The sequence below is a fragment of the Nitratireductor mangrovi genome (genome assembly GCF_007922615.2).
Taxonomy (GTDB): domain Bacteria; phylum Pseudomonadota; class Alphaproteobacteria; order Rhizobiales; family Rhizobiaceae; genus Mangrovimarina; species Mangrovimarina mangrovi.
This window is the reverse complement of record NZ_CP042301.2, coordinates 4,156,562-4,213,965: the sequence shown is the minus strand read 5'-3', so window position 1 is coordinate 4,213,965 and position 57,404 is coordinate 4,156,562. Positions and strand designations below refer to the sequence as shown.

General features: G+C 64.4%; 48 protein-coding genes, 2 pseudogenes and 1 riboswitch (2 of these 51 running past the window's edge). Of the genes and pseudogenes, 18 read left to right on the top strand and 32 right to left on the bottom strand.

Annotated elements, in window-relative coordinates:
• Positions 1 to 15 (top strand): annotated as a pseudogene (locus FQ775_RS20670) (imelysin family protein) (its annotated part extends 366 nt beyond the left edge of the window); the annotation flags it as partial.
• Positions 16 to 37: 22 nt separating this feature from the next.
• A pseudogene (locus FQ775_RS24195) lies at positions 38 to 148 on the top strand (DUF1513 domain-containing protein); the annotation flags it as partial.
• Positions 149 to 336: 188 nt separating this feature from the next.
• Here the strand turns inward: FQ775_RS24195 and phnN are convergent.
• The 7 genes from phnN to phnC form a co-directional block, all read right to left on the bottom strand.
• Positions 337 to 969 (bottom strand): phosphonate metabolism protein/1,5-bisphosphokinase (PRPP-forming) PhnN, encoded by a 633-nt coding sequence (phnN, locus tag FQ775_RS20665; protein ID WP_146300865.1) that lies wholly within the window; start codon positions 967 to 969, stop codon positions 337 to 339.
• Complete coding sequence (locus FQ775_RS20660; RefSeq protein WP_146300864.1) at positions 969 to 2,108, bottom strand: alpha-D-ribose 1-methylphosphonate 5-triphosphate diphosphatase; 1,140 nt, start codon at positions 2,106 to 2,108, stop codon at positions 969 to 971. Before FQ775_RS20660 ends, phnN begins: the two co-directional genes overlap by 1 nt.
• A complete protein-coding gene (locus tag FQ775_RS20655) occupies positions 2,109 to 2,816 on the bottom strand; it encodes a DUF1045 domain-containing protein (RefSeq protein ID WP_146300863.1) in 708 nt (235 codons plus the stop codon).
• 211 nt (positions 2,817 to 3,027) lie between these two features.
• Positions 3,028 to 4,365 (bottom strand): phosphonate ABC transporter, permease protein PhnE, encoded by a 1,338-nt coding sequence (gene phnE, locus FQ775_RS20650; RefSeq protein ID WP_146300862.1) that lies wholly within the window; start codon positions 4,363 to 4,365, stop codon positions 3,028 to 3,030.
• Positions 4,365 to 5,222: a phosphonate ABC transporter, permease protein PhnE gene (gene phnE, locus FQ775_RS20645; RefSeq protein WP_146300861.1), complete on the bottom strand. Its 858-nt coding sequence runs from the start codon at positions 5,220 to 5,222 to the stop codon at positions 4,365 to 4,367. The genes phnE (FQ775_RS20650) and phnE (FQ775_RS20645) overlap by 1 nt, the downstream gene beginning before the upstream one ends.
• A gap of 62 nt (positions 5,223 to 5,284) precedes the next feature.
• Positions 5,285 to 6,190: a phosphonate ABC transporter substrate-binding protein gene (phnD, locus tag FQ775_RS20640; protein WP_146300860.1), complete on the bottom strand. Its 906-nt coding sequence runs from the start codon at positions 6,188 to 6,190 to the stop codon at positions 5,285 to 5,287.
• Positions 6,191 to 6,249: 59 nt separating this feature from the next.
• Complete coding sequence (gene phnC, locus FQ775_RS20635; protein WP_146300859.1) at positions 6,250 to 7,071, bottom strand: phosphonate ABC transporter ATP-binding protein; 822 nt, start codon at positions 7,069 to 7,071, stop codon at positions 6,250 to 6,252.
• A 259-nt stretch (positions 7,072 to 7,330) separates the two neighbouring features.
• Between phnC and FQ775_RS20630 the strand changes: the two genes are divergently transcribed.
• A complete protein-coding gene (locus tag FQ775_RS20630) occupies positions 7,331 to 8,428 on the top strand; it encodes a transporter substrate-binding domain-containing protein (protein WP_246730199.1) in 1,098 nt (365 codons plus the stop codon).
• 39 nt (positions 8,429 to 8,467) lie between these two features.
• Here FQ775_RS20630 and FQ775_RS20625 read toward each other — a convergent pair whose 3' ends face one another.
• The 5 genes from FQ775_RS20625 to FQ775_RS20605 are packed head-to-tail and all read right to left on the bottom strand — an operon-like array spanning position 8,468 to position 12,710.
• A complete protein-coding gene (locus FQ775_RS20625; protein ID WP_146300857.1) occupies positions 8,468 to 9,607 on the bottom strand; it encodes a GyrI-like domain-containing protein in 1,140 nt (379 codons plus the stop codon).
• A 58-nt stretch (positions 9,608 to 9,665) separates the two neighbouring features.
• Positions 9,666 to 10,283: a DapH/DapD/GlmU-related protein gene (locus tag FQ775_RS20620; RefSeq protein ID WP_146300856.1), complete on the bottom strand. Its 618-nt coding sequence runs from the start codon at positions 10,281 to 10,283 to the stop codon at positions 9,666 to 9,668.
• Complete coding sequence (gene phnL, locus FQ775_RS20615; protein WP_146300855.1) at positions 10,280 to 10,987, bottom strand: phosphonate C-P lyase system protein PhnL; 708 nt, start codon at positions 10,985 to 10,987, stop codon at positions 10,280 to 10,282. The genes FQ775_RS20620 and phnL overlap by 4 nt, the downstream gene beginning before the upstream one ends.
• Positions 10,988 to 10,989: 2 nt before the next feature.
• The gene (gene phnK / locus FQ775_RS20610; RefSeq protein WP_206064907.1) at positions 10,990 to 11,757 is read right to left on the bottom strand and encodes a phosphonate C-P lyase system protein PhnK; all 768 of its coding nucleotides are present in this window, start codon (positions 11,755 to 11,757) and stop codon (positions 10,990 to 10,992) included.
• Positions 11,758 to 11,765: 8 nt separating this feature from the next.
• Positions 11,766 to 12,710: an alpha-D-ribose 1-methylphosphonate 5-phosphate C-P-lyase PhnJ gene (locus FQ775_RS20605; protein ID WP_146300853.1), complete on the bottom strand. Its 945-nt coding sequence runs from the start codon at positions 12,708 to 12,710 to the stop codon at positions 11,766 to 11,768.
• Between the two features lie 584 nt (positions 12,711 to 13,294).
• Here FQ775_RS20605 and FQ775_RS20600 point away from each other — a divergent pair.
• On the top strand, positions 13,295 to 13,504 hold the full coding sequence (locus tag FQ775_RS20600; protein ID WP_146300852.1) for a hypothetical protein: 210 nt from the start codon (positions 13,295 to 13,297) through the stop codon (positions 13,502 to 13,504).
• A gap of 2 nt (positions 13,505 to 13,506) precedes the next feature.
• On the opposite strand, the gene FQ775_RS20595 is transcribed toward FQ775_RS20600, so the two are convergent.
• The 3 genes from FQ775_RS20595 to phnG are packed head-to-tail and all read right to left on the bottom strand — an operon-like array spanning position 13,507 to position 15,689.
• Positions 13,507 to 14,616 (bottom strand): carbon-phosphorus lyase complex subunit, encoded by a 1,110-nt coding sequence (locus FQ775_RS20595; RefSeq protein WP_146300851.1) that lies wholly within the window; start codon positions 14,614 to 14,616, stop codon positions 13,507 to 13,509.
• The gene (gene phnH / locus FQ775_RS20590; protein WP_146300850.1) at positions 14,617 to 15,228 is read right to left on the bottom strand and encodes a phosphonate C-P lyase system protein PhnH; all 612 of its coding nucleotides are present in this window, start codon (positions 15,226 to 15,228) and stop codon (positions 14,617 to 14,619) included.
• Positions 15,228 to 15,689, bottom strand: a complete 462-nt coding sequence (gene phnG / locus FQ775_RS20585) for a phosphonate C-P lyase system protein PhnG (RefSeq protein ID WP_246730198.1) — start codon at positions 15,687 to 15,689, stop codon at positions 15,228 to 15,230. Before phnG ends, phnH begins: the two co-directional genes overlap by 1 nt.
• Before the next feature lie 123 nt (positions 15,690 to 15,812).
• Here phnG and phnF point away from each other — a divergent pair, with 123 nt between their 5' ends.
• Entirely contained in the window at positions 15,813 to 16,538 is a 726-nt protein-coding gene (phnF, locus tag FQ775_RS20580; protein WP_246730197.1) for a phosphonate metabolism transcriptional regulator PhnF, read from the top strand.
• 1 nt (position 16,539) lies between these two features.
• Here the strand turns inward: phnF and FQ775_RS20575 are convergent, their stop codons facing one another.
• On the bottom strand, positions 16,540 to 17,427 hold the full coding sequence (locus FQ775_RS20575) for a DMT family transporter (protein WP_206064786.1): 888 nt from the start codon (positions 17,425 to 17,427) through the stop codon (positions 16,540 to 16,542).
• Between the two features lie 98 nt (positions 17,428 to 17,525).
• A riboswitch (FMN riboswitch) is annotated at positions 17,526 to 17,670 on the bottom strand.
• A 202-nt stretch (positions 17,671 to 17,872) separates the two neighbouring features.
• Here FQ775_RS20575 and FQ775_RS20570 point away from each other — a divergent pair.
• The 6 genes from FQ775_RS20570 to FQ775_RS20545 all read left to right on the top strand — a co-directional run bounded on the left by FQ775_RS20570 (position 17,873) and on the right by FQ775_RS20545 (position 25,949).
• The gene (locus FQ775_RS20570) at positions 17,873 to 19,093 is read left to right on the top strand and encodes an ABC transporter substrate-binding protein (RefSeq protein ID WP_256378197.1); all 1,221 of its coding nucleotides are present in this window, start codon (positions 17,873 to 17,875) and stop codon (positions 19,091 to 19,093) included.
• Positions 19,094 to 19,151: 58 nt separating this feature from the next.
• Positions 19,152 to 20,831, top strand: a complete 1,680-nt coding sequence (locus FQ775_RS20565) for an ABC transporter permease (protein WP_146300847.1) — start codon at positions 19,152 to 19,154, stop codon at positions 20,829 to 20,831.
• Positions 20,832 to 20,839: 8 nt separating this feature from the next.
• Positions 20,840 to 21,481, top strand: coding sequence for an ATP-binding cassette domain-containing protein (locus FQ775_RS20560; protein ID WP_246730196.1), 642 nt, complete (start codon positions 20,840 to 20,842; stop codon positions 21,479 to 21,481).
• Positions 21,482 to 21,485: 4 nt separating this feature from the next.
• Positions 21,486 to 23,954 (top strand): ATP-dependent helicase HrpB, encoded by a 2,469-nt coding sequence (hrpB, locus tag FQ775_RS20555; protein WP_146300845.1) that lies wholly within the window; start codon positions 21,486 to 21,488, stop codon positions 23,952 to 23,954.
• A gap of 47 nt (positions 23,955 to 24,001) precedes the next feature.
• Entirely contained in the window at positions 24,002 to 25,324 is a 1,323-nt protein-coding gene (locus tag FQ775_RS20550) for an ActS/PrrB/RegB family redox-sensitive histidine kinase (protein ID WP_146300844.1), read from the top strand.
• Positions 25,325 to 25,394: 70 nt separating this feature from the next.
• Positions 25,395 to 25,949, top strand: a complete 555-nt coding sequence (locus FQ775_RS20545; protein WP_146300843.1) for an ActR/PrrA/RegA family redox response regulator transcription factor — start codon at positions 25,395 to 25,397, stop codon at positions 25,947 to 25,949.
• A gap of 16 nt (positions 25,950 to 25,965) precedes the next feature.
• Here the strand turns inward: FQ775_RS20545 and FQ775_RS20540 are convergent, their stop codons facing one another.
• Positions 25,966 to 26,466: an MmcB family DNA repair protein gene (locus FQ775_RS20540; protein ID WP_146300842.1), complete on the bottom strand. Its 501-nt coding sequence runs from the start codon at positions 26,464 to 26,466 to the stop codon at positions 25,966 to 25,968.
• 295 nt (positions 26,467 to 26,761) lie between these two features.
• Between FQ775_RS20540 and FQ775_RS20535 the strand changes: the two genes are divergently transcribed.
• Positions 26,762 to 27,379: a L,D-transpeptidase gene (locus FQ775_RS20535; protein WP_146300841.1), complete on the top strand. Its 618-nt coding sequence runs from the start codon at positions 26,762 to 26,764 to the stop codon at positions 27,377 to 27,379.
• 90 nt (positions 27,380 to 27,469) lie between these two features.
• On the opposite strand, the gene FQ775_RS20530 is transcribed toward FQ775_RS20535, so the two are convergent.
• The 3 genes from FQ775_RS20530 to trpS form a co-directional block, all read right to left on the bottom strand.
• Complete coding sequence (locus FQ775_RS20530; RefSeq protein ID WP_146300840.1) at positions 27,470 to 28,039, bottom strand: NifU family protein; 570 nt, start codon at positions 28,037 to 28,039, stop codon at positions 27,470 to 27,472.
• A gap of 106 nt (positions 28,040 to 28,145) precedes the next feature.
• A complete protein-coding gene (locus FQ775_RS20525; RefSeq protein WP_146300839.1) occupies positions 28,146 to 28,637 on the bottom strand; it encodes a universal stress protein in 492 nt (163 codons plus the stop codon).
• Positions 28,638 to 28,715: 78 nt separating this feature from the next.
• Positions 28,716 to 29,783 carry a tryptophan--tRNA ligase gene (gene trpS / locus FQ775_RS20520; protein WP_146300838.1) on the bottom strand — a complete coding sequence of 356 codons (1,068 nt, stop codon included), beginning with the start codon at positions 29,781 to 29,783 and terminating at the stop codon, positions 28,716 to 28,718.
• A 167-nt stretch (positions 29,784 to 29,950) separates the two neighbouring features.
• Between trpS and FQ775_RS20515 the strand changes: the two genes are divergently transcribed.
• Complete coding sequence (locus tag FQ775_RS20515; RefSeq protein ID WP_146300837.1) at positions 29,951 to 30,898, top strand: DMT family transporter; 948 nt, start codon at positions 29,951 to 29,953, stop codon at positions 30,896 to 30,898.
• A gap of 12 nt (positions 30,899 to 30,910) precedes the next feature.
• Here FQ775_RS20515 and murJ read toward each other — a convergent pair whose 3' ends face one another.
• From murJ to FQ775_RS20500, 3 genes are all read right to left on the bottom strand, one after another.
• Complete coding sequence (murJ, locus tag FQ775_RS20510) at positions 30,911 to 32,500, bottom strand: murein biosynthesis integral membrane protein MurJ (RefSeq protein WP_146300836.1); 1,590 nt, start codon at positions 32,498 to 32,500, stop codon at positions 30,911 to 30,913.
• Between the two features lie 46 nt (positions 32,501 to 32,546).
• A complete protein-coding gene (locus FQ775_RS20505) occupies positions 32,547 to 35,348 on the bottom strand; it encodes a [protein-PII] uridylyltransferase (protein WP_146300835.1) in 2,802 nt (933 codons plus the stop codon).
• Positions 35,349 to 35,424: 76 nt separating this feature from the next.
• The gene (locus FQ775_RS20500; protein WP_246730195.1) at positions 35,425 to 37,785 is read right to left on the bottom strand and encodes a bifunctional diguanylate cyclase/phosphodiesterase; all 2,361 of its coding nucleotides are present in this window, start codon (positions 37,783 to 37,785) and stop codon (positions 35,425 to 35,427) included.
• Between FQ775_RS20500 and FQ775_RS24050 the strand changes: the two genes are divergently transcribed.
• Positions 37,786 to 38,133 carry a hypothetical protein gene (locus tag FQ775_RS24050; RefSeq protein WP_246730194.1) on the top strand — a complete coding sequence of 116 codons (348 nt, stop codon included), beginning with the start codon at positions 37,786 to 37,788 and terminating at the stop codon, positions 38,131 to 38,133.
• Between the two features lie 115 nt (positions 38,134 to 38,248).
• Here the strand turns inward: FQ775_RS24050 and FQ775_RS20495 are convergent, their stop codons facing one another.
• The 3 genes from FQ775_RS20495 to mutS all read right to left on the bottom strand — a co-directional run bounded on the left by FQ775_RS20495 (position 38,249) and on the right by mutS (position 44,949).
• A complete protein-coding gene (locus FQ775_RS20495; protein ID WP_246730193.1) occupies positions 38,249 to 40,714 on the bottom strand; it encodes an EAL domain-containing protein in 2,466 nt (821 codons plus the stop codon).
• 237 nt (positions 40,715 to 40,951) lie between these two features.
• Positions 40,952 to 42,199: a kynureninase gene (gene kynU / locus FQ775_RS20490; RefSeq protein ID WP_146300832.1), complete on the bottom strand. Its 1,248-nt coding sequence runs from the start codon at positions 42,197 to 42,199 to the stop codon at positions 40,952 to 40,954.
• Positions 42,200 to 42,246: 47 nt separating this feature from the next.
• Complete coding sequence (mutS, locus tag FQ775_RS20485) at positions 42,247 to 44,949, bottom strand: DNA mismatch repair protein MutS (RefSeq protein ID WP_246730192.1); 2,703 nt, start codon at positions 44,947 to 44,949, stop codon at positions 42,247 to 42,249.
• A 590-nt stretch (positions 44,950 to 45,539) separates the two neighbouring features.
• Here mutS and FQ775_RS20480 point away from each other — a divergent pair.
• Positions 45,540 to 47,825 (top strand): NADP-dependent malic enzyme, encoded by a 2,286-nt coding sequence (locus FQ775_RS20480; RefSeq protein WP_206064785.1) that lies wholly within the window; start codon positions 45,540 to 45,542, stop codon positions 47,823 to 47,825.
• 38 nt (positions 47,826 to 47,863) lie between these two features.
• Here the strand turns inward: FQ775_RS20480 and FQ775_RS20475 are convergent, their stop codons facing one another.
• Positions 47,864 to 48,346, bottom strand: a complete 483-nt coding sequence (locus tag FQ775_RS20475) for a MarR family winged helix-turn-helix transcriptional regulator (RefSeq protein ID WP_146300830.1) — start codon at positions 48,344 to 48,346, stop codon at positions 47,864 to 47,866.
• Positions 48,347 to 48,432: 86 nt separating this feature from the next.
• Between FQ775_RS20475 and FQ775_RS20470 the strand changes: the two genes are divergently transcribed.
• From FQ775_RS20470 to FQ775_RS20460, 3 genes are all read left to right on the top strand, one after another.
• A complete protein-coding gene (locus FQ775_RS20470; protein ID WP_146300829.1) occupies positions 48,433 to 50,385 on the top strand; it encodes an FAD-binding monooxygenase in 1,953 nt (650 codons plus the stop codon).
• 141 nt (positions 50,386 to 50,526) lie between these two features.
• Positions 50,527 to 50,967, top strand: coding sequence for a YtoQ family protein (locus FQ775_RS20465; RefSeq protein ID WP_146302037.1), 441 nt, complete (start codon positions 50,527 to 50,529; stop codon positions 50,965 to 50,967).
• A gap of 148 nt (positions 50,968 to 51,115) precedes the next feature.
• Positions 51,116 to 52,180, top strand: coding sequence for an endonuclease/exonuclease/phosphatase family protein (locus FQ775_RS20460; protein ID WP_167813074.1), 1,065 nt, complete (start codon positions 51,116 to 51,118; stop codon positions 52,178 to 52,180).
• Positions 52,181 to 52,302: 122 nt separating this feature from the next.
• Here FQ775_RS20460 and FQ775_RS20455 read toward each other — a convergent pair whose 3' ends face one another.
• From FQ775_RS20455 to acuI, 5 genes are all read right to left on the bottom strand, one after another.
• On the bottom strand, positions 52,303 to 53,067 hold the full coding sequence (locus FQ775_RS20455) for an MBL fold metallo-hydrolase (protein WP_146300827.1): 765 nt from the start codon (positions 53,065 to 53,067) through the stop codon (positions 52,303 to 52,305).
• Positions 53,068 to 53,179: 112 nt separating this feature from the next.
• The gene (locus FQ775_RS20450) at positions 53,180 to 53,542 is read right to left on the bottom strand and encodes an MmcQ/YjbR family DNA-binding protein (RefSeq protein WP_146300826.1); all 363 of its coding nucleotides are present in this window, start codon (positions 53,540 to 53,542) and stop codon (positions 53,180 to 53,182) included.
• A gap of 89 nt (positions 53,543 to 53,631) precedes the next feature.
• Complete coding sequence (olsB, locus tag FQ775_RS20445; protein WP_246730191.1) at positions 53,632 to 54,516, bottom strand: l-ornithine N(alpha)-acyltransferase; 885 nt, start codon at positions 54,514 to 54,516, stop codon at positions 53,632 to 53,634.
• Between the two features lie 91 nt (positions 54,517 to 54,607).
• Positions 54,608 to 56,893, bottom strand: a complete 2,286-nt coding sequence (locus FQ775_RS20440) for a response regulator (RefSeq protein ID WP_146300825.1) — start codon at positions 56,891 to 56,893, stop codon at positions 54,608 to 54,610.
• A gap of 65 nt (positions 56,894 to 56,958) precedes the next feature.
• Positions 56,959 to 57,404 carry the final stretch of an acrylyl-CoA reductase (NADPH) gene (gene acuI, locus FQ775_RS20435; RefSeq protein WP_146300824.1) on the bottom strand. It continues 550 nt past the right edge of the window, so the window shows 446 of its 996 coding nt (coding positions 551-996); its start codon lies beyond the right edge, outside the window; the stop codon is at positions 56,959 to 56,961.

The following is a 57,404-nucleotide window of genomic DNA, read 5'->3' as shown; positions in this document are numbered from 1 at the left end:
GCACTGCTGGCAACGAAAGACGAAACGGCGACAAAGCATGCGCAACTATGTCGGTTCAGTCGCCTACAACGCGAAGGAAAACATGATCGCGATCTCCTCGCCACGCGGCAACCGGATGGCGGTCGTTGATGCCCGCACGGCCGCCTTGCGGCACGTCGAGAGCCTGACGGAAGCTTGCGGGCTGGCGTCACAGGGCGAGGGGTTCCGGCGAGGGCGCGATCGTTTCCGCCTCCGGCGCCCACAAGCGGCACGACGAACTGGTCTGGGACAAACCATATCTTGCACATCGGGCAAGCGGCCAACCCTCAGGCAGCCCGCGGCTCCGCCGCTGATGCGTCAGGTATCCACCGGCGCGCCGGCAAGTTCGCCTGCCGCCAGGATCGCCGCGAGAAGCGCCTCGCCGCCATCCTCGATGGCACCGTCATTTTCGATGACCGTGACGGTGCCACGCAACTCAAGCTCGCCCTCGGCAGCACGCGCCAGCCGCGCGAAGATCTCCTCGCGGCTTTCGCGCCCACGCGCGGCCAGGCGGGCGGCACGCGTCTCTTGCGAAGCCGTCACCAGCACGACCGAGACGTTGCGGTAGCGGGCGCGCAGGGCCGAGATGGCGGCGCGCGACAGGTTGGCTACGCAGACGGCGCCGGCGGCGATGCGTTCGTCGACCTGCGCCGGCAGGCCGTACCGCAGCCCGTGCGCCGACCATGACAAGGCAAACGCGCCGCCGGCCTCGGCACTGGCGAAGGCCTCCGGCGACAGCGCGTCGTGATCTTCCGTCGCGCCATCGGGAGAGCGCGTAATGACCCGGCGCACGAAATGAACCTCGCGGCGACCGCGTGCAGCCAATCGCGCCTTGGCGTAGCCGATCAGCGTATCCTTGCCCGCACCGCTGGGGCCGACGACGGCAACGAAGGCACCCTGCCGGGCGCGTGGATCGATCCCCGGCCGCGGGCGCTCGGAAAGCGCTTCCATCAGGCCACCCGGCGGCCTTCGCGCCAGACCGAACGCACGACCGGGATATGCTCGTCAACGCGCACGCGCACCAGGTCGGCGCGCTTTCCAATGGCGATCTCGCCACGATCGTCGAGGCCGGTCGCCTCAGCCGGGTTCTTCGAAACCATGGCCACTGCGCGTGGCAGCGAAATAGCGTCGACGACCTCTCCCAGGAAAAAGGCAGACTGGATGAGGCTGAACGGAATGTAGTCCGACGAAAGAATGTCGAGGCAATCGCTCTCCGCCAGTTCCCGCGCCGAGACGTTGCCGGAGTGCGAGCCGCCACGCACGACATTGGGTGCTCCCATGAGGACGCCCATGCCGGCGTTCTTGGACGCCGCGGCGGCCGTAAGCGTCGTCGGGAACTCGGCAACACGGATGCCCTGTCCGACCGCCTCGGCGACATGATCCTCGGTCGCATCGTCATGGCTCGCAAGCACGATGCCGCGCCCGTGACAGGCTGCGGCGATGGTCTCGCGGTGGCGGCGCGAATTGCGGTCCGACTGCGCCATGCGCTTTTCGCAGAACTCCCGGAACGCCTGATCGGACAGGTTGAGCTTGCGCTTGTAATAGGCGGCATAGGTCTCGAGGTCGACAAACTGGCGCTGGCCCGGCGAATGGTCCATCAGCGAGACGAGGCGCACGCGATCGTCTTCCGAGTAGAGGCCAAAGCTGTCGACGCAGTCGTCCGCCGAGACTTCGCAACGCAGGTGGATGAAGTGCTCGGCACGCAACCTGTCCCCCAACATGCCGTCGACGATCGCATCGGCAAGCTTCCGGTGGTCCGCGGCGGCGGTGTCGGAGTCCTCGTCGAGACCGACCCTGAGCGCGTCAAAGACAGTGGTGATACCCGAGGTCGCCACCTGGGCATCGTGGGCCAGCACGGCGGCAAGCGGATTCCAGCGAACCTTCGGCCGGGGCGCGTAGTGGCCTTCGAGGTGGTCGGTGTGCAGTTCGACCAGACCGGGAATCAGGTAGTCGCCACCGAAATCCTCCCCACCGCGGGTGTCGCCGGTCGCGATATCGGCGATGCGGCCGTCGCGGACGACGACAGAACCGTCGACGATTTCGTCGGCAAGAACGATGCGGGCATTGGAGAGGACGGTTTCGGAACGCATTCAGGCGGACTTTCTCTGCTCGTGGCGGCCGATCCGATGGAAGGACCGGACCCGGAAAGGCGCACCGGGTTCTGATTCGACAAACAGTGCAATCGAGGCGATTTCGAGGGGAGCACCGAGGAAGGGGCGGAAATGCTCGTCAATGGCCGCGCCGAGCCGCTCGGCCTCGGTGCCGGCGACACGACCGGTCAGCGTCATGTGAAATCGGAAAGCGTCGAAGACGTAAGGATAGCCCCACTGATGCAGGTTCTTGATCTCTTCAGGCCGCAGTGATCCAGGGTTGCGGCGGGCGATGTCGCGTTCCGCGAGCGGTGCTCGAAAACGGTCGAACCGCTCGACAATTTCGCCAGCGAAACGATCCAGGGCCGCGCTACGTTGCTCCGGAACCAGCGCATAGAAGCCGGAAATCTGCCGCGCCACCAAAGCCGCCAGACGGACAGGCTCGACCTCGGCGGCAAAGTCGTCGAGCGCCTTGACAAGCTTGGCCTCCGTCTGTCCGCCGGCCAGCGCGAACGGCGCCTTGAGCGTGGCGTGGAAACCGTAGCGGCGCGCCGACGCGGTATGGAACGCCAGTTCCGCCGCCGTCAGATCGCCAAGCGGAACAGCTGCAAAAGGTTCGCCGGTGAAGGCATCGCGCCCGAGCCAGCGGACGGCGGCGCGCGTCAGCGCGGCATCCTTGGGTGGGGTGAAGTAGATCGCGTAGCGCATGGGATCATCCTCGCCAGGCGCGATGCATTAGGCGATTTGCGTGACAGTTTGACGAAGCCACGCGACTGACCGCAGCCCGAATGGCATCGAGGCAGGTTACGAAACTACCGCGCCGACCGCAGCAACACAATCAAGCGATGCCACGGAACGTTGGCGGACCTCATCTTTGGTCGACCGCTACGCGTGACAGCGCAGTAATACCTGCCCCGGACTATCGTCCGCCGATCAGCTTCGAACGCAGCCAGCCCGAGAGCATGTCCATCATCGAGACCATCAACAGGGTAAGCACGATGTAATAGGTGACTTCCTCCCAGTCCTTCTGCGTCTGGATCGCCTGCGTCAGCAAGAGCCCGATGCCGCCGCCAACGATCGCGCCGATCACCGTCGCGCTGCGCGTGTTGGATTCGAGATAATAGAGCACCTGGCTGATGATCACCGGAGCGATCTGCGGGATGACACCGAAGCGGTTGCGCTGGACCGTATTGGCGCCAGTCGAGCGCAGTCCGTCGATCTGTTTCTGGTCTACGTTCTCCAGTGCTTCGGAAAACAACTTGCCGAAGGTTCCAGTGTCGGTGAACAGGATCGCGAGCGACCCCGTCAGCGGGCCGGGCCCGAACGCCCGCGACAGGATGATCGTCCAGATCAACCCGTCGACGCCGCGAAGGAAATCGAAGACGCGGCGCACGCCGAAGCGCACCGGGAGTGCGGGCGCGAAGTTCTTCGCTGCGGCGAATGCCAGAGGCAGGGCCACAATCGCTCCGCCCATGGTGCCCAGGAAGGCCATGAGGATGGTCTCGAAGATCGCCCAGGCGACGTCCCTGTGGCGCCACATGGCGTTGTTCCAGAAGTCCGACGTCATCGCAGAGAGGTTCGACTGGCCTTGCCGCACGGCATCGCCGGAAAACGCCAGGGTTGCCAGTTCGCCCCAGGACTTGTCATGAAACGGGCTATCAAGCGTGAAGAAGAACAACTCCCAGCCGCCAAAATAGCGGAAGACCTCGGCCCTGGTCTTGGTGACCGTGAGCCGCCCTTCCGGCAGCGTCACCGTCACACGGGACGAGGAAGCGTTGATCCAGTCGGGGAGCGGTCCCTCAGGCGTGTCCATGGAAATGCCGGAGCGGTCCTGGACGATCTCCAATAGCCCGTAGCCCGGAATGTCGAAGCGGACCGCGTCGGGATCGAATCGGACCAGATGCTCGTTTTCGAGAGTGATGACGGTCGCACGCCCTTGGCGCGCGATCCAGTCCGGCCACTGGTCGTCGGCGTAGGTGCCCTTGTTTTCGCCCTCGATGGCCACCGTAGTCCTGCCGACACGGTTGTCACGCGTGACGTGAACCTTGTGGCTGATCATGTCGGCGAGCAAAATTTGCGCATTGTCCATGCGAGCGCGGCTCGCCAGGCCGGGAATGTCGAAGGCGAAAGCAACGTAGACGAGATAGGCCAGAACCAGCGCCGGCACGCCGAACGCAAGCATGCGCTTGCGGGAGATGCGCCGCGCCGCGTCGTGTTTGGCTGCCTTCAGGTCGAAGCCGATATCTGCTGTGGCCATCAATGCCCCCTGACCAGACGGTTGCGGAAATGACTCGAAAGCTGATCGATCGCCACGATGGTCAAGAAGAGCAGAATGAAGATTGCGGCAGCCGCGTCATAGCGACCAGTGCCCCAGGAGATCGCGACCCTGAGTTCCGCGCCTATACCGCCGGCGCCAACGAAGCCGAGGATCGCGGAGGCGCGTACGTTGATCTCGAACCGCAGCAGCGCATAGGAGAGGTAATTGGGCGCGACCTGCGGAACAACGCCAAGCCACATGCGCTGGAACCAGGATGCACCGACCGAAGAAAGGCCCTCGACGGGTTTCAGGTCGGCGTTTTCATTGACTTCGGAAAACAGCTTGCCCAGCGCGCCAGCCGTGTGGAAGGCGATGGCAATCATGGCCGGCACTGGGCCACCACCCAGTACGAAGATCAGCACAAGCGCGATGACGATCTCCGGGATCCCACGCATGGTGTCCATCATGCGCCGGAACAGCGGGATCAACCGCGGCCAGCGCGCCAGACCGCGCGTCGAAAGCAATGACAGGATGATGGCCAGCACGGCGCCGACAAGCGTCGAGACCGCGGCGATATTGATGGTCTCGATCATCGCCGGCAGATAACGCCACAGATTGGCCGGCAAGGCGGCGCCCTTGGCAATCGCCTCCAGCACGAGTTCTGTCGGGAAGTCGAAGAGACGCGACAGTCCGCTCCAGAACCCGCCCGCGTTGCGGCTGTCGGCGAGGTCGAATCCGGCTGCAAGCAGGGCGACGAAGACGATGAGCAATACGCCGGAATACATCTGGCGCCGACGTACAAGGGCCAGATAGTCGGCCTTGAGGCCTCCCAGCCCGCCTATTGCGGTGTCGGTCATCGCTTGCCTTTCGTGAAAAAGCAGACGGGCCCCGAAGGGCCCGTCTCAACAACGTCTGGCGATCAGTTGGTCTGCGCGCGGCGGACAGCGATGATCGATTCATAGGCATCGTGGCTGATCGGCTTGAAGCCGGCCGTGTCGCCCGCGGCAATGTTGTAGGCGCACTGCGCGTCCTTCTCGTGCATGCCGCCGACAAGTTCCACCATCTTGGCCTTGGCGTCGGCCGGCAGTGCCTTGCGCAGTACGATCGGACCCTCCGGGATCGGCTTGGACTTCCAGATCTGGACGATGTCGTTCATGTCGACGATGCCGGCATCAACCGCCTTGCGCAAGGCACCGGAATTGAAGCCGTCTTCCCAGGCGCCCTGACCGTCGGCCCAGGTCACGCCACCATCGACATCGCCATTGACGACGGCGACGATCGTCTGCTCGTGGCCGCCGGTGAACACGACCTCGCTGAAGTAGACGCCGTTGTCCATCGTCGCGCCGATTTCGGCCGGAATCTCGATCGACGGGATCAGGTAGCCGGAGGTCGAGTTCGGGTCGCCGAAACCGAACTTCTTGCCTTTCATGCCCTCGAGCGAGGTGATGCCGGAATCCTTCCGCGCAAAGCCTATCGAATGGTAGGAGAAGGAGCCGTCGAGATTGGTCTTCACGAGCACCGGCTCAACCGCTTCCGGATCGGTCAGATAGGTCTTGGCATAGCCCGACGCGCCGAGCCAGGCCATGTCGATGGTGCCGCCGAGCAGGCCCTGGATCACGCCATCATAGTCGGCGGGCGTAAAGAGCTTCACAGGCACGCCGAGCGCCTCCTCCGTGTAATTCTTCAGGCACTCGTGCGAGGTCAGACGGTCCTGGGCGTTCTCGCCACCGAGGATGCCGATGCGGAACTCGCTGATCCCGTCCTGGCCAAACGCCGGCGCCGCGATGGCGGCCGAGGTGAGCAGGGCTGCAAGCAGTTTTTTCATGGTCGATACTCCGTTGGTTTGGATGAAACCCGAGCGATCCTTCGCGCGGGGAGGCGAGTTCAGAGCGCGTAAGCGGGCTCGCGGTCGGGCCGGTAGACCGGCTCCAGGGGCTCGATCGATGTCGAGGTCGACGACTCCGAGAAGTTTTCATCGGCGCCGTAGATTTCGCGGGCGACGGCGGTCGTCAGTTCGTCAGGGGCTCCATCGAACACCACAAGGCCGTCGCGCATGCCGACGACGCGATCGCAATAGCGCCGCGCGGTATCCAGGGTGTGCAGGTTGCACACGATCATGCGGCCATCCTCGTCATGGATGCGCCGCAACGTATCCATGACGATCTGCGCATTCATCGGATCAAGGGAAGCGATCGGCTCGTCGGCGAGGATAATTTTGGGATCCTGCATGAGGGCACGAGCAATGGCGACGCGCTGCTGCTGCCCGCCGGACAGGGCTTCGACGCGCTTGGCCGCATGATCCGCGATGCCGAGCCGGTCGAGGATGTCGATCGCGGTGTGGATGTCTTCGGTCGGGTAGAGGCTGAATACCGTAGAGAGGGTAGAGCGACGGTTGAGCGTGCCGTGCAGCACGTTGGAAACCACATCCAGCCTCGGCACCAGATTGAATTGCTGGAAGATCATGGCGCAGTCGCGCTGCCAGGAACGCAATGCGGCTCCCCGCAGGGCCGACACCTCGACACCGGCAAAGGAAATCGCGCCCTCGGAAGGGTCGATCAGCCGGTTGATCATGCGCAGCAGCGTCGATTTGCCGGCGCCGGAACGGCCAATGATCCCGACCATCTGGCCGTCATCGATCGCAAGATCGACGCCACTGACCGCCACCTTGTTGCCGAAGCGCCGCGTGACCATCCGGATTTCGAGCATGAAGCCGTCCCCGCTAGGCGTTTTTCGCCTTTCGTCACGACTCCGCTAGCCGAGCCAGATGAAGGTGGAATGTCAGGATAGTGACAGTTGTGTTACAGGCCACAGCCGCCTTGCGACCCCGTGCGCGTGGGGCGCGAATACCAACTGCGGCGACGGCGCATCCCTGCGTTGAACGCGGGGCTCGTCTCGTCTATAGCTGGCGTCGATGATTTCCGGGCTGACATCGCAAGCGCCCCGCGGCGACCTCGAACGCGGTCGATTGAAGGCAGTCCGCACAGTCCTCGCGTGTACGCTGCTGGCGCTGCTCTTTGCGGCAGGTGGCAAGGTCGCCATTGCTCAGGATCAGCCTGCACCAACGACCCAGATCAAGGTTGGGGTCTATACGAGTCCGCCTTTCGTGATGGCGCGCGCGGACGGCTACGAGGGCATGGCGGTCGAGCTTTGGGAGGACGTCGCTGACCGGCTTGACCTCGATTTCAGCTACGAGGCCTACCCCACCATTCGCGCCCTCGTCGACGCAACGGCGGACGGTTCGATCGACGTGGCGGTCACCAACCTGACCATCACGCAGAACCGGGCGCACAGGATCGATTTCACCCATCCCTGGTTCGATGCCGGATTGCGGATTCTGGTCGCCGATGACAGGAGTGCCGGCTTGTCCGAGGTGATCGCCGGGCTTCGCGATTCCGGTCACCTGCGCGCCTATGCATGGCTGGGATTGGTCGTCCTGGCGGCGACCGGACTGTTGACCGTTTTCGACCGGCGTTTCGACACGAACTTTCCGCGACGGTGGCGCGAGGGCCTGGCCGAGAGTTTTCATACAGTGATGTCGGTCGCGACTTCGGGAAAGATGCCGTCGCGCAAGAACCTGTTCGGCTGGGTCGGTCGCATCTGGCAGGCGCTTTGGATGGTCTGCGGGATTGCCGTACTGGCCTATGTGACCTCCTCGGTGACCAGCGTGATGACGACGTTGTCGCTCACCAACCAGATCAACAGCCTCGAAGACCTGCCAGGCAAGCGCGTCGGCGTCTTCACCGGAAGTGTTGCCGAGGACTTCGCGCGGCAAGCCGGCATGCCTGCGCGATCGTTCGACGACGTGGGCTCGGCAGCAGCGGCCCTTGGGCAGGAGCGGGTCGCCGCCATCATCGGCGACGCACCAGTGCTCGAATATTTCGCGCATACCAACCCGGAGGCAGGTCTCGATGTGGTCGGGCCGATCTTCGAACCGGACAAATACGGATTCGGGCTCGCGCACGGCAGCGCCCTGACGCGCCCCGTGACCATAGAGCTTCTCGGCATGCACGAAGGCGGCCGCATCGAGGCGCTGCGGGAACGCTATTTCGGCGAAGCACAGTAGCCCCGCATCAACGGCCTGGCGGTTTCGGGCCGTCGGCGATCATGCGCGCTCGACAGGCTGGCGCAGCACGGTCTTCAGCTTCGACGGATCGACCTTGCGCGGATCGCCAAGATAGATTTCGTGGTGCGGGCCGGCGAATGTGTAGCCGCGCGATGGCATGATTTCGTCGTGCAGACGCGCCAGAGCCGGGCCCTCGTCATCATAGGAGCCGATATGCATCATCTGCAGGCAAAGGCCCTCTTCGAGAGAGGCCAGCCTCAGGCTTTCCGGGGGTACGCCCAGCTTTCGCGAGGACTTGGCGATCGCGCCTTCGAACAGAGTTTCGTCAATAAAGTCGGGCGCCATGATCATCATGGTCCACCGCCATTCGTCCTTGCGACGTTCGACAAAACTCCGCGGATCGTCCGCCCACCACAACCCTTCGAGCGGCGCTACCACATAATCCTTGCCTCGAGCCTTGGCGGCGAATTTTGCCGCGTAACTTACCGAATAGAGCCATTCGAGAGCCTGCCGGTACGCGTCCGCGGTGTTGGGATCGCCGGCACCGTCGATCATGACAAACTGCAGGCGGGGCACGTTCACCTCCAGCCATTCGCCTGCCGGCGGGGCGTAGAGTGCCTTCAGCGTCTTCTTGACGTCCAACTTTTGCATCGCCTCCTCCAAGCGTGAAACCGTCCTTCGCAGCCAGACCTGTTCGGACTCGATCTGGCCAAGGGCATAATCGAACATTGCGTCCACGAAGGCCGGCAGGGTCTGCTGGCGGGCGCGGATGCCGGCGAGTCGCTTCGCCTCGGCAACAAGGGCCGCGCCGCGCGCTGCCAGCGCACCGATTCCGTCGGTCGTCTCAAGGGCCGGCCAGTTGGCCAGGCCGAGCAGCAGACGCGGGTAGAGCCGCTGGGGCTCCGCCAGCGTGCGCCGCGTCTCGTCGGCAAGCATGCGTCTACCCTCACCGGTGATGCGGAAGGGACGTCGCGCCTTGCCGCCACCGCCCCCGGGCAGCGGTTCGACCAATCCAGCCTTGCGAAGCTTGTCGAGCAGGAAATAGATCGACGAGAAACCGATCTCGGTCCACTCGCGCAGTCCCCTTTCCTCGATCAGACGTTCGATCTCGTACCCATGCCGCGCCGCCTCGCCAAGCAGGCTCAGGATCGCGAACTCTGCGCTGCTCAGGCTTTTCATATTCTAGCGCTAGAATATTGACGTGAAGGTTGTCAACCGCGTGCCGGGCGACGGATGGTCAGCCGCCGTGCTTTTCCAAGAACTGGTCTGCGCTCAGGCCGCGGAAATCGTCGAGTGTGGCGCGCAGGCGACCATGGTCCCAATGCCACCAGGCAAGCGCCTGAAAGCGCTCCGCCGTCCTGCGGTCGAAGCGCTCGCGGATCGGCCTGGCCGGCACGCCGCCGACGATGGTGTAGGGTGCGACGTCCTTCGATACCACCGCGCCTGCGCCGACAGCGGCGCCGTCACCGACGGTCACGCCGGGCAGGACCGTCGAGCCGTGCCCTAGCCAGGTATCATGACCGATCGTGACCTTGTTGCCGCGCCGCCATTCGAAGAATTCCTCCTCGTGCACGGCATCGTCCCAATAGTCGGCAGCGCGATAGGTGAAATGATGCAACGTCGGCCGCCAAGTGGGATGGTTGGTGGCGTTGATGCGTACGGCCGCGGCAATGTTGGCAAACTTGCCGATCTGGGCGCACCAGACGCCGCAATCCTGCATGAGGTAGGAATAGTCGCCAAGGACGGAATCATGGAAGCGGGTGCGCTCGGCGATTTCTGTGTAGCGGCCGAGTGTCGAGCCCTCCATCTCCGCGCTCGGATGGACATGCGGCATTTCCGAAAGCTTCGGCATCAGGCGGCGGTCCTTGCTGGTGCGAAATCGGTCACGTCGATGACGCGGTCGGCGACGGCCTCGCGTACGTCCTGGTCGTGGAAAATGCCGAGCAGGGCGACTCCGGCCTGCTTCTTTTCCGCAATCATCGCCATCACCACCTCGCGGTTCTTGGCATCGAGCGACGCCGTCGGCTCATCAAGGAGCAGGATCGGATGGCTGGTAATGAAGCCGCGGGCAATGTTGACGCGCTGCTGTTCGCCGCCCGAGAAGGTGGCCGGCGGCAGGTCCCAGAGTTTTGCGGGCAAGTTGAGCCGGCCAAGCAGGTCGCGCGAGCGCCGCATCGCCTCATCGCGGCCGCGTCCTCGCGCCAGCAGCGGTTCGGCGACGATGTCAAGCGCCGAGACCCGCGGCACCACGCGCAGAAACTGGCTGACATAGCCGATGGTGTCGCGACGGATCGCCAGCACGTCGCGCGGGCTCGCTGTCGCCATGTCAACGAGGCGGCCATGATGTTCGACGATCACCTGGCCGGTGTCGACGGCGTAGTTGCCATAGAGCATCTTCAGGATGGAACTCTTGCCGGCACCGGAGGGGCCGCCAAGCACGGCACATTCGCCCGCTTTGAGCGAGAACGACACCTGTTCGACCACTGGCAGGCGCACGCCATCGCGCAGATGCATGGTGAAGCTCTTGGCGAGTTCCGAAACAACGAGGGGCGTCGCCATCATCACACCTGCAGGATCGAGGAGACGAGAAGCTGCGTGTAGGGCGCCTGCGGGTCGTCCAGCACGCGGTCGGTCAGGCCGTGTTCGACCACCTTGCCGTCCTTCATCACCATCATGCGATGCGAAAGCAGCCTCGCAACGGCAAGGTCGTGGGTGACGACGATCGCCGCCAGTCCGAGATCGGCGACCAGCCCACGCAACAGGTCGAGCAGGCGCGCCTGCACCGACACGTCGAGCCCGCCGGTCGGCTCGTCCATGAAGACCAGGCGCGGATGCGTGACCAGGTTGCGGGCGATCTGCAGCCGCTGTCGCATGCCGCCGGAGAAGGCGCGCGGCTGATCGTCGACACGATCCTCGGCGATCTCGACCCGGCCGAGCCAGTCGACCGCGGTGGCGCGGATATTGCCGTAGTGGCGGTCGCCGACCGCCATCAACCGCTCGCCGACATTGGCGCCGGCGGAGACCGTCATCCTGAGCCCGTCGGCCGGGTTCTGATGCACGAACCCCCAGTCGGTACGCATCAGGAAACGGCGCTCGGCCTCGCTCATGCGGTAGAGGTCGCGCCACTCGCCGTCTCGGGCGCGGTAGCTGACCGTGCCGGCCGTGGGCATCAGCCGGGTGGAGACGCAATTGAGCAGCGTCGTCTTGCCGGACCCGGACTCGCCGACGACCGCCAACACCTCTCCCGGCCAGAGGTCGAAGGAAACATCGGCGCAGCCGACCCGGGAGCCATAGGATTTGGAAAGCGCCGCAACGCGCAGCAATGGCATGTCGTCGGTCACGGCCTTCCCGCTCCCTTGATGGATAGTTGGTCGATGGCGGGAGACCCTACCGGGCTGACTTCGTTCGCCTCCCTCCCCTCGGGAGGGAGAGAACTGCCGGTATGGCCATCCGCCCGCCTGCCCTCGCAAAAATCGGTATCGGAGCAGACAAACATGCGCCCGCCACGGTCGTCGAGGATGACCTCGTCAAGATAGACGTTTTCGGCGCCGCACAGCGCGCAGGGCTTGTCGAATTCCTGCACCTTGAAGGGGTGATCCTCGAAATCGAGGCTGATGACCTCGGAATAGGGCGGAATGGCATAGATACGCTTTTCGCGCCCGGCACCGAAGAGCTGCAGGGCTGGCGAGCGATGCATCTTGGGATTGTCGAATTTCGGCGTCGGCGAAGGGTCCATGACATAACGGCCCTCGACCTTGACCGGGTAGGCGTAGGTGGTTGCAATGTGGCCGTGGCGGGCTATGTCCTCGTAGAGCTTCACATGCATCAGCCCGTATTCCTCAAGCGCGTGCATCTTGCGCGTCTCGGTTTCGCGTGGCTCGAGGAAACGCAGCGGCTCCGGGATCGGCACCTGATAGACAAGCACCTGGCCTTCGACGAGCGGATGTTCTGGAATGCGATGCCGGGTCTGGATGATGGTCGCCTTGGCCGTCTCGGTGGTCACAGCGACATTGGCGACCTTCTGGAAAAAGGCGCGGATGGAAACGGCGTTGGTGGTGTCGTCTGCACCCTGATCGATGACCTTGAGGACGTCGTCGGGTCCGATCACCGAGGCCGTCACCTGGACGCCGCCGGTACCCCAGCCAAAAGGCATCGGCATCTCGCGCGAGGCGAACGGCACCTGATAGCCAGGAATGGCGATCCCCTTGAGGATCGCGCGCCGGATCATGCGCTTGGTCTGCTCGTCGAGATAGGCAAAATTGTAGGTTGCGATGCCTGACATAGCGCTTACCGTCGATACGTAAGGATGGTGGTCTCGGGAGCTGCCGCATGGACCAAGCCGGGTGGATACGCGTGGGGATGCTGATCGGGGCATTTGCCGTCGCCGTCCTGCTCATTCTCAGGCCAAGGCTGTTCCGCTACAGGCGCCCCCAGCACAGCAGCAGGGTCCCGCCTCAAAGCATTCTTGTCTGGCCGGGCGAACGATCTCACAATCACGATTCGGGTAGCGGCGGTTTCTCCGACGGCGGTGGCAACGGAGGCGGGGGCGACTGACGTCATGGCGCCGCCCGCATCGACCCTGAAACGCGAAGGCAGATCGTGCGTTTCCTTCAAGGAAAGGAGACAAACATGGATCTCGTCATCCTGCCGGTGATTCTGGCACTGCTGCTGACCGCCTATCTCATCTATCGCGGTTACCGCGCCCGCGCGCGCGGCAAGCGAACGCCGGATCAGGACCATTAGACCGGTTCCGTCACCGCCCGAAAGTCGCCCGGCGGCGACGCGTGTCATTTTAGCGATCCGGTTGCCGGAACGATAAGATTTGCTGGCTATCCTCGCCCGCGAGGAGAAGCACAGGGAAGTGCCATGGACTTCCTCGTCGAGTATCTGACCGTCAAAAGCGTTGCCATCGCCGTTGCGCTGGCCGCGACGATGATCGTCATTCGAGGGTTGGCGCAGGGCAGCCGCGAGGCGAGCGGCCGTACACGCGCGGACCTCCATGGCAGTGAAGGGTTTGCCGGCAACTGGAGCGATTTCGGCGGTACCGGCGACAGCGGGGGATGCGGCGGAGACTGACCTCACTCTGCTGCCTCCCGCTGTTCGCCGGCGTCCTTTTTCTCACGCTGCTCGAACTCGGCGCGCAGGTGGCGCACGAGATCGAGTTCGGCCTGGAAATCGACATAGTGCGGCAGCTTCAGATGTTCGACGAAGCCAGTCGCCTGCACATTGTCTGAATGCGAGACGACGAACTCTTCGTGCTGCGCAGGCGCCGTGACATCCTCGCCGAACTCGCGCGCACGCAGTGCACGATCGCACAGGGACATCGCCATCGCCTTGCGCTCGGACTGGCCGAAGACGAGCCCATAGCCACGCGTGAACTGGGGGGGTGCCTTGGCCGAGCCCTTGAACTGGTTGACCATCTGGCACTCGGTGACACGGATACGCCCGAGCGGTACCGGAAAGGGCAATTCGGGCACATCGAGCTCAATCTCGACCTCGCCGATCCTTATTTCGCCGACGAAGGGATGCGAGCGGGCATAGCCGCGCTGGGTCGAATAGGCGAGCGCCAGAAGGAAGCCCTCGTCGCCTCGAGCCAGCGCCTGCAGGCGCAGGTCGCGATCCATCGGAAACTCCGGCGGTTCGCGCGTAATGTCTCCGGGGTCGCGATTGTCAGGCAGCGCGCCGTCATCCTCGATCAATCCTTCGTTGGCGAGGATCAAAGACACGCGCGGCATCTTTTCGTCGTCGGCTTCGCGTCTCGCCGGCTCGCCCACCGGCACGTCGCTCGCGAGCTGTGGGTCGAGCAGGCGATGGGTGTAGTCGAAGGTCGGGCCGAGCAACTGGCCGCCCGGCAGATCCTTGTAGGTTGCCGAGACGCGACGCTCGACCAGCATGGCACCGGTATCCACCGGCCTTGCATAACCGAAGCGCGGCAGCGTGGTGCGATAGGCGCGCACGAGGAAGATCGCCTCGATCAGGTCACCCCGCGCCTGCCGCACAGCGAGCGCAGCCAGGTCCCGGTCATAGAGCGAGCCTTCGGTCATGACGCGGTCGACGGCCAACGCCAGTTGTTCGACGATCTGGTCGAGGCCGAGGGCGGGCACGTCGCGCTCGCCCCGGCGGCGATCGGCCAGCAGCCGGTGCGCGTTCTCGATGGCGGCCTCGCCGCCCTTAACGGCGACATACATCTATGCGTCCTTTCCGGCGATGCGGGTTGTGCGCGGCAGGCAGGCGAGCGCGCCGGGCGCGACCAGAACAAGATCGATTCCGCGCGGGAACCGCGAATTGTTCTGGCGCCACTGGGTGGCGAAGTGGCGTGGCAGAGGCTGAGGCGCCAGCGTGGTGCTGGTCTCGATACCCGGACCGGTCAGCACCAGCTCCTCGCCGCCCGTCAGCGTCTCCGTCTGAAGAATCAGCGTCGCCGAGCGATCGGGATATTCCTGCGAACCCTGGGCGAAGTTTTCGAGAGCGATCAGTTCGCCCGGGCGCGACACCAGCGCGAAATGCGCCTCGGCAGGGGTGAAGGCGAGAGGGGCGCCGGTGTGGAAACCAAGCCACGCCCTGACCTCCTCGCTGGCGGAAAGCGGCGGGTCGAGCCAGACCGGCGTATCGTGATCACACAACGTCAGGGCCACAGCACCGGCTTCTGGCGAAAGCGGCGCCGGCGGCCGCGCCAGCGGCGGCAACTCGCCCGACGTTCCGGGCCGTGCCATGGCGTCCATGACGGCACGGAAAACGCCTTGTGCGGCGATGACCGGCTCTACAAAGCCACCATCGATCGAACGGCTGGAAAGTTCCATCAATCCTCTCCGCGCACCATGGTGAAAAAGTCGACCTTCGTGGCCGCGGTCTCGTCACGGCGGCGCTTGTCGGCTTCCGCCGCCGCTGCCGCCAGTGGCGTCACGATCCGCTCCTCGACCGCCGCACGCGCCTCGGCGCGCTGCCAGAGCGCGTCCACCGTCGCGGCGATGCGTGCCTTGTCGGCATCGCGACCGAGGGCATAGGAATGCCCGACCTCGCCGGTGACGAGCCGCACGGTGGCACGCGTCACCGTCGCCTCGCCCAGATTGAAGGCTGCGCCGCCACCGCCCATGCGCCCACGCAGCATGACGAGGCCGGTTTCCGGGCCACGAACCGGCTCCACCTCGACGGCGAGGCCGGATGCCTCCCAGAGCCGCCGTATCTCGTCGCCATCCGAGCGTGCCAGCAGCGCCATCGCCCGCCCGCGGTCGCTCAAAGCGCTGTTCGTGCCTGCTCTCATCCCTGGCTGATCCTGTTTATTTGTCTATTGATCTATACAATTATACAAGCTATGCGATTTTCTAGTGCTTGTCCATGACGGGCGCATGACAGGGGTGGTCAAATGGCAGGATCGGCGAAAGCAATGGAGCGTCGCAGCGGCATATCGCTGTGGCGCCAGATTGCCGACCAGATTCGACATGGCGTTGGAGCGGGCACACTGGCCGAAGGCGGGAGGCTGCCGCCCGAAACCGCGCTTGCCGCGCGCTTCGGCGTCAATCGGCACACTGTGCGCAACGCCATCGCCGCACTGATCGACGAAGGCGTGCTGCGCGCCGAGCAAGGCCGAGGCACTTTCGTCGAAGAGCGCAGACGGCTGAAATATCCGATCAGCGCACGCACCCGCTTTTCGGAAGGCCTGCGCGACCAGGCGCGCGACCGGCGCGGACATCTTCTGAGAGAGTCACGGGAAGCTGCCTCCGGCCGCGTTGCCGAGGCGCTCGATCTCGCCGACGGCGCGCCAGTCATCCGCATGGAAACCATGTCGGAAGCTGACGGACGGCCTGTCTCCCGGGCCACCAGCTGGTTCGACGCCGAGCGCTTCGCGGGCTTCGCCGATGCATTCCAGGAACTCGGCTCGGTGACGCTCGCGTTCAAACGCTATGGCGTCGAAGACTATTTTCGCCAGTCGACGCTGGTTTCGGCCCGCCACGCCGACGACGACGACCTCGACGATCTGGGGCTCGCGGCGGGCGCCATCGTACTGGTCACCATCGCGATCAATGTCGACATCGGCGGGCGGCCGATCCAGTTCTCGGAAACCCGCTTCGCCGCCGACCGTGTCGAGCTTTCCGTGACGCCACCGGCGTAACTCACGACCGCAATTGCTCGCGCCGCATCAGATAGAACGAAGCGGCGACGATCAGCGCCGCACCCGGCCAGAAGCCAAGCGTCGGCGCGGCGCCGAAGACCACCCAGCCAGCGAGAATGTTGAAGGGCAGCTTCAGGTCGTCGAAGGGCTGCAGATAGGCCGCATCCGCACTCGCATAGGCCCAGGTGAGCAGATATTGCGCCAGCGCGGTCAATGCGCCGGCGGCAAGAAGCGCACCCCATGCGGCACTGGTCGGAAGATCGAAGCCGGACCCCACCCAGACCAGCGCGTTGACCGGCGTCAGGAGCAAGAGCAGGTAAACGGTGATGCCGGCCGTGGGCTCAAGGCGGGTCAGATATTTGGTGATCAGGGACGTACCGGCCCAGCAGGCAGCCGCCAGAATAGGCAGCAGCGCATGCCGGGTGAATGCTTCCGACCACGGCGCGATGATAACCATGGCCCCGGCAAAGCCGGCGACGGTGGCGGCGATGCGCGTCGCATCGACACGCTCCCTCAGGAGCAGTCCGGCGCCGGCGACGACGAAGAAGGGTGAGGTCATGGCCAGCGCGATCGCCTGCCAGATCGGCACCACGGACAGCCCGTAGACCCAGACCTGGACCCCCGCGGCGGCAAGAAGAACGCGCACGAGGTGAAGACCGACGTGCCGCGTGTGCAGGATATGGACGCCACCGCGCCAGACGAGCGGCGCGCCCAGAACAAGAGCGATGCAATATTGCCAGAAGGCGACAGCCGGCGACGACGCGCCGGCAACGACCGTTGCCCACTGCACGGCAACGTTGAGCCCGGCGAAGGCGAGGCCGGCCGCGACCATGATCGCAGCACCGCGCAAAGCGGCCGTAGGCATGTTGGCAGAGGTGGTCTGGCTCATTGTGTCCGATCCTTTCGCATTGACCCAGATACCTCAGGGGATGCGGGACCGGACGTCGCAAAGCCCCCGGCTTGCGGCCGGCGGGCAGCGCAACGCTGATCCGTTCTCTTCCATCCGGACTTTCACCGTCGGCTTCGGATTCGCACCGAATCTGCTGACCCGCGACTGTCGCCGCGGCGCTCGCGGGCTTGGGGTTGCCCCCTTACCGCCGGTGGGGACTTCCACCCCGCCCTGAGAACGCCGGCGGCCCGATGATGGCAGCCGCCGACAGGGAAATTACGTCTGGCCGGCGCGGCGATCAAGATGCCGTTCCCGCCACACTGCCAAAGCTGCACATTCACATGACCGTCACGGCGAATTGAGCGGAGGAGAATGCCGCGTGATTGACCCTTCGGAAGGGCCATGCTCAATCGTCAGGCAAGGATAGAAAATGGGAGCCTTGCCAGTGAAAAAGACCCTTCTCGCCGCGCTCGGCCTGGCCTTTGCGAGCACAGCGGCCATGGCGGCCGAACTCGACCCGAAGGACTGGCCGGCGGTCGTCGCGGAGGCGAAGGGCGAAACCGTCTACTGGAACGCCTGGGGTGGCTCCGAAAACATCAACGCCTACATCGAATGGGCCGGCGCGGAACTGAAATCGCGATACGGCGTCACGCTGGTCCATGTGAAACTCGACGACACCGCCAACGCCGTCGCCAAGGTGGTTGCGGAAAAAGCCGCCGGCAAGGACGAGGGCGGCTCGGTCGACCTCATTTGGATCAACGGCGAGAACTTCGCCTCGATGAAGCGGCAAGGCCTCCTGTTTTCACCGGGCTGGGCTGAAGACCTCCCCAACTGGCGATATGTCGATATCGAGGAAAAGCCGACCATCCGCACCGACTTCACGATCCCCGTCGAGGGGCTCGAAAGCCCGTGGGGGATGGCCAAGCTGGTCTTCTTCCACGATTCGGCGCGCACCGAGATCCCCGATCTGCCGACCGACGCGCGCTCCCTGCTTGATTGGGCGAAGGCCAATCCGGGACGCTTCTCCTACCCCCAGCCGCCGGACTTCATTGGCTCTTCCTTCCTGAAACAGGTGCTGTCGGAACTGGTCGAAGATCCCTCGATACTGCTGAAGGCGGTCGACGAAACAACCTTCGAGCAGGATGCCGCGCCGCTGTTTGCCTATCTGGATGAACTGCACCCGGTGATGTGGCGCTCGGGCCGCGCCTATCCGCAAAACTATCCTGCGATGAAGCAGATGCTGGCCGACAGCGAGGTCGATATCATCTTCGCCTTCAATCCGGCAGAAGCATCGAGCGCGATCGCCAATGGCGAATTGCCGGACACGGTGCGCTCGTTCACCTTCCCCGAAGGCACGCTCTCGAACACGCATTTCGTCGCCATTCCCTACAACGCGGCCTCGAAGGCCGGCGCCCTGGTGACGGCCAACTTCCTGCTGTCGCCGGAAGCCCAGGCCCGCAAGCAGGACCCGAAGGTCTGGGGAGACCCGACCGTGCTGGCGATCGACAAACTCGACGAGGCCGGCCGCGAGCGCTTCGCCGCGCTTGATCTCGGCATCGCGACGCTCAGGCCGGACGAACTCGGGCCGGCAATCGACGAACCGCATCCGAGCTGGATGGAGCGGATCGAGGCGGAATGGAAGACGCGCTACGGCGTCGCGAACTGACCCTGACGCGCCTCGCGGGGACGGCGCCGACGGTGACCGATCGTAAAGGCGCCCGAGAATGCTGACCCGGTTCGGCCCACCGCTGGCTGTGGCATTGCTATCGGGGCCGATCCTGTTGGGGCTTGCCGGTACGGTGCTGCCGGCCTTTGGCTACCTGCCGGCGCTTGGCGGGGAGAGCTTCTCGCTGACACCGTGGCGGGCGCTTTTCGCCCAGCCGGGCATCGCCACCTCGTTCGGGCTGAGCGTATTTGCCGGGCTGTGCTCGGCCTTGGTTTCGTTGGCCGTTGTCATGTTTTTCGTCGCGGCGTGGGCCGGTACCCGCGCCTTCGAGCGCATGCAGCATTTGGTCTCGCCGCTACTGTCGGTACCGCATGCGGCGGCTGCCTTCGGTCTTGCCTTCCTCGTCGCGCCATCCGGATTGCTGGCAAGGTTGACTTCACCCGAACTGACCGGCTGGACACGACCGCCGGATCTGCTGATCGTGCACGACCCGATGGGGCTGACCATGATCGCCGGCCTTGTGGTCAAGGAAATCCCGTTCCTGCTGCTGGTCACGCTGGCAGCCCTGCCGCAGGTGCCGCTTGCACGCACACGCGCATTGTCGGCTTCACTTGGCTACGGCCGCATCGCCGGTTTCCTGTTCGGCCTGTGGCCGCCGATTTATAGCCAGATCAGGCTCGCGGTCTTCGCTGTCATAGCGTTTGCCTCTTCGGTCGTTGACGTGGCCGCAATCCTCGGACCCCTGACGCCACCGACCCTTGCCGTGCGCCTGGTCGAATGGATGAACGACCCGGAACTGTCGATGCGTTTTCTGGCCTCGGCGGGCGCGGTGCTGCAGCTAGCCGCCAGCGCGACGGCGCTCCTGGTCTGGGTCGTGCTCGAGCGGCTGTCGGCCGCCGCCCGCGACCGGTTCGCCGCAGGCGGGCTGAGGTTTCGGAACGATGCGGTTCTGCGCCATGCAGGCCTGTGGGCGATGTCGCTTTCGGCACTTGTCGTGGCCGCCGGACTGGCGGCACTGGCGATCTGGTCGGTCGCCGGCCTGTGGCAATATCCCGACGCGCTGCCGCGCAGCTTTTCGCTGAAGACCTGGATCGCGACGGCGCCTCGGATCGCGGAGCCGCTCACGGTCACGCTTGCCACCGGCCTCGCCGCGACCGTCATCGCGCTCGGCCTCACCCTGCTTTGCCTCGCGCGCGAGGATGAATCCGGCCGTACCCTCGGCAACAAGGCGCTCTACCTGATCTACCTGCCGCTGCTGGTGCCGCAGGCCGCCTTCCTGTTCGGACTGCAACTGCTCTTCCTTCTGGCGCGAATGGATGCCAGCCTGCCGGCGCTCGTTTTCGCGCACCTTATCTTCGTCATGCCCTATGTCTTCCTGTCGCTTTCCGATCCCTGGCGCTCCTTCGACCGGCGTTATGATGCCGTCGCCGCGGGGCTAGGCGCCTCGCGCCGCCGCGCTCTCGCCGCCATCCGGCTGCCCATGCTGACGCGCGCCATCTTGACGGCGGCCGCGGTCGGCTTCGCCGTATCCGTCGGGCTTTATCTGCCGACCGTACTGATCGGCGCCGGACGCCTTACCACCATCACGTCGGAAGCAGTGGCGCTTGCGTCGGGAGGCAACCGCCGTGTCATCGGCGTTTATGCCTTCCTGCAGATGGCGCTGCCGGCACTAGGCTTTCTCGTTGCCACCGCGATACCAGCACTGATATTCCGGCGGTTCCGCGCCATGCGGGTCTGACGAAGCAGGTGACTTTGGCAAAAGGGCTGAAACTCGACGGCGTTTCGATCGCGCTCGGCAACCGTATTCTGCTTGCGGTCGACCATGAGGCGGCGCCGGGCGAGGTGCTGACCATCATGGGGCCTTCGGGCTCCGGAAAGTCGACGCTGCTTGCCTATGTCGGCGGCTTCCTCGACCCGGCCTTCCGCGCAACGGGCCGCGTCTTCGTCGACGGCACCGAACTCACGGCGCTGGCGCCGGAGGACCGGCATGCCGGCATCCTGTTCCAGGATCCGCTGCTGTTCCCGCATATGAGCGTCAACGGCAACCTGCTTTTTGCCATCCCGCGCGCGGTCAGAGGCAAGGCCGAGCGGCTTTCGCTGGCAACCGCCGCTCTCGAAGGCGTGGGACTCGCCGGCCTTGGCGAACGGGATCCCGATACCTTGTCGGGCGGGCAGAAGGCCCGCGTGGCACTCGCTCGCGTCCTCTTGGCAGAGCCGCGTGCACTCTTGCTGGATGAACCCTTCTCCAAGCTCGACGCCGATCTGCGCCAGCAGATCAGGATGCTCGTCTTCGCCAAGGCGCACGAAAAGGGACTGCCGGTACTGCTCGTGACCCATGACGAGGCCGATGCCGAAGCCGCCGGTGGCGCGGTGTTGCGTATTGGCTGAGGAGATGCGCAGCGTTCCCGCACTACCCGATCTGCCCGTCGTGGAATGCCTCCCGGCCCTGCGCGCAGCGCTTGCGGGTGACGGCGCGGCCGTGCTCGTCGCCCCGCCCGGCGCCGGCAAGACCACGCTCGTGCCGCTGGCGCTGCTCGGCGAGGCGTGGCTCGGCGACGGCATCATCCTTTTGCTCGAACCGCGCCGCCTGGCGGCGCGCGCCGCTGCCAGGCGCATGGCGGTGCTGCTGGGCGAAAATACGGGCGAGACGGTCGGTTACGTCATGCGCATGGACAGGAAGGCGTCGGCAAAGACGCGTGTCCTCGTCGTCACCGAGGGCGTGCTGGCGCGCATGATCCTCGACGATCCGGAACTCAAGGGCGTCTCGGCCGTGATCTTCGACGAGTTCCACGAGCGCTCCCTCGACGGCGATTTCGGGTTGGCGCTGGCGCTTGACGTGAGGAACGGACTCAGGACCGATCTGCGGCTGCTGGTCATGTCGGCGACGCTTGACGGGGCGCGGGTGGCAAAACTCCTAAGCAACGCACCGGTGATCGAGAGCGCCGGCCGCGGCTTTCCGGTCGACATCCGTTACCACGAGAGGTCGGCCAACGAAGCGCTCGAAGAAGCAATGGCACGGCAAATCAGGACGGTACTGGCTTCGGAAACCGGCAGCGTCCTCGCATTTCTGCCGGGCCAGCGCGAGATCGAGCGCACTGCCGAGCGGCTTGACGGCAGGGTCAGTGCGGATGTCGAGGTAATGAAGCTCTTCGGCGCCATGGACGGCAAGGCGCAGGACGCGGCGATCCGCCCGGCGCCGGCGGGCCGGCGCAAGGTGGTTCTGGCGACCGCCATCGCCGAAACCTCGATCACCATCGACGGGGTGCGGGTGGTCATCGATTGCGGTTATTCGCGGCTGCCGAAATTCGAACCGGCCACCGGCCTGACGCGGCTGGAAACCGTGCGTGTGTCCCGCGCGTCCGCGGACCAGCGCGCCGGTCGCGCCGGCCGCACCGAACCGGGCGCCGCGATCAGGCTGTGGCGAGCGGAACAGACCGCGTCCCTGCCCGCCTTCACGCCCCCGGAAATCCTCGAGGCCGACCTGTCCGGCCTGATGCTCGACTGTGCGGCCTTCGGCGTCACGAACCCTGCGCGGCTTGCCTTTCTCGACCCGCCGCCGAAAGCCGCGCTGGAGACGGCGCGCGCCCTGCTTCTCGACCTGGGCGCGATCGATGCCGACGCCAGGCTTACCGCGGACGGCGAGGCAATGCGCAAGCTCGCTTTGCCGGTACGGCTTGCGCACATGGTTGCGAAGGCGAGCGCACGGGGAAGTGCGGGGCGCGCTTCGGAACTCGCGGTGCTCCTGACCGAGCGCGGGCTGGGCGGCTCGGACCCCGATCTCGATGCCCGGCTGGATCGCTTCCGCCGCGATCGCGGCCAACGCGCCGAAAGTGCGCGCATTCTGGCCAGGAGAATTGCCGGGTCGGCCACGGAGCCTCGACGCGCAGTCGCGGACGAACCAACCTCGGGTCTCCTGTTGCTCGAGGCCTGGCCGGACCGCGTCGCCAGGGCCCGTGGCGAGCGTGGCCGGTTTGTGCTTGCCAATGGCCGCGGCGCCGAAATCGATGCCTCCGACCGGCTCGCCGGCGAGGAGTTTCTGGTTGTGGCCGACCTGCAGGGCAAGGCGCGCAACGCCCGCATCGCGGCAGCGGCCAGAATTACAGAGGCGGACATCGTCGACAGGCTCGGGGAGCGGATCGGGGTTCGCAGCGAAACGATGTTCGACACGGAGAGGAAGTCCGTCCGCACGCGGGAGACCAGGCGGCTTGGCGCGATCACGCTCGGCGAACGCCTGCTGCCGCCGCCGACGGGTGTGGAGGCAGATCAGGCGATCCTGGAAGCGATACGCGTCCATGGCCTCGCCATCCTGCCCTGGGGGAAAACGTCGACCGCCTTGAGGCACAGGCTGGGTTGGCTCCATCGAGGGCTTGGTACACCATGGCCCGACGTTGCCGATAATGCCCTGCTCACGCGCCTCGAAGACTGGCTGGCGCCGTTTCTTCCTGGCAGCGCGGCAGTTGTCGACATTTCAGACCGCGCCCTGGCCGACGGGCTGGCCTCGCTGGTTCCATACGAATTGCAGAACAGCATCGGCCGGCTCGCGCCGACGCATTACGACGCGCCGTCGGGCAGCCGCGTTCCTATCGAATATTCGGGCGAGGAGCCGGTGCTGGCGATCCGGGTGCAGGAATTGTTCGGGCTGGCCGAACATCCCGCGATTGTCGAAGGCCGGGTGCCGCTGACGCTCGAGCTGCTTTCGCCGGCGAACCGACCGATCCAGACCACACGCGACCTGCCGGGTTTCTGGCGCGGCTCCTGGAGAGATGTGCGCAGTGACATGCGCGGCCGCTACCCGAAGCATTACTGGCCGGAAGACCCCAGGGCCGCCGAGGCGACCGCGCGCGCCAAGCCGCGCCGCTGAGCTCGGAATTCCTTGGCCAGAGCGGACCGCCGGGCCTATAGGGAGGCATGTTGCAGAACCTGCTTGCACCGGACACGCAGAAAAGCCGCCAGCTTCGGCTGAACACGCTGATCCGCCTGCGCTGGCTCGCCATCATCGGCCAGAGCGCAGCGGTACTGGTGGTCGCCTACTGGATCGAATTTCCGGTACCGGTAAGCCTCTGCTTCGCGCTCATCGCTGGGTCGGCCTGGCTCAACCTGTTCCTTGCCTTCCGCTATCCGGCGACCCATCGGCTGAAGCCGGCAGCGGCCTTCAGCCTGCTCTTCCTCGACGTCCTGCAGCTCGCCGGGCTGCTCTACCTGACCGGCGGCCTGACCAACCCCTTCGCCATACTCCTGACCGTGCCGGTGATCGTCTCGGCCTCGTCGCTTCCGCTGGCGCTGACCGCGGTGCTGGGACTGGTGGTAGCAATCCTCGCCTCGTTGCTCGTCACCTTCCATCTGCCGCTGCCCTGGTATGGGGGTGCCGACCTCGAGATGCCATTCCTCTATGTTTTCGGCATGTGGATCGCCATTCTGTCGACGACCGCCTTCACCGCGATCTACGCCTGGCGTGTCGCGGAAGAAGCGCGCCAGCTCGCCAACGCCCTGAGCGCGACGGAACTGGTTCTGCAGCGCGAACAACACCTTTCCGCGCTCGATGGGCTGGCTGCCGCTGCTGCCCATGAGTTGGGCACGCCGCTCGCGACCATCGCGCTGGTCGCCAAGGAAATGGAACGCGCCTCCGGCAACGACCCCAAGTTTCGCGAGGACGTAGCCTTGCTGCGTTCGCAGACCAAACGCTGCAAGGAGATCCTGCAGCGGCTCACCAGCCTGTCCTCGCAGGGCGAGGAGCATATGGCGCGCATGACACTGAAATCGCTGATCGAGGACGTGATCGCACCGCATCGGGATTTCGGTATCGAAATAAGGCTGGAGCAAGGGCTCGCCGAGGGGCCGGAACCCGTCGGGCGACGCAATCCGGGCGTTATTTACGGCCTCGGCAATCTGGTCGAGAACGCGGTCGACTTTGCCCGCGAAGCCGTATTCGTCACCTGGAACTGGGATGCCTCGACCGTGTCGATCACGGTGACCGACGACGGATCAGGCTTTCCACCCGAAATCATCGACCGGATCGGCGAGCCCTACATGACGACGCGCGCAGGACCGCAAAGCGAGGCCGGCGGCGGGCTGGGCCTCGGCCTGTTCATCGCCAAGACGCTGCTGGAACGGTCAGGCGCCACGGTGAGTTTCAGTAACGCCAGCGGCCCGGTGCAGGGCGCCGTGGTCAAGGTGTCCTGGCCGCGCGATATCTTCCTCAGCGAGCCCCTGACCGTGGACGCGTTCGCATGACGCCGCGGAAATTGGATTTGGGCGAGATATTGAATAAATAGATGATGAGACGCCTGCATTGCGGAAGACCATGACGACCGACATCGAAGACATCCTTGGCGAAGACCGTACCTTGCTGATCGTCGACGACGACCGGCCGTTCCTGACCCGGCTCGCGCGCGCCATGGAGACCCGTGGCTTCGTCGTTGACACCGCCGAATCGGTAGAGGAGGCGCTGGCGAAGGCCAAGGCAGCACCCCCAGCCTTCGCCGTGGTCGACATGCGGCTCGGCGACGGCAATGGCCTCGACGTGGTTTCGGCGATCCGCGAAAGGCGCGCGGAATCGCGAGCCGTCATCCTGACCGGCTATGGCAACATCGCGACGGCGGTCACCGCGGTGAAGCTAGGAGCGATCGACTATCTGGCAAAGCCGGCCGACGCGGACGACGTTTATGCCGCACTCACCAGCACGGAAGGTGAAAAGGTCGTGCCGCCTGAAAACCCGATGTCCGCCGACCGCGTACGCTGGGAGCACATCCAGCGCGTTTACGAGATGTGCGACCGTAACGTCTCGGAGACCGCGCGGCGGCTCAACATGCACCGCCGCACCCTGCAGCGCATTCTGGCAAAGCGCGCGCCGCGCTGAGCATCGCTCCGAACCGTCAGTCACTTTCCCCGTCAAGCGCCGGCACAGCAACACCACTCATTTCGGCCACCGTCACGCGCGCCGCGCCGGCGCGCGCGAAACGCAGCATCAGCGCCCGTCGCGTCGCCGGCGCCAACCGATGCTCGGGCGCTTCGCGGACAATCTCCGCCCCGTAGCCGTCGGAAAGAATGAAGCCGCATTCGGCCGGAAAGATCGAGGCCGGCACATCCGGGTGGGTGGCGAAAAAGAAGCGGTCGGAATGTTGCCGGTAGACCGGCCATTTGCGGTCGACGCGGAAATCCTCGACCGACGACTTGATCTCGACGATCCAGAACTCGCCATTTCGCATGATGGCGACGAGGTCCGCGCGGCGGCCGCTGGCGAGCGACAGTTCCGGCAGAACATGGGCGTTCATCGCCAGCAGCATTCGCTGGACACCACGGCGGATGATCAGCGCGCGCTCGGACTGGCGCCCGTCGGCGAGCGGATTTGAAGGAATCGGGCTGACGATCGGCATGCGCCCAGTTTGCCACCGCCACAGCGATGAGAGAACCTTTTCACAGACCGCGCCGCCACGCTGCTGCCATTTTCCGGTACGGCAAGAACGCGGGATCATTCTAGTTCGATTCTTCACAACTGCGTGAAAATGTTGCCAAAATACAATAAGCAGCGCGCCAAATACCGCGCGCGTACCGCCTACGGCCTATTGGCGTCTTGGCAAAACCCGTTTAAGCGGGTTTAACAAAGGTGGCGCAATGATGGCTCGAATCGGGCGCAATTGCGCATCGTGGGGAATAGCTCGGAACGTGTAGATGAAGATCAGATCTCTTGTAACAGTGGCCGGACTCGCTCTGGCGGTGGCACTGGCTGGCTGCACCGGCGGCTCACTCAGGATGTTCTCTTCTGAATATGGCTCGATGCGCGATGCCGGTTACCGGCTGCCATCGATTCCGATCTCCAAGGTGCCGCGTCAGTACCATCGGCAGATCGTGCGCTATGACACCAAGGAAAAGCCCGGAACGATCATCGTCGATACGTCCGAGAAGCACCTCTATTTCGTCATGCCCGAGGGAAAGGCGATGCGCTACGGAATCGGGGTCGGTCGCGAAGGTTTCGAGTGGAGCGGCGTGGCGCGGATCGCGGCAAAGCGTGAGTGGCCGGTTTGGACGCCGCCCCCGGCGATGATCAAGCGGCAGCCGGAACTGGCTAAGTACGCCAAGGGCATGCCACCCGGCCTCAACAACGCACTTGGCGCGCGGGCGCTCTACCTGCACAACAGGAGCGGCGACACGGGCTATCGCCTGCATGGAACACCGGAATGGGCTTCGATCGGCCGGGCGATGTCGTCAGGCTGCATCCGTCTGATCAATCAGGACATCATCGACCTCTACGACCGCGCCGAAGTCGGCGCGAAGGTCATCGTCAAATAGCACGCGGACCGTCCAGGCAACACGGACGTCCCAAAAAGAAGCCGGGTCGGCAACGACCCGGCTCTTTCATTTTTGATCGCCAGGTCTAGGTCAGATGACCTGTTCGACGTGCTGGACCTCCGGCACAAAATGGCGAAGCAGGTTCTGGATGCCGTGCTTGAGCGTCGCGGTCGAGGACGGGCAGCCCGCGCAAGCGCCCTTCATGTGCAGGAAAACGGTGCCGTTCTCGAAGCCGCGGAAGGTGATGTCGCCGCCGTCCTGCGCCACGGCGGGACGCACGCGGGTGTCGAGCAGTTCCTTGATGGTCGACACGATCTCCTCGTCCGCCTCATCGTAAAATTCGGCGTCGGAGCCCTCGTCGCGCTGCGGCTCGTCGGAAGCCATGACCGGCGCACCGGACATGAAATGCTCCATGATCGTGCCGAGAATGGCCGGCTTGAGGTGCTGCCACTCCGGGCCGTCCTTGGTGACAGTGACAAAATCGTACCCGAAGAAGACACCGGTGACCCCGGGCACGTCGAACAGACGGCCAGCGAGCGGTGAGGCAAGGCCCGCCTGCTCGGCATCGCGGAAATCGGCCGTGCCTTCGTTCATGACCACCACACCCGGCAAAAACTTCAGCGTCGCGGGATTCGGTGTCGCTTCTGTCTGAATGAACATGGCGTTCGTTGCGCCTCCAGTTTTGAATAGTTCTAAATAGTCGTTGCGCGGCCGATGATCAAGCAACCGGGGCCGGCGAACAGCTCGTCAGGAGGAATGGTTTTTCTCAGGCGAGGCTTTCGATGTCCTCGTCGGAAAGATTGGGCGGCACCACCGTCACGGGAATTGCAAAACCGGAGCCCTTGCCCGCGATCGACGAGACCAGCGGTCCCGGCCCCTCTTTGGAAGTACCGGCGGCCAGCACCAGAATGGCGATGTCCTGATCGTCCTCGATCAGTCTGTGGATCTCTTCTGCCGGATCACCCTCGCGCACGACCAGTTCCGGTTCGATGCCCACGCTCTCGCGCACCTGCCGGGCGGCTGTGTCCAGCGCGGCATTTGCGGTCGCGCTCGCTTCCTCGCGCATGATCTTTTCGACGCCAAACCATTGCTGGAAGTCGGTCGGCTCGATGACGAAGAGCAGAACCAGCACGCCACCGGTCCGCTCTGCGCGCCGCGAGGCATAGGCAACGGCCCGTTCGGATTCCGGCGTGTCATCGACGATGGCGAGAAACTTGCGCCTGTGGCCGGCTTCGCGGCTCAGTCGTTTCGAGACCATGCGGTCATCCCGTCTCGTGGAACACGGCGGCAATCTGCCATCGCGGCCGCCGCGCGGCAAGCTGCGCCTTCGCGGACCTCATCTCTGCAGCAGGCCGATGATGTCGCGCACCGACGTCATGGTCTCCTCGGCCAACGCTCCTGCGCGCTCGCCGCCATCACGGAGAACGCCGTCGACATAGCCGGGATCAGCCATGATGCGGCGCATCTCGGCGGCGATCGGCGCCATCTTCTCGACGGCAAGTTCGGCGAGAGCCGGCTTGAACTCGGAGAACTGACGCCCGCCAAAATCACGGATAACGTCGGCGCGGCTTTGGTCGGCGAGCGCAGCGTAGATGCCGACGAGGTTTTCCGCCTCGGGTCGCGAGGCGAGGCCGTCGGGATCGACCGGCAAGGGCGCGGGATCGGTCTTGGCCTTCCTGATCTTCTTGGCGATGGCGTCGGCGTCGTCGGTCAAATTGATGCGCGAAAGATCGGAAGGGTCCGATTTCGACATTTTCCTGGTGCCATCGCGCAGACTCATGACCCGCGTCGCCGGCCCCTCGATCAGCGGCTCTGTCAGCGGGAAGAAGCCGTTCACTCGCTCCTCGCCCATCATCATCTCGACGCCGACATCCAGTTCGGCAATTCGCTCCGAGAAATCATTGTTGAACTTGGTGGCGATGTCGCGCGTCAGCTCCAGATGCTGCTTCTGATCGTCACCGACAGGGACGTGCGTTGCCCGGTAGACGAGGATGTCGGCCGCCATCAGGCTCGGATAGGCAAGCAGACCCAGCGAGGCGTTTTCGCGGTCCTTTCCGGCCTTGTCCTTGAACTGCGTCATGCGGTTCATCCAACCGATACGGGCGACGCAGTTGAAGATCCAGGCAAGCTCGGCGTGCTGCGGCACGCGGCTCTGGTTGAAGACGATGTGTTTTGCGGGATCGATGCCGGCGGCGAGGAAGGCCGCGGTAATGGCGCGGGTCTGCCCGGGCAGGTCGTCATGGACCAGCTGCGCCGTGATCGAGTGCAGGTCAACGACGCAGTAGATGCACTCGTAATTCTCCTGCAACGCGACGAATTTGCGAATCGCGCCGAGATAGTTGCCGAGATGCAGGTTGCCGGTCGGCTGGACGCCGGAAAAGACGAGCGGCTTGAAGGACGACATCGAAAAAGTCTCCGGGGCTGATGGAGGGCCTCGTTCCATGCGAGGGCGACCGCGAAATGCGAGGCGCTTATGGACGAGCAACGGGCCTCTTTCAAGCCGGGGGCGCCCGTCCGGCTCGGGATTTCTGGCAGGAGCGAACCAAAACGCGCCTCATCGGTTAACCCGACATGGCCAATAAGAACAGGACAAGCCAGGACGCCAGATCGGGCGACCTGCTCGCCGACGGAACCGTCTACGCCCAGCTCGCGCTCGGCATGATCATTTTCGGGTCGGCGACGCCGGTTTCGAAAATCGTCACGGATGCCATGCCGGTGTTCGTCGGAGCGGCGCTGCGCTGCGCGCTCGGCGCAGCCGTGCTCGCGCCCATCGCCTGGAGCCAGCGCCGCAAGCTCTCGACACTCAAGCGCGGTGACTGGTTCCTGGTTTGCCTGCTCGCCCTGTTCGGGATGGTCGGCTTCACGGTTTTCATGCTCTACGGCATGCGGACCGTATCCGGGGTAGTCGGATCGGTGGTCATGGCGACCACACCGGCCGTCACGGCGACGGCAGCAGTCCTGTTTCTCGGTGACGCCGCCACCTGGCGCAAGATAGCGGCGATCGGGCTCGCGGTTGCGGGCGTGATCCTGCTCAACACCGGGGGTCAGAGCGGCGACGGGAATACCGGCGCCATGATCCTCGGCTCGCTTTTGGTTCTTGCCGCCGTTTGCTGCGAAGCGGTCTATACACTGCTGGGCCGAAGGATGAGCCGCGAGTTCGACCCTCGCCTTATCGCCTTCCTTGCCGCGGCGCTCTCTATACCGCTGTTTCTGCCATTCGCGCTGATGCAATGGCCGCACTTCGATCCCGGTGGCATCACCCCCGGCGGCTGGATGGCCGCGGCCTGGTACGGTGCCGGAACACTCGCTCTCGGCAGCCTGCTCTGGTACTCCGGCATCGCCAAGACACAAGGCTCGATTGCAGCCGGCTTCATGGCCCTGATGCCGGTATCGGCCCTGGTTCTTTCCTACGCGTTGTTGGGTGAAGATTTCCGCATTATGCACCTAGCCGGCTTCGGAATCGTCTTTTGCGGCGTCGCCCTCATGGCATGGGAGCACGCTCGGATGGCGGACGAATAGGCCGACCGGTGGCTATTCCGAATCGGCCACACGGGCCGTTGACGCCCGCCGGCGCCTGACAAGGCCGGCCAGTTCGCCACGGTCTATTGCGCCGGTCCCGACCGCTATCGCGAAGTAGACAACCGCGCCGGCCAATATGACGCCGGCAACGCCGGCAAGCCGCACGACGAGGGTGGCGCCCAGTAGCGAACCGGCCACCTGCCCCCGTAGCCACCAGACCGCCGCTCCCATTGCCACGCTTGCGAAGACAATGAGTGCCACGCGCCGGAGGGTCGCCGGCGACGGCCGGAAGTGATTGCGCCGCCACAGTGTTCCCGCCAGCAGTGCAAAGTTGAGCCAGGCGGCGATCGAGGACGCGACAGCGATCGCGACATGACCGTAGGTCGGGAAAAGGATCAGGCTGGCGGCGATGTTGACCACAACCGTCGCGATGGCGAACCACATCGGCGTCTTCATGTCCTCGCGCGCGAAGAAGCTGGGCTGGAAGACCTTGATCAGTACATAGGCCGGCAAGCCGGCGGCGAAGGCCGCGAGAGCCGCCGCGGTCATCGCGGTATCGAGCGCGGTGAAGGCACCGCGTTCGTAAAGCAGGTTGACGATCAGGTCAGGCATCATAATGAGCCCGATCGCGGCGGGCAGCGTCAGGGCAAGGGCGAATTCGAGCGAGCGGTTTTGCAGATGCTGCACGTCGGCGGCGTCGCCGCCCTTGAGTGCACGGGAAAGCTCGGGCAGGAGCACGACGCCAACGGCTGCGCCAATAACCCCCAGCGGCAACTGGTTGATGCGGTCAGCGAAGTTCAGAATCCCAAAAGCCCCGTCCTGAGCCGACGCGATGATGCGTCCTACCATGAGGTTGATCTGCATGATGCCGCCGGTCAGCACGGCTGGACCCATCAGGACCAGCAGCCGCTTCACGCCCGGCGTAAGTCGCGGCAATCGGACACTGACGTTGAGCCCTTCGGCGCGCACACCGCGAACGAGGAAGAAAAGCTGCGCAAAGCCCGAGGCGAACACACCCCACGCCAGCCAAAAGCCGGTCGCGCGGGGCTCCAGATCAGCAACGATGGCAGCGGCCAAAATCGCTATCAGCACGACGTTGAGCAGAACCGGCACGATGGCAGCCAGGAAGAAGCGCCGCATCGAATTGAGAACACCCGACAACATGGCGACGAGCGACATGCAGAACAGGTACGGGAACATGATGCGGGTCATCGCGACCGTGAGGTCGAATTTTTCCGGCGTATCGGAGAACCCTGGCGCGATAACCGTGTCGACAAGAAACGGCATGAGCAGGATCGCGACAGCTGACAGTGCCAGCAGCGCGGTCATCAGCACCGCCAGCACATCCTCGGCGAAGCGACGCGCGGCCGCCTGCCCACCGCCCTCCAGTTCCTTCGCGAAGAGCGGCACGAACGCCGTGTTGAAGGCACCCTCGGCAAAAATACGGCGGAACATGTTGGGAAACATGAAGGCGGCGTAGAAGGCGTCCGTCACGGCACCAACGCCGAGCGCGGCGGCGATCAGCGCCTCGCGCACGAAGCCGAAGACACGGCTTGCCATGACGGCACTGCCCACGCTCGCGAATTTCCTGACGAGGCTCATCTGCTTGCTGCTCCGGCGGCGTAGGGCTTGTGAGTGCGGATCGCGGCTATTCCGCGGCGGCTGCCTGACTGGTGCGGGAGGGTTTCGATGGCGTGGCGCCTTCCAGCGTCGCGGTCAGGCGCTCACGGATCGCCGCCTGGCGGGTCGGGTTCTCGATCTTCTGGCCGGTCAGATCGGTGACGTAGAATGTGTCGATGACCTTCTCGCCAAACGTTGTGATGTGGGCAGACGCGATGTCGAGCGACAGATCCGAAAGGGCGCCGGTGATTTCCGACAGCAACCCGGGTCGGTCGAGCCCGGAAACCTCGATCACCGAGAACCGGTTCGACAGCGTGTTGCGTATCTCCGCCTGGGGCGTGATGCGGAAGGCTCGGGAGCCACGTTTCTTGCGCCGCTTCTCGATGATCTCGGGCAGCCACGACTTGCCGGATAGCGCCTCCTCGATCAGCTTGCCGACACGTTCGGCGCGGCGGCGCTCATCCTCGTCCCGATCGAATTCGCGATTGATCAGGATAGTGTCCAGAGCTCGGCCATCCGCGGTCGTAAAGACAAGGGCATCGACGATATTGGCGCCGGCCGCTGCACACGCGCCGGCAATCACCGACAACAGCCGCGGGTGGTCTGGTGCCAGCACCGTGATCTCGGTCACGGCCTCGAAGCCGTAGGTCTTGACCATGGTGGCGAGCCGCTTTCCCGAGGCGTCGGCCTCGCGGACAAACTCGGCGTGGCGGATCTGGTCGGCGAGGTCGACGGTGAGAAGATAGTTCTCGTAGTGGAGGCGCACATAGCGCGCTCGAGCGTCCTCGCTCCAGCCACTGAGCTCGGCCGCCAGTTGCTCGCGGGCATGGGCGGCGCGCTTGACACGCGGAATCTCGGAGAAGCCGCCGGTGAGAAGCAGTTCCGTCTCGTAGTAGAGCGTGCGCAGGAGCTGGCCCTTCCAGCCGTTCCATACGCCAGGTCCAACACCGCGAATATCGCAGACGGTCAGCACCAGAAGCAGCTTCAGCCGCTCGACAGACTGCACGACCTGGGCGAAATCCTCGATTGTCTTGCGATCGTTCAGGTCTCGGGTCTGGGCGGTCATCGACATGACGAGATGGTTTTCGACCAGCCAGGCTATGGTCTCGGTCTCCGCGGCCGAAAAGCCCATATGCGGGCACATGCGCCGCGCGATGCGAGCTCCGGCTTCGGAATGGTCTTCCGGACGTCCCTTCGCGATGTCGTGGAGCAGGACCGCCGTATAGAGAACCTCGCGCTGCGGCCTCAGGCCGGGCATGAGCGAGTGCGCAAGCGGGTGTATGCGCTCATCGTCACCATGTTCGATTTCCGAGAGCACGCCGATGCAGCGCAGCAGGTGCTCGTCGACCGTATAGTGGTGATACATGTTGAACTGCATCATCGCGACGATCTTGCCGAAGTCGGGGATCAGCTTGCTCAGCACGCCTGCTTCGTTCATGCGGCGCAGGTTGAGTTCGGGGTTGCGGTCCGACGTCATCACGTCGAGGAAGAGCCGGTTGGCCTCCGCGTCACGTCTCAGATTGCGGTCGATCAGCTTGAGCGAACGCCTGAGAAGCTTGAGCGCTTCCGGATGGTATTCCAGCCCGTGTTTGTCCGCGAACCAGAACAGGCGCAGCAAATTGACCGGGTCGCGCTCGAAGACCTCGGGATCGGCGACATTGATGCGATGATTGTCGACAATGAAGTCGGACGTGCCGGCCACCTTGCGCCGGCGGCGCGAGAAGGTCTGGAAAATGCGGTTGATGCCGGGAACGTGCTTGGCCTGCTCCTCCTCGAGCGCGGCACAGAAGATGCGGGTCAGGTCACCGACATCCTTGGCGACCAGAAAATAGTGCTTCATGAACCGTTCGACGGCCGAAAGGCCGGGATGACTGGTGTAGCCGAGCCGATCGGCGATATCGCGCTGGATGTCGAAATGCAGCCTTTCCTCGGCCTTGCCGGCGTGGAAGTGCATATGGCAGCGCACCGCCCACAAGAAGTCCTCCGCCTTGCGGAACAAGAGGTACTCCTTGCGCGTGAAGACACCGCGACCGACCAGTTCCTCGCCGTTGCGCACGCGGTAATAATATTTGCCGATCCAGAACAGCGTATGCAGGTCGCGCAGGCCGCCCTTGCCGTCCTTCACGTTCGGTTCGACAAGGTAGCGGCTTTCACCTGCCTTGCGATGGCGCTCGTCACGCTCGGCAAGCTTCGCCTGCACGAACTCCGAGCCGGAATGGCGAACCAGCTCGTGGTCGAAGCGCTCAAGCAGTTCTTCAAAAAGGCCCGTGTCACCGCAGATATAGCGGGCCTCGAGCACCGCCGTTCGAATGGTGATGTCGGTTCGCGACAGCCGCACGCATTCGTCGACATTGCGGGTCGCGTGCCCGACCTTCAGCCCCAGGTCCCACAGCACATAGAGAACATATTCGGTGACCTGTTCGCCCCAGGGTGTCTGCTTGTAGGGCAATAGGAAAAGCAGGTCGATATCGGAACCGGGAGCGAGGGTGCCGCGGCCGTAACCACCCACCGCCACGATCGCCATGCGCTCGGCCGACGAAGGATTGCGCGACGTGTAGACGTGCTGGATGACGAAATCCTGCAGTGCCCGGATGATCTCGTCCATGACATGAGAAAGCCGCGCCGCGCAGGCCGTTCCGCCGCCGTCGGACATCAGCATTGTCTCGGCGCGCGCGCGACCGGCAGCGAGCTCATCGCGAAGGAGAGCGAGGACCGCCGCACGAGCCGCGTGCCCGGCGGCATCCCCGCAATCATCTGCAATCGACGCCAGCTTCCCGCGCAGCGCCTCGCCGTCGATCATCTCGCCGAGCTTAAGGGGTACCTTGGCCATGACTTCGCGCCATCATCCTTCGCTGGGCGGCGTCTATAGCGCGAATCGTGTCGGGTGCCTACGGGCCGAAGCCGGCTCAGGACGCCTGCTTCCATTGACGGGCGCGAACAAAACCAGCGAGCGCGTCGCCATCCATGGCACGCGCGAAGGCATAGCCCTGGAGCGCGTGGCAGCCGAGACGGCGCAGGATCGAAGCGTGTTCCATGGTCTCGACGCCTTCCGCCAGCACCTCAATGCCGAGCGACGTACCGATATCGATGATGGAGCCGACAAGCTGCCGCCGCGCCAAGTCGTCGGCGATCGGCATGATGAGCTGCCTGTCGATCTTCAACCGGCTCGGCTTGAGTTTCAGCAGGCTCACGATCGAGGCGTAGCCGGTACCAAAATCATCGATCTCGACGTCGATGCCGAGGTCCTTGATCTTGTCGACATTCCAGGCGACGGCATCGTCCTGTTCGTCGAGGAAGATCGACTCTACCAGCTCGAAGGCGATGCGGCCGGGCGTGATGGCGAGGCCGCGCAGACCGCGGATCAGGTCCTCGTCGCGCAGGCGGCGCGCGGACACGTTGACCGAAGCCTTTGGGACGACGATGCCAGCCTTGTCCCAGACGGCGAGGTCGGCCAGCGTGCGCTCCAGCACCATGCGATCGATCAGGTCGACCACATTGAGCTCTTCGGCGATCTTCATGAACATTGCCGGAGGCAACACGCCGCGCCTCGGATGGTGCCAGCGGGCCAATGCCTCGACCCCGACCAGTTCCAGCGTCTCGGCGTCGAACTGAGGTTGGTAATGCGGCACGAATTCGCCGCGTTCGATGCCGGACAAAATCTCGTCAGCGATACGCTTGGTGGTCACGATCTCCGCCTGCAGCGCTTCGTTGAAGAACTGGAAGCGATTGCGGCCGCGGCTCTTGGCCCGGTAAAGCGCGATGTCGGCGTTGACCAGCAGCCGCTTCGGATCAGCGCTTTCGCCCTCCCCGGCATCGGTCGCGATGCCGATGCTGGCGCCGACGCGGCACTCATGGCCCTCGTAGACCACCGGTCGCTGGATGCAGGCTATGATGCGTTCGGCAAGGTTCCCGAGGGATTCGACACTTGCTTCCGCGCTCTCCCGCGGTCGGCGGCAAACCACCACGAACTCGTCACCGCCGACACGGGCGACGAAATCACTGGCCGCGACATTGTCGAGCAGCGCGCGTGCGGCGTGAACAAGAACGGCATCGCCGGCGGCATGGCCAAGCGTGTCGTTGATCTGCTTGAAGCGATCGAGATCGATATGCAGCAACGCCGCCGTCTCGCCCTCGGCCTTGGCGCGCTCGGCATGCTCTGCCAACAACTCGTCGAGATAGCGCCGGTTGGCCAGTCCGGTCAGCGAATCGTGCAGCGCGTTGTGCTCGATGCGTTCCTTTGCCGCCTCCAGTTCGCTGTTGCGGGCCTCGGTCACCTGCTTGGCCCGCTTCAGATCCTGATTAAGCGCTATGTCGGCGGAAACATCCCAGTTGACACCGACGATACGGGTCGGTTCGCCATCGTCGCGGTAGACCGCGCCGATGGCCCGGATGTGCCGGGCCGTTCCGTCCGGCAATACGAGCCGGTATTCGGAGTGGTATTTGCCGGTCTCCTCGACGGCTACGCGGAACTCTTCCTCGGCGCGCTCGATATCGTCCGGATGGAGCCGCTCGGCCCAATGGCTGTAGCCGCGGGAGCCACCATCGGCGTCATATCCGTAGAGCTCGTTCATTCGGTCGTCCCAGAACAGCTCGTTGTTGTCGATATCCATCTCCCAGACACCGACACGCGACGTGGCCAGCGCCAGGCCGAGGCGGCGCGACATGCGCTCCAGTTGCTTCTCACGGCGACGCAATTCGCCGATGTGGCGTTGACGCTCCTCGATCAGCCTTCCCGTCACGAACGTCGGCACCAGGATCAGCGCACCGGCCACGAAGACCAGCAGCCGCAGCGGCCACGGGTTGGGCCCATGCGCCTCCCAGCCACCACGCGGCAAAGCGAGAATTTCCCAGGTGCCGGAAGGCAGCGCGACCTCGACCGAGACCGGGTCCTGCGCAACGATGGCTGCGTCTCCGTAGAACGGGACCCCATTGCCGCTGGCGTCCTTGCCGCAAATGACGACATCAAGCCGTTCGCCCAGGCCGAAAAGGCCGCTGGCAGCGTAGAGCCGATCGATCTCGATCACCGCCGAAACGATACCCCAGAATTGCTTGGCATCCACCCCGGTAAAGACCGGGAAGCGGGCAATCAGAGCCTTGCCGCCTTGCACCAGATCGACTGGCCCGGCCAGCACGACCTGGCGGGCATCGCGAACGCGCAGTGCGGCGTCGCGCTGCGCCTCGTTCTTGCGATAGTCGAGGCCGAGCGCCTTCTCGTTACCCTTCATCGGGTGGATCATCGAGACCACGAGGCCAGGTGCTGCAGCCACATGACGTATCTGCGAATCGGCGGCCAGGAGGCTGGCCGAGAGCTCGGCGAAACGAGCCTGGCTCATCCCGGGCTCGGTCTCGATCGTGGCGACAAGGCCTCGCACAAGCTGGACGTTGCCGTTGATCTTGCCTTCGAGTCTGGCGCGGATAAGGCCAATCTCACTGCGTATCTCGGCGCGAAGGTCGCGCTGGAAGACCGCGCGATTCTGGCTTTCCGCAAACACACCGGCTGCCGCGACCACCACGAAAGCGATCAGCGCCGGTATGTTCGTGAGCCTGAATACGGATTTCCGGATTTTGTCGAAGGCTGGATTCATCCGCCCTGCTGCCTGCCGCCTGCTCCATGACCGGCGATCAACGTTTCGCCGGCCGCCCCCCATGGTCCCGATAGTCAACATTAGTTGGAAGGGGTTAACTTTGCATTGAAATCCCGGATCTCCGGGCTTCTCGCCGGTTTGTTGGTTATCCAGCGATCCGACGCCGTGCCGACATGGACAGATCGATCGCCGCTACGGGCCCGGCGGCGCGGGCGCCCCCCAGTACGTCCGCGAACGGCCGCGGCACGCCTATGGCATAACCTTGCGCATAGTCGACGCCGATATCGCGCAGCGCGTTTGCGACCTCATCGCTTTCGACGAATTCCGCCACGGTTCGCTTGCCCATGACCTTGCCAATGTGATCGATCATTTCGACCATGGCGCGGTCGATGCGGTCGACGAGCATGTCTTTTACGAAGCTGCCATCAATCTTCAGGAAATCGACCGGAAGGTGTTTGAGGTAGGCGAAGGAAGACATTCCGGAGCCGAAATCATCCAGCGCGAAGCGGCACCCCAGCGCCTGCATGGCGGTGATGAAGCGTCTTGCGTTGGAAAGGTCGGCGATGGCGGTGGTCTCGGTGATCTCGAAGCAGACGATCGACGGGTCGACGGGAAACCGCTCGAATTCGCTGCGCACGAAATCGACGAAGCTCTCGTCGCTGACGCAAGCGCCGGAAAGGTTGATGGCGCAGGTCAGAATGCGGCTGGCGCTTGCATCTGCCGAAAGAGCGGCAAATGCGTTGCGGACGACCCAGCGATCGATCTGCGGCATCAGGCCGTAGCGCTCGGCTGCCGGCAAGAAACGCCCCGGTGCAACGATTGCACCGTCGTCCTCCGCGAGCCTGATCAGCAGTTCCATGTGCCGACCTTCGCGACATGCTTCCCCGAGCGGCACAATTTCCTGAGCGTAAAGGCAGAAGCGGTCGCGCTCCAGCGCCTCGTGGATGCGCTGCACCCAAGCCATTTCGCCGACGCGCTGGCGCATCTCGGAATCACCTGGCTGATGAACCTGGACGCGGTTGCGGCCCTTTTCCTTGGCCATGTAGCAGGCGACGTCGACGCTGCGAAGCGTCTCCTCGATCGTCGCTCCACGGTCGGCCAGAGGCACAAGGCCGATGCTCACGCTGACCGCGAAGGAGCGCCCTTCCCAGGCAAAGCACAGATCCTGGATCGCCAGACGCAGGCGTTCGGCCGTGTCCGCGGCCCTCTGGGCGGTGCTGTCGACCAGCAGCACGCCGAATTCGTCACCACCGAGCCGGGCGAGGAGATCGTCTCTCTGGAGATGTGCCTTGAGCGCGACCGAAGCCCGCCGCAACAATTCGTCGCCGGCGGCGTGGCCGCAAGTGTCGTTGACGATCTTGAACTGGTCGAGATCGAGATACATCAGCGCATGATCCCCGCCACGCTCGCGCACATCGGCAAGCAGTGCCTCGAGCCGGGTCTCGAACTCGCGGCGATTGGCAAGCTGCGTCAGGGAATCGTGCGTTGCCTGCCAGGCGAGTTGGGCGACATATTCCTGCTCCTTGGTCATGTCGTGAAAGACCAGTACGGCGCCCGCGATGCCGCCCTCAACCACCAGCGGCGCACCCACCATCGACACGGCCACGCTGGTAAGGTCGGCGCGCATCAGTAGCTGCGGGACCGCCGTCGGGCCGACTGCCTCGCCGGTGATGATGCGCTCGACCAGCCGTACATCTTCCTCGCCGGACTCTTCGCAGATGAGGCGGAAGAGACCGTTGAGCGGTCTGCCCAGGGCATCGGAAGACGGCCAACCGATCAGGCGCTCGGCGGGGCCATTCATGTAGTTGACGCATCCGCGCTCGTCCGTGGTGACAACCGCCTGGCCGATCGAGGCAAGTGTGATCTGAGCCCGCTCCCGCTCGGCATTGAAGGCTGTCTCCAACGCCTCGCGCTGCGCGAGCATGGCGCGGGTGCGCCATACCGCCAGGAGGATCAGCAAGGCAGCCGTGACGATGTTCGCACCCAGCAGCAGCCCGGTAATGCCGCGCGAACCCTCGCCAAGCGAGGCCGAGAAACCCAGCGCCAGCGGGGTGGCCGCCCGGTTGATGGCATGAATGCGACTCTTCCACGCGTCCATCTCCAGAGCGCTCACCTCGCCGCCGGCGAAGCGTGCGTGCATGGCCTCGCCAAGGGCGGCGAGTTCCATGATCTTGGGGTCAGATTCGACCCAGCGCGCGCGTGAATCGGCAAAGAAGGAAATGTCGCGGAAATTGCGATAGAGCCAGATCATCCCCGGAACGTCGTCCGGATGATTACCACCGCCGACGAACCCCTCGCGCGCCGCTTCCACATCGACCTCGGGCCGGTCAAGCGCCAGGCGACCGTCGAGGTCGGCCATCGGGATGGCTATCGCCTCGCGGAACTCTTCGAAAAAGCGTTGATCACGGCTATCGGCATAGAGGCTCAGAAAGTAGATGGCGTCCTTCTGGCCCTTCGACCACATGCTCTCGCCGCCGACATAGGCCCGCACAGCCGAGAGGGTGTAGATGCTGATGCCGGCAATGGCGGTCTGGACAAGGACGACGGCTATGAACGGCCACACCAGGGCCAGAAGCCGGGTCCGCTCTGTCAGCTGGTTCAACTGCGACAAGACACTTTCGAGACCATGCCCGCCCTTCGATGTGGTCCGCCACGCGGATTGCAACCCACCCGTGTTCAACATAGCCGATGCATCTTTAGGATTCGTTTCATCGCCAACGAACATCCGAACGATTGACGACCAGCCGACAGCCAGGATTTGGAGCCACTGGCAGCCGAAGTCAGTAGTGGAATGCGGCTCCGTACCCACCGGACACCAACGTTACGGAGGTGGGCCGGAGTGGCGATCTCAGGTCACCGCGGCCTTGACCGCGAAACGCGGATCCTGCCATGCGCCGGCGGAAAACACGTCCTGCATGATCTCGACAGCGTTCCAGACGTCACGATAGCCGAGATAGAGCGGCGCGAAACCAAAGCGCATCGTGGATGGCGCGCGGAAATCACCGATGACACCGCGGGCGATCAGGGCCTGCATGACCTCGTAGGCATTCTCGTGGGCGAAAGAGACCTGGCTGCCGCGCTCGGCATCGTCGCGAGGGCTTTCCAGAGCAAGCCCGAAGCCGGCGCAGCGGGTTTCGACAAGCTCGATGAAGAGACCGGTCAGGGCGACACTCTTTGCTCGCAGCGCGGCCATATCGACCTCGTCCCAGGTCACCAGAGCCGCCTTGAGCGCCCGCATCGACAGGATCGGCTGCGTGCCGCACTGGAAACGCCTGATCCCGACGTGGCCAGCATAATGCTGTTCGAAGGCGAAGGGCCGTGCGTGGCCCCACCAGCCGCTGAGCGGGTTCTGCGCCGCGGCCTGGTGGCGCGTCGCGACATAGATGAAGGCTGGGGCGCCGGGGCCGCCGTTCAGATATTTATAGGTGCAACCGACCGCAAAGTCGGCCTTGGCACCATCGAGATCAACCGGCAATGCACCTGCGGAATGGCAAAGATCCCAGACTGCCAATGCGCCCGCCGCGTGGATTTTCTGCGTCAGCGCGGCCATGTCGCGCAGCCGGCCGCTCTTGTAGTCGACATGGTTGACCAGAACGACCCCGACACGCTCGTCGATCAGGTCCTCGATCGCCTCGGCGTCGACACCTTCGAGCCTCAGTTCAGTGCCCGGACGCGTCGACGCGACCCCTTCAGCCATATAAAGATCGGTCGGGAAGCTGCCGCCTTCGGCGACGATTACGTTGCGGCCCGCCCTGAGCCCCATTGCCGCGTGCAACGCCTTGAAAATGTTTACTGATGTCGTGTCGGCGACCACAGTCTGGCTCGGCCCGGCGCCGACAAGGCGTCCGATCCGGTCGCCGAGTTCGAGCGGCATCTCGAACCAGCCAGCGGTGTTCCAACTGCGGATGAGATCGTGGCCCCATTCGTGGCGAGCCGCCTGTTCAAGCTCGTGAAATACCGCGTGCGAAGCCGGACCGAGTGAATTGCCGTCGAGATAGATCACGCCTTCCGGCATCGCGAAACGGTCGCGCATCCGGCGCAGCGGGTCGGCCCTGTCCAGGGCGTCGATTGCAGCAAGGTCGGGAAAATGGCTCATTTCGTCTGGTTCCTGCTTGGGCGGCCGATCCTGTTCACGGGCATTCGCTAACCGTTCTTCGCTGTCAGCCCCTTCAACCGGTAGATCGCCTCCAGTGCCTGGCGGGGCGTAAGATCGTCCGGATCGATGTCGGCAAACGCCGTCCTGAGCGGATCCTCGATGGCCGGTCTTGCCGGTGCGCGGCTGACGGCGACCGAGAACAGCGGCAGGTCATCAACGAGCCGGCCGGCCCTGCCGGACACCTCGCTCTCCTCGAGCTGCGACAGCACCTCGCGGGCGCGCGCCACGACGGCGTCGGGCAGCCCGGCGAGCCGCGCCACCTGGACGCCGTAGGAGCGGTCCGCGGCACCTCTGCCGACCTCGTGCAGGAAGACCACGTCACCTTCCCATTCCTTGACGCGCATGGTCACGTTGGAAAGCCGCTCAAGCTTGTCGGCGAGGGCCGTCATCTCGTGGAAATGGGTGGCGAAAATCGCGCGGCATCGGTTTCTCTCGTGCAGATATTCGACCGCGGCCCAGGCGATCGACAAGCCATCAAACGTCGCCGTGCCGCGGCCGATCTCATCAAGGATGACCAGCGCGCGCTCACCAGCCTGGTTGAGGATGGCGGCGGTCTCGACCATCTCGACCATGAAGGTCGAGCGGCCGTGCGCCAGATCGTCGGAGGCACCGACGCGGGAAAACAAGCGGTCTACAATACCAATGCGCGCCGCGCGCGCCGGCACGTGGCTCCCCATCTGGGCGAGGATGGCGATCAGCGCGTTCTGGCGCAGAAAGGTGGACTTGCCGCCCATGTTGGGGCCGGTCAGAAGCCAGATCGCGCCGAGATGGCTACCATCCTCCGGAGAAAGATCGCAGTCATTAGCCACGAACGGCTCGCCACCCTGGGTGCGCAGCGCCTGTTCAACGACGGGATGACGTCCGCCCTCGACCATGAAGTCGAGGCTCTTGTCGACCTCGGGCCGGCAATAATCCTCCTCCTCGGCCAACAGCGCCAGCGCGGCCGATACGTCGATGACGGCGAGCGCCTGGGCGCCTGAGCGCAGTGCCTCGGAGGCCTCCACCGCTTCGGCGACCAACCGGTCGAAGACCTCAAGTTCGATTGCCAGCGCACGGTCGGCGGCGTTGGCGATCTTGGTTTCCAGTTCGGCCAGTTCGGTGGTGGTGAAGCGCATGGCGTTGGCCATGGTCTGGCGGTGAATGAACCGCGCCTTGGCCTGGTCATTGCCGTTCATCGCCGCCTGATGGTTGGCGGTGACCTCGATATAATAGCCGAGCACATTGTTGTGGCGGATCTTGAGCGAGCGGATGCCGGTCTCCTCGATGAGGCTCGCCTCCATCGCTGCGATCACCCGCCTCGCCTCGTCGCGCAGTGCGCGCATCTCGTCGAGTTCGCCGTCATAGCCGCGCCTGACGAAAGCGCCGTCGCGCTTCAGGAGCGGCAACTCGTCGGCCAGCGCTGAGCCGAGATGATCGCGGAACGCCGCCGGAAGGGCGGAAATGGCAGCCAGTGCTCCGGCCAGTTCCTCGGGCGGGGCACTTCCAGCAAAGACCTGGGCCAGTTCTGCGGCAGCCGCCATGCCGGCGGCGAGCGCGCCCAGATCGCGGGGCCCGCCGCGATTGAGGGCCAGCCTCGCCAACGCGCGCGGCATGTCGGCGACACCCTTGAGCGCGGCGCGAGCGGCATCGGCCAGGTGACGTTCGGCACGCAGGAAGGAGACCGAATCGAGCCTCCGGCCGATCTCCGCAGGGTCGGTCAGCGGCGACATCAGCCTTTCGGCCAGAAGGCGCCCGCCGCCGCCGGTCAGCGTGCGGTCGATGGCGTTGAAGAGCGAACCCTCGCGCTTGCCCGACAGCGTGCGCAGCAGTTCCAGGTGACCCCGGGTGGCAGCATCGATGAAAAGGATGTTGGCGGCATCCTGGCGCATCGGACGCATGAGCGGCGGGCGCTCTGCCTTCTGGGTGCGCTCGATATAAGCGATCGCGCCGCCGATCGCCGCCAATTCGGCGCGCGAGAAGGCACCGACGCCATCGAGCGTGGCAAGGCCGAAATAGCGCGCAGCGCGCTCGGCGGCCGAGGCGGAATCGAACAGGCTCGGCGGCATCGGCGTGACGATGCGGCCGAGCACATCGAAGGCGGGGCGAAATTCGGTATCGTGGAACACCGGCTCGGCGACGATCAGCTCGCGAGGATCGATGCGCAAGATGTCGGCCAGAAGCCGATCGGGCGCGGTGGCGGCGACCAGGAAGCTGCCGGTGGAGATATCGATCCAGGCAAGTCCCAGAGCCTCCTCGCCACGCACGCGGCCAAGCGCCATCAGATGGTTGGCCTGGGACGGCGCCAGCAGCTTCTCCTCGGTGATGGTGCCGGGCGTCACCAGGCGCACGACATCGCGCCGCACGACCGACTTCGAGCCACGCTTCCTGGCCTCGGCAGGATTCTCGATCTGCTCGCAGACCGCGACGCGGTGGCCGAGCGCAATCAGCTTTTGCAGATAGTCGTCGGCGGCGTGGACCGGCACGCCGCACATCGGAATATCCTCGCCCAGATGCTTGCCGCGCTTGGTCAGCGTGATGCCGAGCGCCCGCGAAGCGACGAGTGCGTCGTCGAAGAACAGCTCGTAAAAATCGCCCATGCGATAGAACAGCAGCGAATCGGGATTCGCCGTCTTGATCTCGATGAACTGCTCCATCATGGGCGTCGCCGCGTTGGCACCTGTGACGCGCGAAGCCGTGCCGGTTGTAGGCACCGCATTGTTTCGGTCATCGATGGATGCTTCTCGCTTCAATGATCCAACGCCGTGAGATCGACATGCGCCAAAATGCGCTACGCTTCTGCTTGCCGTTTTGAGCGGCCGAAGTGTAGCCTGATCGGAATTTCGTCCACAATGAAAGGCTTGGCCTTTGCTACTTCGCCGAAAGCCGCTCGCCTTGGCGCTCGCAGGGCTGATGATCGTGACCGCGTCGCCGATCGTGTTTGTCGCCTCTCAGTTGACGGTTTTCGTCTTCAGGACAGCGGACCCGGTCGGGATCGAGATTAGCGGGCATGCCTCAACACACTATCCCTTCCTCGGATATATAGGCCTCTTGCTCCGCGTTGATCGCGATTCCGACATAGCCGTTTCCTGCGGAGAAACAATCGATCGTCAGGGCTACGTCACAGCCAACCTACAATACGTTGTCTATGTCGACGTCGAGAACTGCCGTATTCGAGAAATTAGCTACGTGCTCTAGCCTCCGCGCTTGGCGATTTGCCGCGGCGAAGTGTAGCCTTATTCGAAACGCTCCACAAAAGAAGCGTCCGATCAAACATCATACCGGGCAGGAAACGCATACCGACATGGCCGCACGAAGGATGAACGAACCGCAGGGCCCCTCCGTCTCGCCGCAGGAGGCCCTGGATTTCCATGCCGGCGGCCGGCCGGGCAAGCTGGAGATCAACCCGACCAAGCCGATGGCAACCCAGCGCGACCTGTCCCTGGCCTATTCGCCGGGCGTGGCAGTGCCCGTCAAAGCGATCGCAGAAGATCCGACCCGTGCCTTCGACTACACAACACGCGGCAACCTTGTCGCCGTCATCTCCAACGGCACCGCCATTCTCGGCCTGGGCAATCTCGGCGCGCTGGCATCAAAACCGGTCATGGAAGGCAAGGCGGTGCTGTTCAAGCGCTTCGCCGACGTCGATTCCATCGATCTGGAGGTCGACACCGCCGATGTCGACGAGTTCATCAACTGCGTGCGGTTCCTGGGGCCGTCCTTCGGCGGCATCAATCTGGAAGACATCAAGGCGCCGGACTGCTTCATCATCGAGCAGCGCTTGCGCGAGTTGATGGACATCCCGGTCTTTCATGACGACCAGCACGGCACCGCGATCATCTCGGCCGCCGGGCTGATCAACGCCCTTGCCATCACCGGGCGCGACATGAAGACCTCGCGGCTTGTCTGCAACGGCGCCGGTTCTGCCGGCATTGCCTGCATCGAGCTCATCAAGGCGATGGGCTTTCCGCCGGAAAACGTGATCCTGTGCGACACCAAGGGCGTCGTCTATCAGGGCCGCAAGGAAGGCATGAACCAGTGGAAGTCCGCGCATGCGGTGAAAACCGATTTGCGCACGCTGGCCGAAGCCGTGGACGGCGCCGACATCTTTTTCGGCCTTTCGGTGAAGGGCGCATTGACGACTGCCATGGTGCAATCCATGGCCAAGAACCCGATCATCTTCGCGATGGCCAATCCCGATCCGGAGATCACGCCGGAGGAAGTCGCCGAAATCCGCACCGATGCGATCATGGCGACCGGGCGTTCCGACTATTCCAACCAGGTCAACAACGTCCTCGGCTTCCCCTACATCTTCCGCGGCGCGCTCGACGTGCGCGCCACCACCATCAATGACGACATGAAGGTCGCGGCCGCGCAGGCCTTGGCCGATCTCGCGCGCGAAGACGTGCCGGACGATGTCGCCGCCGCCTATCAGGGCAACCGGCCGAAATTCGGTCCCAACTACATCATTCCCGTGCCGTTCGACCCCAGGCTGATCTCGGCGGTGCCCGTCGCCGTTGCAAAGGCGGCGATGGATTCGGGCGTGGCCCGCAGCCCGATCCTCGACCTCGACAAATACGCAAGGGCGCTTTCGGCGCGGCGCGACCCGATCGCGTCCACGCTGCAACGCATCTACGACCGGGTGCGCCGCCAGCCCAAGCGGGTCGTGTTCGCGGAAGGCGAGGAAGAGCAAGTGATGCGCGCCGCCGTCTCCTACGCCAACCAGCGCCTTGGAACGGCAATCCTGCTCGGGCGCGAGGAGCAGATCAAGGAGACCGCCAAGCAGGCCGGCGTCGACCTCAACAAGCCCGGCATCGAGATCATCAACGCAAGGCTGTCGCGCCGCAACGCGATCTATGCCGACTATCTCTACGAGCGCCTGCAGCGAAAGGGCTTCCTGTTTCGCGACTGCCAGAGGCTGATCAACAACGACCGCAACCATTTTGCCGGCTCCATGGTCGCGCTGGGCGATGCTGACGCCATGGTTTCGGGGGTGACGCGCAACTATTCGACCGTGCTCGACGACATCCGCCGGGTGATCGACGCCAAGCCCGGCCATCGTGTCATCGGCGCCTCGATCGCGCTTTGCCGCGGCCGAACGGTGATCGTCGCCGACACTGCGGTCCACGACATGCCCAACTCGGAACAGATCGCCGACATAGCCGAGGAGGTCGCCGGCTTCGCCCGCCGAATGGGGTACGAGCCACGGGTGGCGATGCTAGCCTACTCGACCTTCGGCCACCCGCCGGGCGAGCGCTCCGAGCGGGTCCAGGAGGCGGTCAAGATCCTCGACAAACGCCGGGTCGACTTCGAGTATGATGGCGAGATGGCGGCCGACGTGGCACTCAATCTGAAGCTGCTGCAGCAATACCCGTTCTGCCGGCTTTCAGGGCCGGCCAATGTGCTGGTGATGCCGGCGTTCCATTCGGCCTCGATCGCGACCAAGATGCTGCAGGAACTCGGGGGCTCGATGGTGATCGGCCCGCTGCTGGTCGGTCTCAACAAGCCGGTGCAGATCGTCTCGCTCAACGCCAAGGACTCCGACATCGTCAACATGGCCGCGATCGCGGCTTATAACGCGGCGAGTTGAGAAGGGCTCTGGGGATCGTCCCTGAGTGAACGCAAAACCTACTCGCCCTCCACCGATAATGCCGGCGCCATCCGCAGGGGCGCGCGGCTCCGATCATTGACCGCTGCCAGCGCCTTGCGAAGCAGCCGCAGAAACTCGTCCGATTCTCCTGCCTCCAGGCCGCGCAGCATGATCTTCTGCGCGCGCATCACCGCCGGCTCCATTTGTGCGAACACCTTGTGCCCATCCTCGGTGGCGCGCAACTCGCGCGCCCGCCGGTCCTTGCGGCTGATGGTTCGCGCGACATAGCCCTTTTTCACCAGCCGGTCGACGACGCCGCCGATGGTAGTGCGGTCATAGGCGATCAGTCCCGCTAGCGTGGCCTGGTCGACGCCGGGATTCGAGATCACCGTCGAAAGCGCAGCGAACTGAACCGGCGTCAGATCGAAACCCGCTTCGCCAACCTCGGCGAGAAAGATTGCCACGGCAGCCTGCTGGAGCCGGCGTACCAGATGCCCGGGGATGTCACAGAGGTCTGTCATGGCCCCTCCTTGGCTTGACGTAATTGACAAGTATACTGATAATTGGTATACTTATCAATATACGATATTGAGGAGCTATGCGCACAATGCAGTTCCATCTCAACGGATTCCGCACTGGCGACCCTGAAATCGCGGAGCCATTGAGGCAACCACGGCCGGATCCTGATACACTCCCTGATGAGGTGGATGTGCTGATCGTCGGTTGTGGCCCGGCTGGGCTGACACTGGCGGCACAGTTGTCGGCATTTCCCGAAATCACGACCCGGATCGTGGAACAGAAGGCGGGGCCCTTGCAGCTGGGGCAGGCCGACGGCGTCGCCTGCCGCACGATGGAAATGTTCAACGCGTTCGGATTCGCCGAACGCATGTTGAGGGAGGCGTATTGGGTCAACGAGACGACATTCTGGAAGCCGGACCCGGAACGGCCGGAACAGATCGCCCGCAGCGGACGCGTCCAGGACGTCGAGGACGGGCTGTCTGAATTCCCGCACGTGATCCTCAATCAGGCGCGGGTGCATGATTTCTATCTCGATGTCATGCGCAATTCGCCGAACCGGCTGGTGCCAGACTACTCGCGGCGCCTTGCCGACCTTTCCATCGACAGCAATCCGACCTCGGACCACCCGGTGACCGTGAAGCTCGATCGGATCGATGCTCAGCACCAGGGCGCGGTCGAAACCGTCAGGGCGCGCTACGTGGTTGGCTGCGACGGCGCACGCAGCGCCGTGCGCAAGGCGCTGGGCCGGGAACTGAAAGGCGATTCCGCCAACCAGGCTTGGGGCGTGATGGACGTCCTTGCCGTCACCGATTTCCCCGACATCCGCTTCAAGGCTCTGATCCAATCCGCCGGCGAAGGCAACATCGTGCTCATTCCGCGCGAGGGCGGCTATCTGATACGCATCTATGTCGAGCTGGACGAGCTCGCCAAAAACGAGCGGGTGGCCAACCGCAACATCACCGTCGAACACCTGATCGCGTCGGCACGGCGTATCCTCAACCCCTACACGCTCGACGTGAAGGAGGTTGCCTGGTGGTCGGTCTACGAGATCGGCCAGCGACTGTGCGACAAGTTCGATGACGTATTCGAGGCCGAGACCGGTCAACGCCTGCCTCGCGCCTTCATCGCCGGCGACGCCTGCCACACGCACAGCCCGAAGGCCGGCCAGGGCATGAACGTCTCCATGCAGGATGCGTTCAACCTTGGCTGGAAATTGGCCGCCGTCCTGCGAGGCCAATGCCCGCCCGAACTGCTTCACAGCTACTCTGCCGAGCGCCAGGCCATCGCGAAGGAACTGATCGATTTCGACCGCGAATGGGCAAAGATGCTCAGCGCGCCGCTGAAGGCGTCCCCCGGGGATGCGGGCGTGGACCCGGCGGAGGTCCAGAAGTATTTCGTCCAGCACGGACGCTACACTGCAGGAACCGCGGCCCGCTACCAGCCGTCGCTGCTTACCGCTGAACCGGCGCATCAGCATCTGGCGCAGGGCCTGACGATCGGTATGCGCTTCCATTCCGCACCTGTGATCCGGCTGGGCGACGCCAAACCGGTTCATCTCGGCCACACGATCAGGGCGGACGGCCGCTGGCGCATCTTCGCCTTTGCCGGCGCGGAAGACCCGGCTTCACCGGATTCCGGTATCCGCCGCCTGTGCGCATTCCTCGAATCGTCGCCGGACTCGCCGGTCAGACGGCATACGCCAGCGGGTCACGATATCGATTCCATTATCGACGTGCGGGCTGTGTTCCAGCAGAGGCATCGCGACCTCGCCTTGGAGCATATGCCACCCTTCCTTTTGCCAGCCAAAGGCCGGTTGGGGTTGCGCGACTACGAAAAGATGTTCTGCGCCGATCCAAAGCCCGGCAGCGACATCTACGACATGCGCGGGATCGACCGGGAGGCCGGCTGCATGGTTGTCGTGCGGCCCGACCAGTATGTCGCACATGTTCTGCCGATCAACGCACATGCCGCGCTGGCAGAGTTTTTTGCCGGATTCATGCTGGATCGTGCCGGGCCCACCGATCTAACCGCCACCGCCTGACCGAATCTTTGAGCTTCGCGGCGGCTGTGTTCAGTCGACGTGAGGGATAGCCGGCCGACGTACCGGTTTCGTCACGGCGGGCGGCCAGCTAATGTTGCGCCCGAACCGGATCAATCGCACGAACCGAAGGTGAGACAACCGATGCTCAACGTCTATCTTGCGGGAGAAATACACACCGACTGGCGAGACACCATCATCAACGCCTGCGAGGGACTGGAGATCGAGTGGTACGGGCCGGTGACCGACCACGGCGCGTCCGACGACTGCGGCGTCGACATCTTCGGGGCCGAGGACGACAAGTTCTGGCACGATCGCAAGGGTGCGCTGCTGAACGCCATTCGAACGCGAACCGGACTGGAGCAGGCCGACGTGCTCGTCGTCTGCTTCGGCGAGAAATACCGGCAGTGGAACGCCGCCTTCGACGCCGGCTATGCCGCGGCGCTTGGCAAGCCGATCATCGTGCTCCACCCGCCCGAGTTCGACCATGCGCTGAAGGAAGTCGACGCGGCGGCCAACGCAGTGGCGCGCACGCCGCAAGAGGTGGCGCGGGCGCTGCGCTATGTCATCTCAGGCAAGCTCTGAGACGCAGCCAACGTGGCTGTCGCGCGTTTGGGATAGCTGCGGCGCTGGATTTCCGGACGGAAGACTGCTGAGTCTGAACGTCGAAGTCCGGAGATGCCGACTTCGGTGATTGCCTGGGAGGTGCGTCATGGCCTTCGCGGTATACGTCGTGCTGACGGTCCTGCTCCTCGTCGCCACCGCGATCCCCTTGCTGCCTCTGGCGCACGGCATCGCTCGGGTCGGTGATTTTCCACGCCAGCAGTTCCTGGGGCTCGCCTTGGCGCTGCTCGCGGCTGCGCCACTGTTCGCCGAATTCACGGTCGGCTGGTTGCTCATACTGCTGTCGATCATTGCGACGGCACTAACCCACGCGCGCCTGATCCTGCCATTCACACCGCTCGCTCGCAACCAGTCCGTCGGCTTCGATCCGCAACACGACAACGGTGACCGCTTTCGCCTCGTCGCGGCCAATGTAAAGATGTCGAACGAGAAGCGCGAAGCCTTCCGCCGGGAAATCGAACAGGCCGATCCCGACATCCTGGTGCTCATGGAGATCGACGAGTCCTGGCATGAAGCGCTGCGGCCGCTGACCCGTCGCTACCGACACGTGGTTTCGAAACCGCAGGACAACAGTTACGGCATCCTGCTGGCCTCACGCCTCGAAATCGCCGAAACCACGGTGGCATGCCTTCTGACCGACGGCGTCCCGTCGGTAATCACCACCGTGAAAACACCGAGCGGCCTGTGTTTCCGGCTCTACGCTATCCACCCCGAGCCACCAGTGCCCCACCGCGGCAGTGAGGGCCGCGACGGCGAGACCGCTCTCGTGGCTCTCAGGGTGAGGGAAGAGACGACGCCGGTCATTGTAACCGGCGATCTGAACGACGTTGCCTGGTCTCGCACGACCCGGCGCTTCCGCCGGGTGAGCCGGTTGCTCGACCCACGCATCGGTCGCATGGTGTTTTCGACTTTCGATGCACGGCTTCCGCTGCTGCGCTGGCCTCTCGACCATCTCTTTCATTCCGCCGAGTTCCGCCTGGTCGCAATGCGCCGCCTGCGGCCACGCGGATCCGATCATTTCCCCGTCGCGTTTGACCTCGCTCTTTGTCGGGAGCCGAAGGCGGAAGCAACACCCGAGCCTGCATCGGCGGAAGACCTCGAACGGGCATTGCGACTTGTGAGAGAAGCGGCAACGCGGGAAGAGACCCCGATCGGCAGCGACTGGGAGAAATGACACGCGGAACCGGCGGCCGCGGAGGGCATCGCTTCGCCGACCGCAATCGGCGACCTACCTACCCTCCCTTCGGCGTCGCGCCAGTGCGGCACGCGCCGGGCTTCGAGAAGTTCCTTAGCCGATCAGGAGTACCAGGGGCCCTGTACCACCTCTGTCTCGGCCTCCGACTCCTGAACCAGCCTGGCGAAGGCCTCCGGATCGCTGTCGCGATAATGGTACGGATAGCAGACCGCTGGCTTGAACTCGGCCACCGCGGACGCTGCCTGCTCTACATCCATCGTGAAGGGCAAGTTCATCGGCACGAAGGCGATGTCAATGCCGGTCAGCGCGCGCATTTCCGGGATATCTTCCGTATCGCCGGCGATGTAGACCCGGCGACCGTCGATCGAAAGCACATAGCCATTGTCGCGGCCTTGCGGATGATATTTCAGCCGGTCCTCGGTAGTGTTGTAGGCCGGTATGGCGTCGATGCCGACGTCGCCGACGGTTGCGCTGTCGCCATTGCCGATCGAGGTCGCCTTCTCCTTCAGTCCGTCGGGCAGCATGTCGAACACGGCGGGGTTGGTCACCAACTGCGTACCATCGGTCACAAGCGCATTCAGCGTGTCGACATTGTAGTGGTCGCCGTGCTGATGGGTGACAAGGACCAAATCCGGCGCCGGATGGCCCTGATAGGCGGCGGCCTCGCCGACCGGATCGTTGTAGATCACCAGCCCAGGCACCGTCATGACGAAAGAGGCGTGCGCGATCGGATGGATGGTGATCTTGCCGCCCTCGGTGTCGTAGCTGTCGCCTGCCCCTTGGGCGCGGCCATGGAATGGCATGAAGGTGGTGGCGGCAAGGCCGGCAACACCCAGCTTGAGCGTCTCGCGTCGGGAAAAGGTCATTGTCTCCTCCGTTTTGCTGGAAGACCGGATGGCCATCGCTGCGTTCAAGAAGACCTCGACTTTCCCACATCTCGCCCTGCGGGCAACTGACGAAAGCGTGAAGGGGCGCCGGTCAGCCGGAGCCCGCCGCGGAAACGCGCCTTTTCACAAGCGTCTTCGGCGCTTGCATCCGCCACGCGCGATCGAGGCGGTGGATCAGTTCCTCCTCCGAAATCAGCCGGATGCGCACGAGCACCGACGGCCAACCGCGATAATGATCCGCCTCGAAGTAGATATCGGGGGCGGCCTCGATCAGCAGTTGCTTTTCTTCGAGCGGGCACATGATGACGACGGTGTCCGCATCCTTGACCCGGCACAGCATCTTTTTGCGCACCTTCAGCGAAGGATTGCCGTAGGAGGTCGAGGCCTCGATCTCCGGCAAGTCACGCGCAGCGCGTTCAATGCGCGCCACGGCAAAGTCGAACTCCGCGCTCATCGGTGTCATGCTGAACCGCAACTGCGCAACCGGCAAGCACGACTGCCATAAGGCGGTCAACTCAGCCGCCATAACGTGTCAGGAGGCGGTCAGGCCGCAAAACGCTGGGAATCGCCGCCATAATAGCTGACATAGCGCCCGGCGATCCATTCCACCGGCAGCACGACGAGCACGTCGGTGGTACAGAAGTCGTCATCGATCACGCAGCCGTCGCCGAAACGCGCGCCGACGCGCATATAGCCCTTAATAAGCGGCGGCATCTCGGCCAGCGCGGTGCGGCTGTCGATCGCCTCGTTGGGCATGAGGTCCATGTTCTGGTAGCGCTCGGCGACTGCGCGCACCTTCCATTCGCCCTCGGCGCCGCAATTATGGGCCAGGTAGGAAAGCGCCCGCGCATGAGCTGCCGGCACGGTACCGGGAAACGAGGCGCAGCCGGTCATGACATCGACACGATGGTGATGGATGTAGGCCCAGATGCCTTGCCAAAGCAGTTCGACGGTGCGCTTGGAACGGTATTCCGGCAGGACGCAGGAGCGTCCGAGTTCGAGGAAGCGCCGATCGGCGTGGCGGGCAACGAGCGTGTCCAGTTCGAACTCGTCGGTCGAATAAAAGCCGCCGGCGGTGTTGGCGATCTCCTGGCGCAGCAGCCGATAGGTACCGACGATACGCTTGTGCTCTGGCATCGGCAGTGCGGTATCGAAGACCAGCAAATGATCGCAGACGGCGTCGAAACTGTCGGAATCGCGCTGCTCCAGATGCTGCGATACCTGCCCGCGCGCTCCGAGCTCGTCGTAAAATACCCTGTAGCGGACCGCCTGCGCGGCGGCGATCTCGCTGGCGTCGCGCGCCAGGCGCACCTCGAGCTTGCCGATACGTCCGAGAATCCCGTCGAGTCCGGTCTGCGGACCGGGGACAGCGCCCAGACCGCGCGCGGCAACCGAAGGTAGATCCTTCTCCATCGCGCGCGTAGGCATGGTGATTCTCCCTCGTCGCGAGACCGTTCGGGCAGATACGAAGCCACTGCTACAATAGGATGACAGGGGATTCGCCGCAAGCACGGCGTGATCAGGCGGCCGCCTGCTGCCTCACCGCCTCAACAAGCTCATGCGGATCGAGAGGCTTGGTCACGAAGCCGTTGGCGCCATGCGAGATGACGTCGTGGCGGGTCTTTTCCTGGCTGTCGGCGGAGAGAACCATGATGGGTGTCGCCGCATGGCCCTTTTCTTCTTCGTGCTTGCGAATGAGCGCGATCGCGTCGAGGCCGTCCATGACCGGCATGTGGAGATCCATCAGAACGATGTCGAAGGGACGGGCGGCGCGGGCCTTGCGCACAGCCTCCACCGCAGACTTGCCGTCGCGCACATGTTGGACCGAATAGCCGGCCTTTTCGAGCACCGAACGCGCCATCAGGGCATTGATTTCGTTGTCCTCCGCGATCAGTACATGAAGCCGGGCGGCCGGCCTCGCGGCGGCGGTGCGCGGGCGCTTGATCTCGAGCCGGTGGACGGTCGCGTGCGGCATCTGATCGACCGTGCTGTGGGTCAGGACGCGCAGCATGGTTCCGCCGCGCACCGGGCGTGCGAGGAAGGTGGAATAGCCGGTCGCGCGGTACTGGAAAAGCCGCCCCCGATCGGTCGGAGCGATCAGGATCACGGCATCGAAGGCTTCCCGCGCGGTGTTGCGCAGTCGCGACAGCACGGCGCCGTCGCTGCCCTCGAACGCTGCATCGACAAGCACGGCCTCGAAGCGGCGTTCCCCGCGCAGCATCTGTTCGGCATCCGCGGGACTGCGCGCGACAACGGCACTGCCGCCATGCGCGCGCACGGTGTCGACCATCGCTTGCGCCTCGACAAGGTTCTCCGAAACGATCATCACCCCCATGCCGTGCAGCGCGGTAGGCCGATCGGGGGAGAACACGGTTTCGGCCGGCAACGGCATTTCGAAAGAGAAGCTCGAGCCTTTGCCGACCTCGCTTTCGACCACGATGCGGCCGCCCATGGCATCGACAATGCGTTTTGAGATGGCGAGGCCCAGCCCGGCGCCGCCATGCTTGCGCGTCGGCGTGCCGTCGGCCTGCTCGAACTCGCGGAAAATGCGGCTGATCTCGGCTGTCGTCAGCCCCGGACCGCTGTCGGTGATGCTGAATTTGAGCACCGGAGGTTCGCCCTCGGGGCTGATTCCAACGCGCACCTCGACACCACCCTCCTCGGTGAATTTCACCGCATTGCCGATCAGGTTGAGCATGACTTGGCGCAGGCGACCCGGATCGGCGTCAATGACCGCCGGTACGCCGGGTTCGACATGGCAGCCCAGCCCGATGTCCTTGGCGAAGGCCCGCGCGGCCATCAGTTCGACGACGTTCTCGACGAGTTCGCGAGGCGACATCTTCTGTGGCTCAAGTTCGAGCCGGCCCGCCTCGATCTTGGAGAAATCAAGCAGGTCCTCGATGAGCGCCAGCAGTGCGTTGGCTGAGGTCGACACGGCACCGACATAGGTGCGTTGCTCGGGCGACAGGTCGGTGTCGGCGAGCAACTTGGCCATGCCCATGATGCCATTCATCGGCGTGCGGATTTCATGGCTCACCGTGGCGAGGAAGCGCGACTTGGCCTGACTGGCGAATTCGGCGCGCTCGCGCGCGGCAATCAGGGCGGTCTCTGCCTTCTTGCGCGCGGTGATGTCACGGGCGATCGTGCGGTGCGAGACGGTGCCGGTTTCATCGTCGCGCACGGACAGCTCGATCCAGGAAAACCAGCGTGTCCCTTCCGCCGTCTCGATCGGCACATCGGCCGAGCTCAGGCACTCGCCCTCGGCGAAGGCGGCATCCGAAACCATCCCGACATCGACGCCAAGCTCGTCCAGCGTGCGTCCGCAGAGGTCGCGCGGCTGGCGCCCGAACATGTCGGCAAAGACCTTGTTGGCGTAGACGATGCGGCCATCGCGGTCGCGGTGAACGACGAGATCGCCGAGCGCGTCGATGAGGCCACGAAAGCGCTCCTCGCTTTCGTGCAACTCCCACATCCGGTCGGCGAGAGATTCGATCTCCTCGCGGGTTTTCTGGGCTTGGGAGACCGTTTGCGCCTCGATGCGGCGCTCCTCCGCGATCATCAGCGCAAGAACGCCAAGCCCTGCCAGCCCGGTCGCGGCCAGGCCATAGCTGACGATCGGAGGCGCCCCGTACATGAACGACAGGCATGCAAAGACCAGCACCAGAACCAAAACCGCAAGCGTCCCAATCCCGTAGCGGTTGTGGGTGCGGTAGAGTGTGGACGAGGCGCGCGCCAGGCCGCCGGGTGCATCCCTCGCGCTCCGGCGCAACGCGATCTCCTGCGATGGCCCGCGATGCGTCTCCATGCCCGGACCATAGCTGGCACAGATTAGGGAAGATTTTGGCGGCCCGCTAAAATTTTAGCGAACGCTCACGCGCCCATGTCGACGACGACGCGACCGCGAACGCGACCCTCCACAATGGCCCCCGCCGTTTCCATGATCTCGCCGAAGCCGATGGTCGTCGAAAGTGCCGCCAGCTTCGCCGGGTCGAGGTCGGCGGCGAGGCGGCGCCAGGCCTCCTCGCGCAAGGCGAGCGGAGCCATGACCGAATCGACGCCGAGCAGAGAGACGCCGCGCAGGATAAACGGCGCCACGCTGGCCGGCAGGTCCATGCCCTGGGCCAGCCCGCAAGCGGCGACCGCGCCGCCATAGGAGGTCATCGACAGGACGTTGGCCAGCGTGTGGCTGCCGACGGCGTCGACCCCGCCGGCCCAGCGTTCCTTGCCGAGCGGCCGAGCCGGCCCCGAGAGTTCATCCCGCGAAATGATCTCGGTCGCGCCCAGATCCTTCAGATAGGTCTCTTCGGACGTTCTGC

Bases quoted from the DNA above. Each gene is read 5' to 3' on its own strand.
- phnN (WP_146300865.1), bottom strand. From the start codon at position 969: ATGGAAGCGCTTTCCGAGCGCCCGCGGCCGGGGATCGATCCACGCGCC.
- FQ775_RS20660 (WP_146300864.1), bottom strand. From the start codon at position 2,108: ATGCGTTCCGAAACCGTCCTCTCCAATGCCCGCATCGTTCTTGCCGAC.
- FQ775_RS20655 (WP_146300863.1), bottom strand. From the start codon at position 2,816: ATGCGCTACGCGATCTACTTCACCCCACCCAAGGATGCCGCGCTGACG.
- phnE (WP_146300862.1), bottom strand. From the start codon at position 4,365: ATGGCCACAGCAGATATCGGCTTCGACCTGAAGGCAGCCAAACACGAC.
- phnE (WP_146300861.1), bottom strand. From the start codon at position 5,222: ATGACCGACACCGCAATAGGCGGGCTGGGAGGCCTCAAGGCCGACTAT.
- phnD (WP_146300860.1), bottom strand. From the start codon at position 6,190: ATGAAAAAACTGCTTGCAGCCCTGCTCACCTCGGCCGCCATCGCGGCG.
- phnC (WP_146300859.1), bottom strand. From the start codon at position 7,071: ATGCTCGAAATCCGGATGGTCACGCGGCGCTTCGGCAACAAGGTGGCG.
- FQ775_RS20625 (WP_146300857.1), bottom strand. From the start codon at position 9,607: ATGAAAAGCCTGAGCAGCGCAGAGTTCGCGATCCTGAGCCTGCTTGGC.
- phnL (WP_146300855.1), bottom strand. From the start codon at position 10,987: ATGGCGACGCCCCTCGTTGTTTCGGAACTCGCCAAGAGCTTCACCATG.
- phnK (WP_206064907.1), bottom strand. From the start codon at position 11,757: ATGCCATTGCTGCGCGTTGCGGCGCTTTCCAAATCCTATGGCTCCCGG.
- FQ775_RS20605 (WP_146300853.1), bottom strand. From the start codon at position 12,710: ATGTCAGGCATCGCAACCTACAATTTTGCCTATCTCGACGAGCAGACC.
- FQ775_RS20600 (WP_146300852.1), top strand. From the start codon at position 13,295: ATGGACTTCCTCGTCGAGTATCTGACCGTCAAAAGCGTTGCCATCGCC.
- FQ775_RS20595 (WP_146300851.1), bottom strand. From the start codon at position 14,616: ATGTATGTCGCCGTTAAGGGCGGCGAGGCCGCCATCGAGAACGCGCAC.
- phnH (WP_146300850.1), bottom strand. From the start codon at position 15,228: ATGGAACTTTCCAGCCGTTCGATCGATGGTGGCTTTGTAGAGCCGGTC.
- phnG (WP_246730198.1), bottom strand. From the start codon at position 15,689: ATGAGAGCAGGCACGAACAGCGCTTTGAGCGACCGCGGGCGGGCGATG.
- phnF (WP_246730197.1), top strand. From the start codon at position 15,813: ATGGAGCGTCGCAGCGGCATATCGCTGTGGCGCCAGATTGCCGACCAG.
- FQ775_RS20575 (WP_206064786.1), bottom strand. From the start codon at position 17,427: ATGAGCCAGACCACCTCTGCCAACATGCCTACGGCCGCTTTGCGCGGT.
- FQ775_RS20565 (WP_146300847.1), top strand. From the start codon at position 19,152: ATGCTGACCCGGTTCGGCCCACCGCTGGCTGTGGCATTGCTATCGGGG.
- hrpB (WP_146300845.1), top strand. From the start codon at position 21,486: ATGCGCAGCGTTCCCGCACTACCCGATCTGCCCGTCGTGGAATGCCTC.
- FQ775_RS20550 (WP_146300844.1), top strand. From the start codon at position 24,002: ATGTTGCAGAACCTGCTTGCACCGGACACGCAGAAAAGCCGCCAGCTT.
- FQ775_RS20545 (WP_146300843.1), top strand. From the start codon at position 25,395: ATGACGACCGACATCGAAGACATCCTTGGCGAAGACCGTACCTTGCTG.
- FQ775_RS20540 (WP_146300842.1), bottom strand. From the start codon at position 26,466: ATGCCGATCGTCAGCCCGATTCCTTCAAATCCGCTCGCCGACGGGCGC.
- FQ775_RS20535 (WP_146300841.1), top strand. From the start codon at position 26,762: ATGAAGATCAGATCTCTTGTAACAGTGGCCGGACTCGCTCTGGCGGTG.
- FQ775_RS20530 (WP_146300840.1), bottom strand. From the start codon at position 28,039: ATGTTCATTCAGACAGAAGCGACACCGAATCCCGCGACGCTGAAGTTT.
- FQ775_RS20525 (WP_146300839.1), bottom strand. From the start codon at position 28,637: ATGGTCTCGAAACGACTGAGCCGCGAAGCCGGCCACAGGCGCAAGTTT.
- trpS (WP_146300838.1), bottom strand. From the start codon at position 29,783: ATGTCGTCCTTCAAGCCGCTCGTCTTTTCCGGCGTCCAGCCGACCGGC.
- FQ775_RS20515 (WP_146300837.1), top strand. From the start codon at position 29,951: ATGGCCAATAAGAACAGGACAAGCCAGGACGCCAGATCGGGCGACCTG.
- murJ (WP_146300836.1), bottom strand. From the start codon at position 32,500: ATGAGCCTCGTCAGGAAATTCGCGAGCGTGGGCAGTGCCGTCATGGCA.
- FQ775_RS20505 (WP_146300835.1), bottom strand. From the start codon at position 35,348: ATGGCCAAGGTACCCCTTAAGCTCGGCGAGATGATCGACGGCGAGGCG.
- FQ775_RS24050 (WP_246730194.1), top strand. From the start codon at position 37,786: ATGACGTATCTGCGAATCGGCGGCCAGGAGGCTGGCCGAGAGCTCGGC.
- kynU (WP_146300832.1), bottom strand. From the start codon at position 42,199: ATGAGCCATTTTCCCGACCTTGCTGCAATCGACGCCCTGGACAGGGCC.
- FQ775_RS20480 (WP_206064785.1), top strand. From the start codon at position 45,540: ATGGCCGCACGAAGGATGAACGAACCGCAGGGCCCCTCCGTCTCGCCG.
- FQ775_RS20475 (WP_146300830.1), bottom strand. From the start codon at position 48,346: ATGACAGACCTCTGTGACATCCCCGGGCATCTGGTACGCCGGCTCCAG.
- FQ775_RS20470 (WP_146300829.1), top strand. From the start codon at position 48,433: ATGCAGTTCCATCTCAACGGATTCCGCACTGGCGACCCTGAAATCGCG.
- FQ775_RS20465 (WP_146302037.1), top strand. From the start codon at position 50,527: ATGCTCAACGTCTATCTTGCGGGAGAAATACACACCGACTGGCGAGAC.
- FQ775_RS20455 (WP_146300827.1), bottom strand. From the start codon at position 53,067: ATGACCTTTTCCCGACGCGAGACGCTCAAGCTGGGTGTTGCCGGCCTT.
- FQ775_RS20450 (WP_146300826.1), bottom strand. From the start codon at position 53,542: ATGAGCGCGGAGTTCGACTTTGCCGTGGCGCGCATTGAACGCGCTGCG.
- olsB (WP_246730191.1), bottom strand. From the start codon at position 54,516: ATGCCTACGCGCGCGATGGAGAAGGATCTACCTTCGGTTGCCGCGCGC.
- FQ775_RS20440 (WP_146300825.1), bottom strand. From the start codon at position 56,893: ATGGAGACGCATCGCGGGCCATCGCAGGAGATCGCGTTGCGCCGGAGC.